Genomic DNA, 57219 nt, shown 5'->3' with positions numbered 1-57219 from the left:
GGTGCCGACCATGTCCTGCCCAGCTGCCGCTGCCGCCACCACTGCCGCTTCCATGGCCACTGTCGCTGCCGCTGCCGCTGCCGCTTCCATGGCCACTGCCGCTGCCACTTCCATGGCCCGGCAACGGAGGCGTTGACCGTGGTGCGCGTCGTCCCCGGCCCGGGGGCGCGTCGTGCGGGCAGCGCACGGTTTCCGGCAGTGCGGGCGTCGGCCTTCAGAGCGGCGGTCCGTGCCGCCGTCGAGCTTCGCGTCCTTGCTCGGCGTCACGAGCCGCAGCGGAACGTCGCCGTCCGGGCGAAGGAGGTACCAAGGCGGCATCAAGCGCGCGTAAAGATTGCCGAGGGCAGGCAATGTATTGCCACCCGATCGCATGGCAATATGCAGGCCGGGGGGCTCGTCGAGTGAAAGCGGGGCCCGAATGAACTGGTTTGTGGGTCTCGGTATCGCGGGACTGGTCCTGCTGGTGCTCTCGCTGATCTTCGACGGGATCCTGGAAGGCCTGTTCGGCGGGGTGCTGGACGGGTTGTTCGACGGGCTGCTGTCGCTGCCGGTCATCGCCGGATTCGTGTCCATGCTCGGCTTCGGCGGAGTGATCGCGCTCGGCACCACCGGTCTGGGGGTCACGGGGGCAACGGCGATCGGCGTGGTGGCGGGCGTCGCCGCGGGCTGGTTGACGTGGAAACTCAGCCGTGTCCTGATGCGTGAGCAGGGCGCGGCCGCTCCACAGGGCGGCGATCTCGTCGGCAGCTCCGGTTCCGTGGTGACCGCTATTCCCGCCGAGGGCTACGGCGAGGTGCTGGTGCATCTCGCCGGGCAGCCGCTGAAGCTGGCCGCGAAGTGTTCGGTGCCCGTGGCGCGGGGTGCCGAGGTCTGGGTGGAATCGCTCCTGTCCGCGACCTCGGTCGCGGTCCGGCCGGTCGAGGACTGACCGCCGGAGCGACGCTCCACACCACGAGGCCCACACGCCCGCCCCTTCCTCTTCCTTCCGCGTCCGTTCCTGATCCGTTCCAATTCGCCGTCCCCCGGGGAGGGCTGAGGGGATTGCACACATGAGCCCTGTTCTGATTGCCGTGATAGGAGTCGTCGTACTCCTGGTCCTGCTGGCCCTCACGGTCGTCACCCGCTACAAGGTCGCGGGTCCCAGCGAGGCGTTCATCGTCACCGGACGGCGCGGCAAGAAGTCCACCGACCCCGAGACCGGCCGTGTCTCCATCGACAACAGCGGCCAGAAGGTCGTGGTCGGTGGCGGTGTCTTCGTCGTGCCCTTCGTCCAGCAGAAGTTCACCCTCGACCTGTCCAGCCGGCACATTCCGGTGGCCGTCCGGGGCGCGGTCACGCTGCGCGGGGTGAAGGCCAACCTGGAGGGCGTCGCCATCGTCAAGGTCGGCGGCACCGAGGACTCGATCCGCGCCGCGGCCCAGCGCTTCCTCCAGCAGCAGGACGGCATCGTCGGGTTCACCCAGGAGGTGCTGTCCGGCGCGCTGCGCTCCATCGTCGGGCGGATGTCCGTCGAGGACATCATCCGGGACCGGGCCGCCTTCGCCGGACAGGTCGCGGAGGAGGCCGAGGCCAGCCTGTCCGGGCAGGGGCTGGTGCTGGACGCCTTCCAGATCCAGGACATCACCACCGAGGGCTCCTACCTGGAGGACCTCGGCCGGCCTGAGGCGGCCCGCGCCAAGCAGGAGGCCGACATCGCCGAGGCCGTCGCCCGGCGCGCTTCCGAACAGGCCCGCCTCAAGGCCGAGGAAGAGATCGCGATCGCCCAGCGCACCTACGCCCTGAAGCAGGCCGAGATCAAGGCCGAGACGGACGAGGCCGCCGCCCGCGCCAACGCCGCCGGCCCGCTCGCCGAGGCCGCCCGCCGGCAGGAGGTCCTGCAGGAGCAGGAGAAGGTCGCCGCCCGGCAGGCCGCGCTGACCGACCGCGAACTGGACACCCAGGTCCGCAAGCCCGCCGACGCCGACCGTTACCGGGCCGAGCAGGAGGCGGAGGCCCACCGCATCGCCCTGGTCAAGGAGGCCGAAGCGGCCGCCGAGCGGGCCCGGCTCACCGGTGAGGGCGAGAAGGCCCACCGTGCGGCCCTCGCCGACGCCGTTCGTATCGAGGGTGACGCCGAAGCGGCCGCGATCGCCGCCAAGGGCGCGGCGGAGGCCGACGCCATGCACAAGAAGGCCGACGCCTTCGAACGGTACGGCGACGCGGCGGTGCTCCAGATGCTGGTCGAGGTGCTGCCGCAGGTCGTCGGCAAGGCGGCAGAGCCGCTGTCGGCCGTGGACAAGCTGACCGTCATCTCCACGGACGGCGCGGGCCAACTCCCGCGCGCGGTCGCCGACAACGTCGCGCAGGGCATGGAACTCCTCAGCTCCACCACTGGCGTCGACCTCGCCCAACTCCTCCAGGGCCTCGCCGGACGCGGCACGACGAAGACCCCGGCGCAGGTCGAGTCATCGGCTCCGGCATCGGCCGAACCGTCCCAGGGCAAGATCGACATCACCGAGTAGAACACCGAGCGGGGGGACACCGCCGACCACGGAGCCCGGACGCCCGAGTGGCGCCCGGGCTCCGCTGTCCTCCGCGGGAGGTCCGACGGGACGTCCACGCCGCACTCCGGCACGCCTCACTCCGGTCGGTGACGGCCGCGCGGGTCTCGGGGTCCTCCGAGAAGCCCTGCTGGATCCCGGCGGCGACGCCCGCGCGGCCGGCCGGCGCCGGATTCGTCCGGACGGCGTGCTCGTCGACCGGCGTGCCCGTGGGGTCGGGCCGCTGCTCGGTGCCGGGCTGCAACTGCACGCCGGCGAAGGGGTCGACGATGGTCAGGCTCGGGCTGCTGCCGTCGCGCTCCAGCATCCGGATGAGTCCGGCGGAGAACATGCCGTGCAGCGTGCCGATCTCCAGGACCTCGTCGTTCGGCGGGTCGAGCAGCGGTATCGCGCCGAGCTTGCCGCAGATGTTCATGGTGTCGCCCGCGATCCGGCCGACGCCCGGCGACTCCAGCGCGACCAGCAGCCGGTAGGCCGCCGCGACGCTGCGCTCGGCCGCCGGTGCCGGTACGGCCCCGTGGGTCGGGGACCGTACCGGTTCGGCCTGGGAGTGGGTCAGTTGGTGAAGGTGAAGTACTTCCAGGCGCCGTGGGTCGTGGAGTTGACGGTGTCGCCGGAGGAGCCGTTGATGTAGGACGAGCGCATGCGGGCCCGGATGCCGGACGTGCCCGGTGCCCCCAGGCTCACGGACGACTTGCCCTTGGCGGACAGGGCGAAGTACTCGTAGCCCGAGTCGTACCAGGTGCCCTGGTAGTACACCTGGAGCTGGAAGCGCTGTTTGCGGCCGGGGTAGTAGTTCATGGTCGTGGTGAACACCGGGTCGGTCTTCTTGCGGAAGTAGTAGTACGTCGTGGAGCCGATCTTGCCCGTCTTGTAGTGCCGGGAGACGGCGGTGGAGACCTTCACCCGGGCGTACGCGGTCGACTTCACGGTCTTGGCGGCGTAGCGGGCGTCGCCGCCGAAGACGGCGGTGACGGTGGTGTCACGGGTCATGCCGACGGTCGCCGACAGGTTGCCCTTGGAGTTGACCTTGGCCGTCTTCAGCAGCTTCTTCGGCTTGTCGGGGCCGAAGGGGTCCGCGTAGATCGAGACGGTGCGGTTCTTGTACGTCGTACCGAGGTGCGCGGTGAAGGTGACCTTCTTGCCGTACGAGTACAGCTTGCCGTTGTTGTTCAGGGTCAGCGCGGTCGCCTTGCGCGAGACGTCCACCGTGCCGGAGCCGGAGGCGGGGGTGTGCGTGGCGTCGCCCGTGTAGGAGACCTTGTAGGTGACCTTGCCGCCGGCGGGCGGGGTGTCCGTGAAGGAGTAGCTGCCGTCCGCCGTGGTCTTGACGGCGGCCAGTGCCTTGCCGTTCGGCGACTCGACGTCGGTGCGGGTCACCTTCAGGGCGGTGCCCGCGGTGGGCAGCGTCTTCGAGGTCAGTTTGCCCTTGACGGTGAGCTTCTTGGCGCGTTCCGACTTGGCGGGGGCCGACACCTTGAGGGTGGGCAGTTCCTTGGTGGGGTCGGTCAGGGCACGGAGGGTGTGGGTGCCGTAGGAGTTCACGGAGACGGCGAAGACGCGGCTCGAGTCGGGTGCCCAGGCGAGCGCTCCGTTCACGAGCGTGTCGGCGCCGCTGGTGTTGCCGGTGTTGGGGAAGTCGTACTCCCGCACCGGCACCCGGTCACCGGGCCGGTGGATGTGGACGTCGGGGTCGTACCAGGAGAAGCTGCCGCCCGCGATGGTGCCGTCGGGCGCGACGCGCACGGCGTTCGGGTACGCGTTGATGGGGTAGCCGGTCAGCTCGGTGAGGTCGGTGGTCGAGTAGGCGCCGAGGCTGTAGCCGTACGGCGAGGCGCCCCACGAGGTGAGCACCTGGCTGCCGTCGGGTGTCAGGTCCAGTTGCTCCACGCCGGTGCTCATGACGCCCTTGGCGCGCAGGGTGGCGCCGTCGGCCGAGAGGTCGTACACGGCGAGCATGCCGCTGTTGCCCGCCACCAGGACGCCCGGGACGGCCGGGTCGGCGGCCAGGGAGGTCGCGGCGCCTGTGTAGAAGTCGGCGTCGCCCCGCTGGGCGAGGTGGACGACGGGTTCGTCACCGGAGACGTCGAGCGAGCCGAAGTCGCTGCCGTGGGAGAACCAGATCCGGCCGTCCACGACCTCCAGATCGCCGGGAGCCGCGCCGACCGGGTAACTCGCGGTCCGGGTGTACGTCCCCGTCTCCACCGAGACGATCCGGTTGCCGTTCCTCACGGCGGCGTACACCTGGCCGGAGTCGGCGGACAGCGCGAGGCCGGTCACGCCGGAGAGCCCGGTGAGCGTCGCCTTCACGGTGCCCGTGTAGTCGGTGACGACGATCTTGCCGGCGGTCGGGTCGGAGACGTAGACCCGCTGGTGGGTGCCGTCCACGACCATGTCGCCGACCGACGTCACCGGAAGGACCTTCGCCGAGTCGGCCGCCGCCGGACCCGCCACGCCCGTGGTCAGGGCCACGGAACTGAGGACGACCGCGAGTGCCGTCGCGGTCGAGATGCTACGCCTGCGCACAGTGATGGAACCCCCACGGAAGAAGCCCGGTGCTCACCGGGCGGAAACGGACGGGCCGCGTGTCCCCCCTCGCACCGACGACGGGTGCGTGGACGCTGCCGAAGGTGCAGCGTATGGCATGCCAGCGACAATTGAAGACTGGAATTTCACGACTCGATGCGACCGGCCGGGTGGGCGCAGGTCGGCGGTCCGACGGCGTCGCCTTCCTCCTCCCGATGTGGGCGGGAGGCGGTGGGCCGGCTGTTGTCAGACTGCGCTCGTCCATGCGTCCGGGCAGGGTGCCAGCACCGCGGAGACGACCGCGCCGGACGAGGTCACGACGTCGGCCACGAAGCGCAGGCGCCCGATGCCGAGGTGTCGCAGCGCCGGGCCGTGGTCGGCGGCGACGACGAGGGAGGCGGCGAGCAGAAGAAGTTGCCACAGGGCCATCACCGGGCGGCGCGTTGCGCGGGGCAGCTCCGCCAGGGAGGCGTGCAGTCGCTCGCAGTGGAAGGGGACGTGGCGTTGCTCGTCGGACAGGATCCGCCCTGCCACATCCGAAGTGAGCGCGTCGTCGGTGCCGTCGCGCAGGGCCCGGTAATAGCGGAGTGCCACGACTTCCGCGATCATCAGCACCAACAGTTCCATGCGCAGGCCCATGAGACGTCGCAGCCGTACGAAGACCGTGTCGCTCCAGTGGCCGGACAGGGTTGGTACGCCGCCCGCAGCGAGCAGACGGGCGAGCAGACGGGCGTGGTTCTGCTCCTCGGCGACGAAGAGCCGGACTGCCTGTGCGTAGTCGGGGTCGCCGGCCTCATCGGCTTTGCCGACGAGGTTGGCGCCGTCGCCGTCCTCGCCGACCTGGAAGCGCTGAATGCCGGCCCACACCGCCGGGTGCAGCGTCGCGCTCTGTCCCCAGTCCGGGTCGCCCTGGGCGCGCCTGCGCTCGCGCTCGTCCTCGAACCGCCTTGTCCATGTGGCGAAGCCGCCCGTATGCACTCGGTCTCCCCTCCCCGGGGCACGGCCACCGTGCCCTGGAGAGGGACGACGCCGGCGGACGCCGAACCGTTCCACCGCTGCCGGGAGCCGCGGACCACGGAGGCCTGGCGCATGCCCTGCTGATACCAGGCGATGCGGGTGGGCGAGACGGCGGCCTGAGGGTCCACGGTTCGTCGGGGCCGACGGCGTGGGTGGTCACGGGCGTGAGGGCGCCGGTGGCCAGGTCGAGGACACCGAGCGCGTAGGTGTGGAGGAACCTCACGACGGCCGGCCGCCCGTCCGCCGGGCCTCGTCAGTCCAGTGGTTCACTCAGTTCGATGGAGCGCAGGGCTGCCGCCAGGGCCCGTTCGTCTCCGACGTCGAGAGCCGTGTCGGTCAGTTTGATGACGTGTTCGTCGCCGTGCTCCAGCGCCAGTTCGACAACCTCTTCGGGAGTCGGGGTGCCCGGTGGGGTGTATGCGGCCGGGGCGTCCGGCGCGTACATCGCGGTCACCGCCGCGGAGGCCGTCCAGGCGGCCCGCAGGCTCGGTGCCCACAGGGACCGCGGGAGCGCGGGCAGGACACGCAGGACGGCGTTGGGTGCCGTGGCCGCGTGGACCAGCATCGTCGCATCGCCATGGCCGTGGGTGGCGTACCGGTGGGTGGCCGCCCGCACCAGTTCCGTGAGGTGGCGATGCGCCGCGTTGGGGTCCGTGACCGTGGCCGAAGTCGCCCAGGCCGGCAGGCCCCTGACACGCGCGAGCCGGGTGGGGAAGCCGCCGTCGCGTTCGGCGACGGGCGTCACCGCGTCGAGGGCGGCGGCCGCGCTGTCGGCGCCGGGCAGCGGGACGAGGTCCGTGACGGGGTGGTGGCGGGCCGCCCAGTAGCCGAGGCCGTGGGCGAGTTCGCTCAGACGCGGCTCGGTGGCCTCGCCGGCGAGGAGCGTGCGGACCGCGTGGCCCACCCGGATCACCGGATGCGTCGCGCCGCCGTACATGCCGGGGAGGAGCCGGGGCCACCACTCGCCGAGCACGTCGCGCCAGGGACGCTCGGCGATCTCGCGCCCGAAGTAGCCGATCCAGTCGGCGGCGCGGCGTGGATCGCCGAGCGCACGCTGCCAGTCGGCGGCCGTGACCGGTTCGACGCCGGACGGGAACTCCTCCAGCCTGGGTGCGTACAGATCGAGCCAGCGGTGCACCGAACGTGCCTGCCCGTGGGCGGCCAGCGCCTCGACGGCCATCGGCGCGTGATTGGAGAGCCACCCCAGCCGCTCCGGCCCCGAGTTGTGCAGTCGTTCAAGCGCCTCGTCGAGAATGCCCGTCGTATCCATGGCAGGGAAGGTAGACGGGACTCCGCGGCGGCGTAACGGGCTGAAGGCTTAGGCCCGGACCTAGGGCCTCTCGTTTGGATCATGCCGGGCTCGCGGGCCCTGGCACCGTTCCTCGCCGCGTTGTCGTCGGTCGGCAGGGCTCCGCCCTGCCGCCCTCCTCCGCCTTGCGATGCACGGCACCGGACCCCGCTCCCTGATCCGGCCTGATCCAAACGAAAGACCCTGGGACCGCCAAGTGACCTTCGCCGGCGTCCGCCCAGCTCACTCGGTCGGTCGCTGATCGGGGAGACTGCGCACACTGGTGCGGAAGTTGCGTACGGCTGTCGCGTACGGGTGAGCGGAGCAACGGGTCGGGAACTGGGCTGAGCGGCACCGCGGGTGGCTGTGGGGCGCGGCCTGTGCGCTGGTGGTCGCGGCGCGCGTTGCTGGGTGAGTACGTGGCCGCGTTCGCGAAGGACCAGGTACGGGGCAAGAACTGCACGGGGCTGCGGCTGCCGAAGAGCCCGTGAGGCGCACGCCCCACGAGCACCGACACGCGGGCCGAAGAGGCCGGCCACCCGGCCGCCCAGCCCCTCGTCACCCAGCCGCTGCCCGGCCGCTCAGTCACCCATCCCCCGGCCACCCGGCCGCCCAGTCACCCGACCGCAGGACCGGTCACCCCAGGCGGCGTACCGGCTCGCCCGCCAGGTATGCCCGGATGTCCTCCACGGCGTCGCCGTAGTACGTCGCGTAGTTGGCCTGCGAGACGTAGCCGAGGTGGGGCGTGGCGAGCAGGCGCGGGGCGGTACGCATCGGGTGGCCGGCGGGGAGGGGTTCGACGTCGAACACATCCACTCCGGCACCGGCGATACGGCCCTCGTGCAGGGCGGCGAGCAGCGCGTCCTGGTCGACGATGGCGGCGCGCGAGGTGTTGATCAGGTACGTGGTGGGCTTGAGGAGGGCGAGTTCGGCGGCGCCGAGCAGGCCGCGGGTGCGGTCGCTCAGCGCGAGGTGGACGGAGACGAAGTCGCTGCTCGACAGCAACTCCTCCTTGGAGGCGGCAAGTTCCACGCCCATCTCGTCAGCGCGTTCCTTGGTCAGATTCTGGCTCCAGGCGCTGACCCGCATCCCGAAGGCGAGGCCCACCTGCGCGACCCGGCTGCCGATCTTGCCGAGGCCGAGCAGGCCCAGGCGGCGGTCCTGGAGGTCGGCACCGACGGTGGACTGCCAGGGGCCGCCCTCGCGCAGCGCGTTGTTCTCGGTCACCAGGTCACGGGCGAGGCCGAGCAGCAGCGCCCAGGTCAGTTCCACCGGCGGGGTGGAGGAGCTGCCGGTCCCGCACACGGTGACGCCGCACCGCTCGGCGGCGGCGTAGTCGATGACCGAGTTGCGCATGCCGGAGGCGACGAGCAGCTTCAGGCGGGGCAGGCGGTCGAACAGCGCGGCCGGGAAGGCGACGCGTTCGCGCAGGGTGACGACGATGTCGAAGTCGGCCAGCGCGCTCGCGAGTTCGTCCTCGTCCGAGATGTGCTCGCGGAACGTGACGATCTCCACTCGGTCCTCGACCGAACTCCAGTCGGCGGAGGCGAGGGCGGCGTCCTGGAAGTCGTCGAGCACGGCACAGCGCAGCAGCATGTCGGTTGTCTCCGTCCTTGGTTCAGGCTGATCAGTCGGTTCGATCACACCACTGTCCAGCAAACCTGGTGGACCACGGGCGGCGAGGGCTCGTACTGTCGAACGCGGGCAGCCACACGGACGACCACACCGAGACGATCAGAGGTGCCATGACGGACGCCATGACGGACGCCACCGAAGCCACCGCTCCCGCCACCGGATTCGCGGACATCCCGACGACCACGCTGGCCGACCTCCTCGGCCGGGCGCAGGTCATGGACATCGGCATCCGCCCGCTGTGGTCGCCGGTGCCCCGCGTGGCAGGGCCGGCGTTCACCGTGCGGTGCCCTCCCGGTGACAACCTCATGCTGCACGCGGCCATTCACCGTGCCGCCCCGGGCTCCGTCATCGTCGTCGAGTCGGGCGACCTGGACTACGCCCTGGCAGGCGGCAACGTCTGCGCCGTGGCTCAGCGCCGCGGCGTCACGGCCTTCGTCCTGGACGGCCTGATCCGCGACCTGGGTGAAGTCCGCGAGGCGGGCTTCCCCGTCTTCGCCCGGGGCGTCATCCCGATCCCGGGCGGCAAGAAGGCCGTGGAGCCGCTGAACGCGGAGGTGACCTGCGGCGGCGCGAAGGTGAACGCCGACGACGTCGTGGTCGCCGACGAGGACGGCGTCGTGGTGGTCCCGGCCGCCCGCCGCGAGGAGATCCTCGTCGCCGCACGGGCCAGGCTGGCCAAGGAGGCGGACGAGACCCTCGACGCATGGGAGGAGGCCCACCGCACCCGCGTCAACGGAATCCTGGGCGCCCAGGATTTCGAGGGCTGACACCGCCCGGACGGGCCACAGCCGTTCGAGGCAGGGGGGACCTCGTTCACCGGGGCCCTGCCCGCCGGATCACCGTTACCTCCACTGGGCGTAGATCCCGCCCTCGGTGTTGTGGACGGTGATCTGGTTCTCGAGGTGGAAGGGGTCCTTGCCCGGTTTCAGGTCGGTGACGGCGTACCAGACGCCCCATCCGGGGTCGCCGGGCAGCTCGATGAGCTTGCCCCACACTGTCCCGGCCACCGTTTCGACCTCCACGCTGGACGCGGTGCCCTTGCCGCCGTAGTACACGCCGGAGAGGTAGCGGCGGCCGTTCTCGGACTCCTCCTGAAGGGTGATGCCGGAGTCGCTCCGGACGATGTTGCCGTCGACCACGCTCCGGAACTGCGGGTCGGGCGAGGAGGGCGTCGTCCAGTGCTTGCCCTCGGCCGTGAGCCAGAGCTCGAAGCCGGGGACGGCCGTCACATGCTCACCGGAGGCGACGATGCGGGGCGTCGGGGCCGGGGCGGCCGGCGAGGCGGGGGGCGTGGGCGAGACGGACACGGGCGCCGCCGGGGACGTGCCGCCGGGGGCGCCGGATTCCGTGCCGGGCAGCACGACGACGGCCAGCGGCACCAGCAGCAGGCCGCACCCCGCGCCGAGTACGGCCGTCCGCCGCCTGAGCCGGATCCGCCGGCCCTGGCGCTCCACGGCCGCCAGCGGCAGCGAGGAGGGCGTGATGTCGTACGCGACCTCGGTCAGTGCCCGACGCAGCCGTTCGGCCTCGGCGGCGTGTCCCGGGGCTGGATCTGCTTCGGTTCTGGGGTGATTCATCAGTGGGCTCCGGAGACGGGATGGGAGCGGTCGGAGGCGCCGGAGGCGTCGAAGGCAGGATGGGAGCGCAGGGCCGCGAGGCCGCGCCGCGCATGGGTCTTGACCGTTCCGATCGAGCAGTCGAGCACCTCGGCGATGTCGGTCTCGGCGAGGTCCTCCCAGTAGCGCAGCACCAGCACCGTCCGCTGCCGGGCGGAGAGCGTGGCGAGCGCCTCCATGACCGCGGCGCGGCGCTCGACGGACTCGGCGTGGCCGTTGTCCGGCTGGTGCACCCGCTCGGGCAGGAACGGCATCAGCAGATGCGTGACACGTCTCCTGCGGATCCGGTTGAGGTTGTTGTTGACGAGTGAGCGCCGTACGTAGAAGTCGACGTCCTCGTGCGGGACGCGCCCCCAGCGCGCGTACACCTTGGCCAGGGTGGTCTGCACGAGATCCTCGGCTTCGTGGTAGTCACCGGTGAGCAGGAGGGCGGTCCGTAGCAGACGGGCCCAGGCCGCACCGGCGTAGGCGGCGAAGTCGGTGCTCCCGGAGGAGGCTGCGAATCTCTCGTACTGGGGCACGGATGCGGTTCCTGTGGGTCGGGTACGGGGAGCAGAAAAGCCGAGGCGGGGACCGCGCGGGTCCGGACCGCGCGGTCCCCGCCGGGGGATCAGCGCAGCGTCAACCGGGCGTAGATCTTGCCCTTGGTGTCGTGGACGGTGACCCGGGACACGTAGTCCCAGGAGCCGCTGCCGGGCTTGACGTCGGCGGTGGCGTACCAGACGCCCCATCCGGGCTTGCCGGGCAGCTCGATGAGCTTGCCGTGCACCGTCCCGTCCGCCGTTTCGATCTCGACGCCGGACGCGGTGCCCTTGCCGCCGTAGTACAGGCCGGAGAAGTAGGCGCTGTCGTCCGTGATCTCGGACTGGATCGAGACTCCGGGGGTGTTCCTGTCGATGTTGCCGTCGACCACGCTCCGGAACTGCGGGTCGGGCGAGGAGGGCGTCGTCCAGTGCTTGCCCTCGGCCGTGAGCCAGAGCTCGAAGCCGGGGACGGCCGTCACATGCTCACCGGGGGCCACGATACGGGGCGTCGGGGCGGTCTTCTTCGCCGTCGGCTGCGCGGCCATGACGGCCCGGGCCTTCGAGGCCGAAGCGGCCTGGGTCTGCGCCGCTCCCGCCTCGGTGACCGTTCCGTGCGATGCCTTCGCGGGTATGGCGTACGACACCGTGGCCATCCCGGCCAGGGCGGCGGTGGTGACGGCCGCGCAGGTCAGGTACTTCAACGTCCGATTCATGAACGAGCAACTCCTAGCAAAACAAGGACCCTTGGGGGATCCAGGCCGGCGGGTGGAAGGAGGGCGCCTCTCCACCCGTTCAAACCCCTCCCGGTCCCCTTCCGGATGACACCCCCACGGAATTTCTTCGCGGGTGGTGTCCTGGGCCGACGCGCGCCCGGGCGCTGTTCCCGCCCCGCTCGGCGCCCGGTGGCGATAATCGGGGCCATGATCTGCTCACGGTGCGCCGTCGCGGCCGAGTACTCGTGTTCCCGCTCCGGGCAGGGATCGTTCACGGGCGGCGGGGGCGCCGGATGAACGTCGGTGAGGTGCGGCGGCGGCTGCTGGGCGACCTGCTGGCGGTGGGGGCGCCGTACGGGCTGGCGCTCGCCGGTGGGGACGCGGTGCGGGCGCACGGACTGGTGGACCGGCCCGGCCGGGACGTCGACGTGGCCACCGAGAGCCCGGTCGGAACGGGGGACATCGTCGCGGCGGTACGAGCCGGCCTGGAGGAACGCGGCTGGCGGGTACGGACGTCGGGCACGGAGCCGCTGGCGGCCCGACTGGTCATCGATGGCCCGGAGGCCGGGGCCGGGGAGGAGTACTCCGTGCAGGTGCTCAAGGAAGTGCTGTGGCGGCCGCTGGAGGCGGGCGAGTTCGGCCCGGTCCTGTCCGTCGAGGACCTCGTCGGCACCAGGGTGCGCGCACTGGCCGGTCAGGGGCTCGCCCCCGACCTCGTCGACGTCCACGCCGCCGCCGACCGGTGGAGCCACCCGGAGCTGGAGGAATTCGGTCGCCGCCATGCCGGTGACGTCCTCGATCTCACCGATCTGCAGACCCGGCTCGTCGGCGCCGCATGGATCGACGACCGCGAGTTCGCGGCCTGCGGGCTCGACGACCGGGCCGTCGCCGAGCTCCGCCGCTGGGCCCAGGAATGGGCGGACGACATCGGCGAACGGCTCGCGGAGTCCTCGGCGCCACCCGACGACGAGTGACGCCACCTCCTACGACCGACCGCGCGCCGCCGCCCGTCCTCTCCCCTCCCCCGCACCTGCCCCGGCCCACAGCCGGGCCCCTCGTCAAAGGGTCAGCCGCTGATCACCGTCAGCCCCTCCGGAGCCGACACCTGCGCCGATCCGTCGGCCCTCACCGTGATGTCCAGGCGGCCTCCGCCGACTTGGAGGCCGGTCACCGTCAACGGGCCGTACGCGCCGGCGAATCCCGGGGTCACCGTGAGGGTGCCGGCGGGGACGTCCGCGCTCAGGCCGAGGGCCGACTGGAGGACGAGGACCGAGGACGCGGCCGCCCACGCCTGGGGCCGGCAGGACGCCGGATAGGGCGCGGGGCGCGGACCGGCCTCGATGCCGTGGCCCGCGAAGAGCTCCGGCAGCCGGGCGTCGAAGCCCGCGGACGCCGTCAGCAGACCGTCCGCCAGCGACGCCGCGGCGTCCGGGAAGCCGGACCGGACCAGGCCGTGCACGGCGATCGCCGTGTCGTGCGGCCAGATCGAACCGATGTGGTAGCCGTACGGGTTGAAGCCCACCGCCTCGCTGCTCATCGTGCGCAGTCCGTGGCCCGCGTCCAGGTCGCCGCCGGAAAGCCGGGCGGCCAGGAGCGCGCTCTCCTCGTGGTTCAGCAGGCCCGTGCCCAGGAGGTGGCCGAAGCCCGAGGTGACCGAGTCGGCCGGCCTGCCGTCGCCGTCCAGCGCGACCGCCGGGTACGGGCCCCGTTCGTCCTCCACCCAGAAGCGCTCGCGGAAGCGCGCGGCGAGCCGGTCCGCCCACTCCTCCCACTCGTCGGCCCCCGGGCGGCCGAAGGACCGCAGCAGCGCCGCTCCGCCGCGCGCGGCCTCGTAGGCGTACGCCTGCACCTCGCACAGCGCGATCGGCGGGCGGGCGAGGCGGCCGTCGCGGTGGCGGATGGAGTCGCCGGAGTCCTTCCAGCCCTGGTTGGCCAGGCCGCGGCCCGACAGGTCGACGTACTTGAGGAAGCCGTCGCCGCCGGCGTCACCCTGGTCGCGCATCCACGCCAGCGCCGACTCGGCGTGCGGCAGCATCCGCTCGACCTCCTCCGGCGCCAGGCCCCAGCGCCAGGCGTCGTGGAGCAGGGTGATCCACAGGGGGGTGGCGTCCACCGTGCCGTAGTACACCGGCGGGAGCGAGAACGTGTCGCTGTACGCCGAGGTGCCGCGCCGGACTTCGTGCAGGATCTTGCCCGGCTGTTCCTCGGAGACCGGGTCGGTGACGCCGCCCTGGCGACGGGCGAGGGTGCGCAGGGTGCCGGCCGCGAGATCGGTGCCGAGCGGGAGCAGCATGCGGGCGGCCCAGAGCGAGTCGCGGCCGAAGAGGGTCAGGAACCAGGGGGCGCCGGCGGCCAGGAACTGGTCCGGCCGGTCCCCGGGTGACCGCGGGTCCGTCAGGCGCAGGCGGTCCAGGTCGGCGAGGGACTGCTCCAGCCACCGGTCGAGGCTTCGGTCCGCGCTGCGCAGGACGGGGGTGCGCCACGGTACGGCGTCGGCGGGGGGCGCCGGGAACTGGTCGCCGTCCGCGTAGGCCGCGGTGCAGTCCAGGGTCACCGTCCACGAGGCACCGGGGTCCAGGGCGATGTCGTACGACAGCCGGCCCGTCGGCACGTCCAGCGCGTCGGGCGCGGGCTCGCTGGTCAGGCGCACGGCGAACCCGTCGTCGGCCCAGGACAGTTCGCTCCCGCCGGAGTTCGTGGCCCGCGGGGGCGCCGTCTCCACCAGGCGCCCCGACTTGACCTGTTCCATGGTGGCGAGGTCGGTGGTGGCCGTGACCGTCAGCCGGAAACGGACCGACTGGGTGCCCGCGTTGGTGACTTCGAGGACTTCCCCGAGCCGGCCGGCCGCCGTGGTCCGGCGGCGGTGCAGGGCGACCGCGGGGTCCGCCGTCACCTCTCCGAGCCCCCGCAGGATCGACCGGAAGTCCGCCCGGTCCGCCCCGCGCAACCCGTGCCCGACCGGCGCCAGCGGGATGCCGTCGGCCGCGACGGTCAGCCGGGAGAGCGCCCGGCGGTCGCCGTGGAAGAAGCCGTCCGCGCCGCCGTCGAGAGCCCCGTCGGCGCGCGAGATCACGAAGCTCGGGGCGTACAGCGTGACGACCGCGTCGTGCAGGAACGGCTGAAGGCCCTCGGTCACCGCGGGGGGCGGCGTGACCGAGCCGTTGGTGTCGGGGGTCTTGACAGTCGAGTCCAAGGAAGTAGAACCTCTCAGCGTTTGATCGTTCCAAAGACATTAAGTGACTCGTCAGAGCGCTGACAATGCTTTTGGAACGCTAAAACCCGCTCCTCGTTCCCTCTGCACGCCGGAGACCCGCAATGCCCCGCTCCAGCAACGACCCGCCCGCCAGGGGCGGCCCGGTGACGCTCGCCATGGTCGCCCGCCGGGCCGGGGTCTCCCCGCAGACCGTGTCGAACGCGATCAACTCGCCGGACCTGCTGCGCTCCGAGACCCTGGAGCGGGTCCGCCGGGTGATCGACGAGATGGGCTACCGCCCCAGCCGGGCCGCGCAGACGCTGCGCACCCGCTCCAGCAAGCTGATCGGCTACGGGATCCTGCCCTCCCCGGCCAGCAGCCCCGTCCTCGACCGGTTCCTGCACGCCCTGTCGCAGGCCGCCGACGAGGCCGGCTACCGGATCCTGCTGTTCGCCTGCCAGCCCGGCTCGCCGACCCTGGACGGCTACGAGGAACTGCTCGACCAGCACGAGGTCGACGGCTTCGTGCTCAGCGGCACCGAGCACAACGACCCGCGTCAGGCGTGGCTCGCCAAGCGGGACGTGCCGTTCGTCGCCTTCGGCCGGATGTGGTCGCGGCGGCAGATCGGCGACTGGATCGACGTCGACGGCGCCTCGGGCACGGACGCCGCCGTGGAGCACCTGATCGGCCTGGGGCATCGCAAGATCGCCTTCCTCGGCTGGGGCCGCGGGTCCTCCGGCGCCGGTGACGACCGTGCCGAGGGCTGGCAGCGGGCCATGAAACGGCACGGGCTGCCGACCCGCGGGCGGCGCGCGCAGAGCGTGAACGACATCGACGCGGCCCGCGCCGCCGTGAAGCCGCTGCTGGACGCGGGCGCGACCGCGGTGGTCGCGGCCAGCGACATGCTGGCGCTCGGCTGCTACCAGACTCTGCGCGAGCGCGGCGCCGTCCCCGGCCGCGACGTCGCCGTGGTCGGCTTCGACGACTCGCCGACCGCCGAACTCCTGTCGCCCGCGCTGACCTCCATCGCCCAGCCGCTGGAGGAGGTCGGCCGGGAGTGCGTACGGCTGCTGCTGGCGCGGCTGGCCGCTCCCGACGCGCCGCCCGAACGCATCCTGCTGCCGCCGTCCCTGGTCGTCCGGGACAGCGCCCGCGCACCCGGTGCGGACGCGATCGCGCCCCACGTCTGACCGTCTGCCGACGTCCCGGCAGCCGCCGGGCACCACGGGCCGGCGCCGTCCCGACCGGCGCCGTCCCACCCCGAGTTCTCTCCTCCTCCACCCCCCGGCCGTGTTTCGCGCCGCCGGGCGGAGCCGCCACTCACATCCCCGATCCCCGGAGGAATCCATGTCCCACCGTACGGCCGCCGCGGCCCTCGCCACCTGCGCGGCACTACTGGCCACCGCGGGCTGCTCGTCGAGCTTCGGCGGCGACAAGAAGACGGAGCAGGACACCGGCTCCGGCCAGCACCTGACGGTGCTGATAGCCAGCTCCGGCGACGCCGAGACCAAGGCCGTCAAGGAGGCTGCGGCCGCGTACGCCAAGCAGTCCGGCAACAAGGTGACCGTCGACGTCGCCAAGGACATGAACCAGCAGCTCGCCCAGGCGTTCGCCGGGCACAAGCCGCCGGACGCCTTCTACGTCAACTCCGACCAGTTCGCGAACTACACCAGAGGCGGCTCCCTGTACGCCTACGGCGACAAGGTCAAGGACGCCGACGACTTCTCCGAGCAGCTGCGTGCCTCCTTCACTCACGACGGCAAGCTGATGTGCCTGCCCAAGGACACCTCCACGCTCGCGCTGGCGGTCAACAGCGACCTGTGGAAGAACGCGGGGCTGACCGAGAAGGACTACCCGACGACCTGGGACCAGCTGAAGAAGGTCGCGGGCAAGCTGACCGGGCACGGTGTGACCGGGCTGGTCGTGGGTGCCGAACACGCGCGGCTCGGTGTCTTCATGAAGCAGGCCGGTGGCTGGATCACCAACGCCGACCAGACGAAGATGACCGCCGACAGCGCGCAGAACGCGCAGGCGCTGAGCTACGTGCAGTCCCTGCTGAAGTCCGGCTCCATGAAGTACGCCAACCAGGTGGACACCAACTGGGGAGGCGAGGCCTTCGGCAAGGGCAAGGCCGCCATGACCATCGAGGGCAACTGGCTCGACGGCGCCATGAAGGCCGACTACCCCGACGTCGCGTACAAGGTGGTCCCGCTGCCCGCCGGTCCGGCCGGCCAGGGCACGCTCGCCTTCAGCCAGTGCTGGGGCGTGGCCGCCGAGAGCGCCCACCGGGCGGCGGCCGTGGACCTGGTGACGTACCTGAACTCCAGCGCGCAGCAGCTGAAGAACGCCGACGCGTTCGGCGTGATGCCCTCGCGCACCAGCGCCCTGGCCGAGTACGCGAAGCAGAACCCCGCCGCGAAGGCGTGGGTCGACGCCAGCGCCTACGCACAGGGCCCCGTGACCCTCGCCGGATTCGACAAGGTGCTCGGCCAGTTCAACACCGATCTCGCCGCGCTGCCCACCGCCGACCCGAAGAAGATCCTCGCCGACCTCCAGCGCAACGGCGAACACGCGCTCACGAAGGGCAACTGACCCACCGTGTCCGCGCGTACGTCACACCACCCCCGGCCGGAGCCGCGTTCCCGCGCCGGCCAGGGGTCCCGTACGGCCGGCCCGCCGGGCGAACCTGACACGCCCGGCGGGCCCGGCCCGAAGTCGACGGCGCCCGCCCGGCGGGCGGGGCGCCGTGCGGAGGGCGCCTGGGGCTGGCTGTTCGTCAGCCCCGCGGTGCTCGTCCTCGGCCTCTTCCTGGTCCTGCCGACCCTGATGGCGCTGTGGGTGAGCCTGCTGCACTGGGACGGGCAGTCCAACCCGTTCAGCGCGCAGGCGGACTTCGTCGGCCTGGACAACTACCGGGCGCTGCTCACCGAGGACGGCCTCGACCGCACCCTGTTCGCGACCTCGCTGCGCAACAACGTGTACTACGTGCTGCTGACCGTGCCGCTCCAGACCCTCCTCGCGCTGGGTCTGGCGCTCATCGTCAATCAGCGGCTGCTGCGCGCCCGGGGCGCCCTGCGCACCGCGTTCTTCTTCCCCTCCGTGACCAGCTCGATCGCGGTCTCCACGATCTTCCTCTTCCTGTTCCAGGGCAGCGGCGCCGTCAACACCGCGCTGTCCTGGATCGGGGTGAAGGGCCCGAACTGGTTCAACGACCCGCGTGGAGTGCTGTCCCTGCTGCTCGGCGGCCTGGGCGTCGTCGACACCGGCCACCCCTCGGGTGCGCTGGCCGACCACTCCTTCATGGGGCTGTCCTGGTTCGAGTGGCTGTCCGGGCCGTCGGTCGCGATGTGCACGATCATCCTGCTCGCCGTGTGGACGACTTCCGGCACCTTCATGCTGATCTTCCTCGCGGCGCTCCAGGACGTGCCGCGCGAGCTGGAGGAGGCGGCCGCGATCGAAGGCGTCAACCGCTTCCAGATGCTGCGGTACGTGACGCTGCCGGCGCTGCGGCCCGTCCTGTTCCTCGTCCTCACGCTCGGTCTGATCGCCACCTGGCAGGTCTTCGACCAGGTGTACGTCATGAGCCAGGGCGCGCCCGGCAACACCACGCTCACCCCGGCGTTCCTGTCCTACTCGACCGCCTTCGACGACGCCGACTTCGGTCAGGGCGCGGCCATCGCCTTCGTCCTGCTCGTACTGATCCTGACCATGACGGCCCTGCAACGCTTCCTGCTGCGCGAGCGTGCCGCCCGTCCCCGGAGGAACCGATGAGCGCCCCTTCCACGGCCGCCCGGGCGCAGGGCCGTCCGGTGCTCGGACGCTTCCCCCGGCCCCTGCGGATCCTCGGGTACGCGCTGCTGGTGGCGCTCGGGCTGCTGTATCTCGTGCCGTTCGTCATCCAGTTGGTCACCGGGTTCAAGACGGACCCGGACGCGGCGACCCATCCGCTCGGGCTGTTCCCGGTCACCCCGACGACCGCCGCCTACCAGCGGCTGTTCGGGATCAGCCGGACCGGGGACGGTGTGCCGTTCCTGCGCTGGCTGGGCAACTCGGTGTTCGTCGCGGTCGTCATCACCGCGGGGCGGGTGCTGTTCGCCTCGATGGCCGGGTACGCGCTGGCCCGGCTGCGCTTTCCCGGCCGTACCGTGCTGTTCGGGTTCCTCCTCACCGTGATCGCGGTGCCCCCCATAGTGCTGCTGATCCCGAGGTTCCTGGTGCTCAACACCTTCGGGCTGTTCGACACCTACGCCGCCATGATCCTGCCGCTGCTGGTGGACGCGGCGCAGGTCTTCATCATGAAGCAGTTCTTCGAGTCGATCCCCCGGGAAGTGGAGGAAGCCGCGCGGGTCGACGGCGCCGGTGTCTTCCGCACCTTCTGGTCGGTCGTCCTGCCGATGGCCCGGCCCGCCCTGATCACCGTGACGATCCTGGCCTTCCAGGGCTCCTGGAACGAGTTCACCCACTACCTCGTGGCCACCCAGTCCAGCCAGTACGAAACCCTGACCACCGGCCTCGCCCGCATGGTCTCCGGCAGCCTGGGCGGCGGCACCCAGTACCCCCTGAAACTGGCCGCGGCCCTCCTGTCGACCCTCCCCGTCGCAATCCTCTTCTTCTGCTTCCAACGCCACTTCGTCCAGGGCGCGAACGCGGGGGCGGTCAAGGACTAGGCAGCGCCTTTCCGGTCTCATCCGATCGCTGGTTCAGTCGTGAGGGACGGGGAGATTTCTGATGCTGCGTGGGCAGTGATCGCGCCGTTGCTGCCGCCTGCAGGTCGTGCCTGGGACGGTGGCGGGATCACCGCCACCGGGATTCGCCGGTCGCGCGTCTCATCACCGCCATCGGTGCCGCCGGCGCGCTGGTCTTCACCTCGGCGACGGGCGCCAGTGCCTCGGCAGTCGGCTCGACGCCCCTGCGGACCTTCGAGTACAGCGTGGGCGGTGTGACCATGACGGTCCCCACGGGCTGCATGTTCACGCACATCATCCGCGGCAGCGCTCTCCGGATCACCTGCCACAACGCCGGTGTCGACTTCACCTACGCGGACACCGGCAACCGCACCTACCGCATCTGGCGCTGCAGGACGCACGCCGGGCGCACGAAATCAACCCCATGCGGACCAACTCTCCTCAGACGTTCCCTCGTTATGGCAAGGCATGCGCCCGCCTCCACGTCAACCGCGTGTGGTGGGTGGGCCGGTGTCGTCGCGTTGCGGGGTGAGTCGTTCATGGGTGAGCAGTGGGAGTGGCGGCGGTGGGCCGGGGTTTGGGGGTTTGGGTTCGGGTTTGGTGTCGTCGTTGCCTTCTTCGCGTTCTTTCCCGGGTTGCCGCATGTCATCGACTGGGGTGCTCTTCTTGTGGCTCTGGGAATGGGGCTGCTGGGGCGGTGGGGTGGGCGGGCCTGGGTGAAGAGGCTTCGCGTGTCCCGGTGTTAGGGCGGCGGGACGCGATGGCCAGGCTCAGGGTCACCGCTGTCGAGGCCACCGCCGTCGCCGTCATCGCCGTTGCGGGCGACGTGAGTTGGGCGACCGTGCCCGCCAGGGTGGCGCTGACGCCCTGGAGGGTGAGCATGCCCGCGGAGTGCAGGCCGAGGGCGTGCCCGGCCAGTTCGTCGGGGGTCGAGTTCATCAGGTGCTCCTGCTGGACCAGGCTCGCGCCGAAGCCCACGGAGGCGAGGGTGACCAGGCAGGCGGCCACCGGTACGGGCGGGTGGAGGGCGAAGAGCAGGTACGGGCCGGCCAGGAGCAGAAGCAGCGGCGTGGCCGCCCGGCGCCGTACCGCCGGAGGCAGCAGACGGCCCACCGTCACGTCGCCGGCCAGCATGCCGAGCGCCGCACAGGCGAACAGCGTGCCCGCCGCGGCGGGGGCGTAGGAGACGTAGAGGGACTCGCAGCCGACCACCAGGCCGTTGGGCAGCCACAGGCCCAGGTAGGTCAGGCGGCGCCGGCGGGACGACCACAGCAGGGCGTTGGTGCGCCAGGTCGCCGAGACCGAGGGGCGGCCGGAGGCACGGGGCCGCCGGTGGGTCAGGCCGAGGCGGAGTACCGCGGCCGCCACCGCGTACAGCACGGCGGACAGCAGCAGCGAGAACCGCGCTGACAGGGCCGCCACCAGCACCCCGCCCGTCGCGAACCCGGTGATCTGCATGATGCCGCTCATCATGTTGAACACCGAACGCCCCAGCAGATAGCCGTCCTTGGACAGGATCTCGTTCAGCAGGCCCCAGCGGACTCCCCCGCCCAGGGAGGCGACCAGCCCCTGCGCGAGGACCACGGCGAAGACCGCCCACAGCGCCAATCCGGGCACCGCCAGCAGCGCCGTGCCCGCCGCGAAGGACAGGCACACGCCCACCAGCGCACGGCGCGGCGGCAGCCGGTCCGCGCCGGACAGGAAGAGGGTCGCGCCGAGCACCTGGGCCAGCGAGGGGCCGAACATGCTCACCGCGGAGAGCAGCGGCGAGTCCGTCGCCCGGTACACCAGGGTGCCGAGCGCGAGTCCGCTCGCCGTCTGGGCCACCGTCTGCGCGCAGGACGCGAGGAAGAGCGGGGTGAACTCCGGAGTCCGGAAGAGCTGTTGGTAGCTGCGCATGCGCCGGAGTCTCGGGCGGGCACGGAGCCAGTGGTTATTGTTTCGCACAGGTGCGAAAGGTCGCCGGGGGCGGGAGGGTCCATGGGCTGGTGGCAGGTCAACGCCGACACGCTCGCCGGGAGCCGGTTCCTGCTCTCGCCGCTCGCCGAGACCTTCGCGAGCCTGGAGCTGCTGCACGCGGGCACCGGCCATCACCCCGGCGAACAGGCGTGGCTGCGCGCGCACCTGCCCGCCTACCGGCGGCTCCTCGCCGACGACCCCGTCACCGCGCTCCTCGTCCGCGCCGGACTCGGCCGGGACTGGATCGCCGACTTCCTGACCCCCACGCCACGGGACGAGGAGTCCTTCGAGGAGGGGGTCGAGCGGGTACGCGTCACCGACCCGGCGGACGCCCGCGCGCACCTGCGGACCTCGCTCGCCGGGCCGCTGCCGGCCGCGCTGGATCGGGACGACCTGCCCGAGCGCGCGGCCCGGCTCCTGGAGTACGTCTGGGCGGACGCCGTACAGCCCTCCTGGGCCCGGCGGCGGCGCGTCCTCGAAGCCGATGTCGTGGCACGGACCGCGCAGGTCAGCCGGGGCGGCTGGGCGGCGGTACTGGACACCCTGCGGCCGGGCACGCGCTGGCTCGGCGAGAGCCGGTTCCAGGTCAACCTGCACGAGTATCCGCCGCGCGAGATCTCCGGCGCCCAGCTCGTCTTCGTACCGGTCACCCCGAAGGCCGGCTGGGTGTCGTGGGACGAGACGCGGCGCCGGTACGCCGTCGTCTACCCCTGCGCCGGCGCCCTCGCCGACACCGACGCCCGCCGCTCCGCGGTTCCCACGGGCCTCCTCGCACTGCTGGGCCGTACCCGCGCGCAGGTGCTGATCCTGCTCGACTCGCCGCTCAGCACCACCCAGCTGACCGCCGTGACCGGGCAGAAGCTGGGCTCCGTGGGCCGCCATCTGCGCGTACTGCTGGACGCGGGGCTGGTGGAGCGCCGCCGCGCCGGACGATCGGTGCTGTACTCGCGCACCGGGGCGGGCCAGGTCCTCGTCGAGGCGGCAGCCTCAAGGACGGGCGCCGGAGACGAGCCCGGGCAAGGAGACCGCCGCTCGGCAGTGCCACCCCCGCGCGGCTAGTGCTGTGGCCGGGAAGGTTTGCCGGGAAGCTCGCGGCGTCCGGTGCTGGGGGCACCTCCCACGCCGTTCAGGCAGTGGGGGAGCCTCGCAAGGCGGAGCATTGCCCGCGCTGGATGTACTCGGGTGATGCGACAACGCGGCGTGGGGGTACCCCCGGCCGAAGGCTGGGGGAGTGCCGTGCCGGGCGCCGCGAGCCGGTGAACCTTTCCGGTCACAGCGCTAGCATCCGCTCATGACCACTTCAGACAGCAACGGCGCCATCGCCCCGGACTCCCCCCTGGCCGTGGAGATCGGCGCTCTCCAGGACGGGCCGGCCGGCCTCGGGCAGTACGCGGGGCAGGTCGTGCTCATCGTGAACGTGGCGTCCAAGTGCGGGCTCACCCCGCAGTACGCCGGGCTCGAACAACTGCACGAGCGGTACGCCGGGCAGGGCTTCACCGTGCTCGGAGTTCCGTGCAACCAGTTCATGGGGCAGGAGCCGGGCAGCGCCGAGGAGATCGCCGAGTTCTGTTCCGCCACGTACGGCGTCACCTTCCCCATGACCGAGAAGGTCGAGGTGAACGGGGAGGGGCGGCACGCGCTCTACGAGCGTCTGACCGGCTTCGCCGACGCCGGGGGCCACAGCGGGGACATCCGCTGGAACTTCGAGAAGTTCCTGGTCGGCCGGGACGGCAAGGTCGTCGCCCGGTTCTCCCCGCAGACCGGCCCCGAGGCCGCCGAGCTGGTCGCGGCCGTCGAGCAGCAGCTCGCCTGACGGGCCCGCCCCACGCCCGCCCGCACGCGTCCCGCGTGAAGGGCTCGCCACCAGGGGCGTTCACGCCGAGGCCGTTCAGTCCGGAGCGAGGGTCTGGGGGCAGCAGTCCCCAGACCCCCCGCACCCGGCAGCGGTCACTTCAACTCGTCCGGGCACGGCGTGCCCCGCGGCAGCTGGTACGGCGCCGCCAGGCGGTACGTGCCCGCCTTCGGCGCGACCAGCACGGTCCACTTGTCGCCCTCGGCGTCCTGCTCCGTCTCCATGAGGCAGCCGTTGACGTTGTCGTACGTCTTCGGCTCGCCCTCGGCGCGGTGCTTGGAGGCGTCGGTCTCCTGGGGCGGCTTGAGGCTCTTGCCCTGCTCGTCGACGAGGCTCAGCCAGGGCGAGTACGGGATGCGGATGAGGACGCGGCCGGCCTTGCGCACCTGGAGGGTCATCTCGCCCTGTTCGGCGCGTTCGACGACCGCGTCCGGCTCGGCGAGCGACGCGGGGTCGGTGACCTTGAACAGCTGCCAGTTGGCGTCGCCCCAGACCTGCTTGAGGTACGGCATGCCCTCCTGCACCAGCGCGCGTTCGCGCTCGCCGCCGTTGCCGTCGACGTCGCCCTTGGGCAGCACCACGTAGTGCACCGCCCACCGCTGCAACCAGTCGTGGTAGTTCGCCGAGTTGAGCGTGTCGTCGTAGAAGAGCGGGTTGCGCTGCATGTCGGCCTGCCGGTTCCAGCCGCGGGCCAGGTTGACGTAGGGCGCCAGCGCGGAGGCCTCGCGGTGGGAGCGGGCGGGGACCACCTCGACGCGGCCCTTCTCCGCGCCCACCTGCTGCAACTGGTTGACCAGGGGGGCCAGCTCGCGCGCCCAGGAGGCGGCGGGCGTGGTGTTGACGATGTCGTCGACCGACTTGAACCCTATCCAGCCGACGAAGACGGCGACGGCCAGCACGATCGTGTACCAGGTGCGCGAGCGCGGGACCGCGAACGGCAGCGCCGCCACCAGGACCACCCCGCCGAACAGCATGGCCAGCCGGGTGATGTTGGAGCCGATCTGGGAGCTGATCAGCCAGACCATGACGACCGCCAGGCCGTACACCGCGGACGTGATCCGGACCGTCTTCCACTCCCGGGGGACGAGGACGACGGCGAACACGGCGTAGATCAGGGGCAGGATCACCGAGGCGAACGCCATCGGCTGGGTGCCGGAGAACGGGAACAGCCAGGCCGACGCGGCCACCACCGCGGCCGGGGCCAGGCCCAGCGCCCACGCGCCGGGCCGGCGCTTCTGGAGGAACAGCGCGACCGCGACCAGGCCCACGAACAGGCCCGCCACCGGCGAGGACATGGTGGCGAGAGCGGCCAGCGGGGCCGCGACCAGCGCCTTCGCCCAGCGTTTGAAGCGCCAGCGGTGCGGCCAGCAGAACACGGCCGCGACCGCGCCCAGCGCGAACATCGTGCCCAGCCCGAAGGTCACCCGGCCCGACAGCGCGTTGCACAGCAGCCCGAAGACGCCCATCAGCGCGGCCCACAACGGGTTCCTGACCGAGCGGCTGCGGATGAGCACCAGCGTCAGCAGACCCGCCGAGGCCGTGCCGGCGATCATCATCGTCGTACGGACGCCGAGGAGGGACATCAGATACGGCGACACCACGCTGTACGACACCGGGTGCATGCCGCCGTACCAGGCGAGGTTGTACGCCGAGTCGGGGTGCCGGCCGACGAACTCGGCCCAGGCGTCCTGCGCCGCGAGGTCGCCGCCGCTGTTGGCGAACGTGAAGAACCAGACGATGTGCAGCAGACCGGCCAGGACGGTGACGGACAGGACCGGGTGCCGCAGCATCCGCTCCCGTACCGCCATGACCGCTGACCGGGCGCGGGACCGTTCACCGTCCCGATGCTCCCCAGGGTCGCCCACCGGGCCACCCGGCCGCCCGCGGTCACCGTCCGTGTCAGACGTGGACGCTTCTATTCGCGAACGGTTCCCCGGGCCCGGATCGGCGTCGTCGGCGCGTGTCGGATCCGCTGTGGCCACCTGAAGGCACTCCCCGTGTCCTGTTTTCTCTGTTCGCCGCCGCGTCCCACGACCGGCGACGTGCCCGATTCGTGACGCTAGCACGCACCCCGCCGGGTCAGCTCCCGGGTGGGGCTGCCCGACGGGGTGCGCGGGGGCGGCGACGGCCGCCGGGTGGTGCGGGGGTCAGCCGATGCGCGTCAGCCTGGCCGGGAAGCCCGGCTCGGCGAGATCGTCCCGGAGGGCCACGGGCACCTGTACGGCGCCGTCCCCACCGTCACCGACGGTGAGCTTGCCCACCTCCGTGCCGGCCTTCGCGGTGTGCGGCAGTACGTCCGTGGAGAGGGACAGCTCGAGTCGCAGGCCGGCCCAGCCGACCGCGGTGACGTCCTTGGTGACGACGACCGGGGTGTGGCCGCCGAGCTGGTCGTCGACGTACCCGACGACGTCGCCCTTCTTCAGGATCTTCGCCGAGGTCGGCACGTCCTTGGCGGCGAGCAGCGCGGTCTTGCTGACCGCGTTGACCGTCGCGAGGATCTCCCGCTTGTGCTGGCCGAGGATCGCGCCGACGATGGTCACCGTCCGGCCACCGACCTGCTTCTGGGCGGCGAAGAGCAGGTTGCCGCCGGCCGCGGTGGTGGAGCCGGTCTTGATGCCGATCGCGCCGATGGTGTACGGCAACTCGTTGTAGTTGTTCCAGTACTTCCCGGTCGGGTCCGTCCAGCTGGCCGCGCTGGTGATGGCCACCATGGCCGGCATCGTCATGGCCGCGTTGCCGAGCTTCACCTGGTCCTCGGCGGTGGAGACGGTGGTCTCCTTCAGACCCGAGGGGTCGGTGTACGTGGTGTTCGCCATCCCGAGTTCCTTGGCGGTGGCGTTCATCTTCTTGACGAACTCCGCCTCGGAGCCCACGTCCCAACGGGCCAGCAGGCGCGCGATGTTGTTCGCGGAGGGGATCATGACCGCGGACAGGGCCTGCTTCTCGGTGAGGAAGTCGCCGGCCTTCATGGTGTTGAGCGTGGACTCGCCGGCCTTGTCGTAGCCGCCCTCCTTCTCCGCCGTCGGGTCGATCTCGATCTTCGGGCCTTCCTCGCCGGCCTTCAGCGGGTGGTCGCGCAGAATGATGTACGCGGTCATGGTCTTGGCGACCGAGCCGATGGCGACCGGCTTCTGCTCGCCGAAGTGGTCCATCGTGCCGACGCCGTCCACGCCCATCCAGCCCTGGCCCTCGTCGGGCCACGGCAGCTTCACCTGCTCGCCTGGGAAGGTGTAGGTGTCCTCGGCGGTCAGCGCGAAGGTGGGGTCGGGCAGCGGGCGCACGGCCTGCACGATCGCAAAGACGATCAGCAGGAGGACGACCAGCGGGGTCCAGATCTTGAGGCGGCGCACCGTGGTGCGCAGCGGGGTCTCCGGGGGCGGCGGAGTGTTCGTCAGCTCGGCCAGCAGGTCCAGCGGCGGCTTGGGGGGCAGCGGCTGCTGGGTGGTGCGCTCGGGACCGACCTGCGGGACGGCGGCCGTGGCGGCCGCGGGTACGGGCTTGGACGTGGGCGTGTCCGGCTGCGCGGGCCGCGGCTTGCGGGGCTGCGGGGAGTCGAGCGGCTTGAGCGCGACGAACTTGCTGGTCCGCTCGGCCTCGGACTCGGGCGCCCGCTTCTTGTCGCCGCCCAGCTTGAGCATGGTCGTGGGCTGGTCGACCTGGGGCTTGGCGGCGCCGCCGATCTTCAGCATGGTGGTGGGCTGGTCCACGGGCGGCTTCTCGTCCGGGGCCACCCCCTCCGAGCCGCCGTCACCGGCTCCGGGCTCGTCGTCCTCCGCGGCCTCATCGGCTTCGGCGCGCTTGCCGTCGCCGGAGCCCTTGCCCCGGCCGTCGCGCTTGGCGCCGTCGGCGTCGTCGGGCCCCTCGGCGTCAGCCTCGGGCTCAACGCCGTCCTTCGCACGCCCGGCAGCCCCGGGCGCGGCCTCGGCCTCGGCACGCTTGGCGTCGCCGGCTTCGTCGGCCTCGTCGGCGGCCTCCGCGTCGGAAGCGCCCACCGCAGCGTCGTCGGCGGCCTCGGGCTCGGTCCCGGCCTTCCCGCGCGCGGCGTCCTCGGGCCCCTCGGCGTCGGTCTCCGGCGCGACCCCGGCCTTCGTGGGCTCGGCATCGTCGGCGTCCTCGGCCTCGGCGTCCTGCGCGTCAGAGGCGGCCTCGGCCTCGCCGGCGGTCCCGGACTCGGCCCCGGCCTTCCCGCGCGCGGCAGCCTCCCCGCCGGAGGCGTCCTCCGAGGCCTCAGCCTCGGTGTCGGCCTCGGCCCCGGACGCGGCCCCCCCGTCCTTCTCGTCCTTCGCGTCCGTCCCGTCGCCGGAGGCGTCCTCGGTGTCCGCGCGCTTGTCGTCGTCCCCGGAGTCCACCCACGCGGCCACCGCCGCACGCAGGCGCGCGTCACCGGCCACGCCGGACCCGTCACCGTCGGCGGCGGCCTCCGCGGCAGCACCCGCAGTGTCAGCCGCATCGTCGGCGGCGTCTGCGGCGTCCGTCTTCGCCGTCGTCTTCACGTCCCGCGTCGAAAGCACCCGAGTGGCCGTATCGACCCCGCCGCGCCCCTCGGAGCCACCGGCCGAGCCCGGCTCACGGGACTCCGCCGACGCCCCGGACTCCCCCGTCAGCGCGAGCCGCGGGTCGCGGGCCTCGTTGCTGGGCTCGGGAACCGGACCCGCGCTCCCCGACGTCTTTTGTGCCGACGACTCGCGCTGCTTCGACCTGTCGGGGGACTCGCCCGCCACCGATGCCTCCTCATGTGCCGCACGCCCAACGTGCCGCTACCGAACCGTGAATCAGGATCTGAACCGCCACCCGGACGACGCTGTCGAACCCTTGGCCGTACCGCTGTCCGAACCATGTACCAGTGTCCTGTGTGCGGACCAAACCCATGCGGTAGACGAGAACGACATACCTACCGGTTCCCTTACGAACCGGTCACGCACCCTCGACAGACCAATGTGAGAGGGGTCACCCTGTCATTCATCCACGCGGGGAGGCATGGATGGGCAGGAGCCGCAGAACACTTCCGGAGGAGCTTCTGCTGCTGGCATTGGACCCGGCCACGGGTACCACTGCGCAGCCGCAGTCGCTCGACCTCGGTCTGGCCGGAGCACAGCTAGTGGAGCTGGCGCTGGCCGGACGGATAGCCCCAGACGGGGATCGTATCGCCGTGGTGGTGCCACGGCCGACAGGAGATCCAACTCTGGACTGCGCGTTGGAGTTGCTGCGAAGGCGCGGCGCTCCGGTACGGGCCGTCCACTGGATCGGCGGGCCGCGTCTCGGGCTGCGCCAGACCTATCTCTCGCATCTGGAGCGGTGCGGCATGGTGCACGCCGTGGCCGGCCAGATGTGCGGGGTGCTGCCGACGACTCGCTACCAGGCGACGGACACCGCCATCAGCCGGGAGATCAGGGCCCGGCTGGACTCGGCGATCCGCACCGGCGTACCGCCGGACCCGCGGACCGCGGCGCTCGCCGCGCTGGCGCACGCGGTCGGCCTCGGCAAGCACCTGTACCCCGGCAACGAGGGGCGGTCGTCACGGTCCCGGCTCAGGGACCTGATCCGGCACGACCCCATGGGCGGACTCGTGGCGCACGCCGTGATGGACGTCCAGAACGGCGTGGGGGCGCAACCGCGCCGTGGCGCGGCCTCGGCGGTCGGCCGCCAGGGCGGGGCGGGCACCAGGCCCGCGGCGGAACCCGCCCGCGGCGTTCCGATGCAGCCACGCCGCGGTTCCATGGTCCGTGCCGTGGCCCACTGAGCCGCACCGTGCAGAACAACGCCGCACCGCAGTCCCCAGCCCCGGAGTGACGGTCCGGGAGCCGCAGGATCGACAGGGGCGGCGGGAACGTACACCTCGTACGCGTCCCGCCGCCGCTTCGGCCTTGCTCCGGAACGGAGTACGTGCCCGAACTGACGTGTACCCGCTGCATATCCGGCGTTTCCCAGCGGTAGTAAGCACCTTGGTGGCAGTCTGCTCAGCAGCAGATACGCAAAGTAGAGGCATGCGGCCGGAGGTGCACGTCCCGTGGCGTCCAATGTGAATCCCACTGTCAGGCGGCGCCGGCTGGGCCAGGAGTTGCGCAGGCTGCGCGAACTCAAGGGCATGACGGCCGAGGAGGTGGCCGAGCGGCTGCTGGTGTCGCAGTCGAAGATCAGCCGCCTGGAGAACGGCCGGCGCAGCATCAGCCAGCGTGACGTGCGCGATCTGTGCGGCGTCTACGAGGTGGAGGACCACCGGATCGTCGACTCGCTGATGCAGATGGCCAAGGACTCGCGCCAGCAGGGCTGGTGGCACTCCTTCGGCGACATCCCCTACAGCGTCTACATCGGCCTGGAGACTGACGCGGCGAGCCTGCGGATCTACGACCCCCAGGTCGTTCCGGGGCTGCTTCAGACCCGCCAGTACGCGGAGGCACTGATCTCCGGTGCCCTGCCGGAGACGGCGCCCGCCGACATCGAGAAGCGGGTGCAGGTCAGAATGCGTCGGCAGGAACGAATCTCCGCCGCCGAGAACCCGTTGCGACTGTGGACGGTCCTGGACGAGGCCGCCCTGCGCCGGATCGTCGGCAGCCCCGCCATGATGCGGGAGCAGTTGGAGCACCTGGTCGAGCAGTCCCAACTGCCGCACGTGACCGTGCAGGTCATCCCGTTCGACATGGGCGCGCACCCGGGCCTCAACGGCCAGTACGCGATCCTCGAGTTCCCGGACACGGCGGACTCCAGCGTGGTCTACATCGAGGGCGTCACCAGCGACCTGTATCTGGAGAAAGCGAACGACGTCCAGAAGTACAGCGTGATGTACGAGCATCTGCGGGCGCAGGCCCTGAACGTGGAGCAGTCACGTCAGTTCATCGCGAATATCGCCAAGGAGCACGCGCGCTGAGCACCACGGCTTGAAGGTGCCGCACCGTACACCTTCACTACGCCAAGGCGGAAGACTCCGTTGGAATATGCCATCCGTAAGGATGAAGCGTCGCTTCGGACTTGGAGCGCGGCGGGTAGCGTCGATCACGCCATCGAGCACAACGTTGGCGCAAACCACTCCACTCGCAATCCGGAGCAGAAATGGCAATTCGTCAGGGCGCCACGGAGACGTGGACCAAGTCCTCGTACTCCACGGGCAACGGCGCGTGCGTCGAAGTCAAGTCACCGGTGGCCTCGGCCATGGCGGTCCGGGACTCCAAGGTCCCCACGGGCCCGGTGCTCGGCTTCCGCGCCGACGCGTGGAACACCTTCGTGACGTCGATCAAGGCTTGAGAAGACGACACCACTGCACGACAACCGCAACAAGCGCCAATTGATGAGCCCTCTCGACGAGTTCGCCGTCCTTGCCGAGGGGGCTCCGCTTGTGCCCGGACCCGCCCGATCCACTTTCACGTACATGAACCAAAGCCAGTAAGCAGAACATCTTTGCCTGCTCTTGACCTGATGCTTCCTTGTCGTGCCCACGCCACCGACCCACGATGAGCCTGGAAAGGAGCCCATGAACCCATGAACAGTCTCGACTGGGCCGTACTCATCGGCTACTTCGGTGTCATGGTGGCCATCGGCGTCTGGTCCCACCGGCACGTCGACGACGTCAGCGACTTCTTCACCGCGGGCGGCAAGATGCCCTGGTGGCTGTCGGGCATCTCGCACCACATGTCGGGCTACAGCGCGGTGATGTTCACCGGTTACGCGGGCATCGCCTACACCTACGGTGTCACGTCCTTCGTCACCTGGTCCTTCCCCATCGCGCTCGGCATCGCCATCGGGTCGCGGCTGTTCGCCCCGCGGATCAACCGGCTGCGGTCCCGGCTGCACGTCGCCTCACCGCTCGAATACCTGAAGAACCGCTACAACCTGCCCACCCAGCAGGCCCTCGCCTGGTCCGGGATGCTGCTGAAGGTCGTGGACGTGGCCTCCAAGTGGGCCGCCATCGCCACCCTGCTGTCCGTGTTCACAGGTATGTCCCTCAACCACGGCATCCTGATCACCGGCGTGATCACCGCCGTGTACTGCACCATCGGCGGTCTGTGGGCCGACGCCCTCACCGAACTGGGCCAGTTCGTCATCCAGCTCCTGGCCGGCATCACCATGTTCGTGGCCGTGGTCGCCGAACTCGGCCCGCACGGCGGCTTCTTCGGCGTCTGGGACGAACCGGCGCTGCACGGCCACGCCAAGCCGCTGGTCGGCCCGTACGGGACGGTGTTCCTGCTCGCGTTCCTCTTCATCAAGCTGTTCGAGTACAACGGCGGGATGCTCAACCAGGCGCAGCGGTACATGGCCACCGCGTCCGCCCGTGAGGCCACCCGCTCCGCGCGGCTGTCCGCCGTCCTGTGGCTGGTCTGGCCGCTCGTCCTGTTCTTCCCGATGTGGATGTCACCGCTGCTGGTCCACGCGCAGAAGCCGGACGGCTCCGACTCCTACGCCCTGATGACCGAGCAGTTGCTGCCGCACGGCCTGCTGGGCCTGGTGATCGTCGGCTTCTTCTCGCACACGATGGCCATGTGTTCCTCCGACGCCAACGCCATCGCGGCCGTCTTCACCCGGGACATCGCGCCCGTCGTCTCCGCGCGGGCACGCGCCTGGAACCAACGCAGCGGACTGGTCGCCGCCCGGCTGACCACGGTGGTCTTCCTCGCGCTGTCCATGGCGGTGGCCACCCAGGTCAACTCGCCGACGTTCAAGGACATCATCACCGTCGTCATCAAGTGGGTCGCCGGTCTCATGGGACCGATCGCCATTCCGATGATGCTGGGTCTGCTCCGCCCGTTCCGCCGCTCCGGTCCGACGGCGGCGCTCACCAGCTGGGCGGCCGGGCTGCTGGCCTTCTGGCTGGTGAACTACCCGATCGACTGGAACGTCGACGGCGGCGTGCCGTTGCAGTACCAGGTGTCGGTGCCGCTCGCGGTCTCGCTGGTCCTCTACATCGGCATCGGATTCGTGAAGCCGGAGGACACACCGGAACGGCTCGCGGTCATCGAGAAGGTCAACACCGACGGGGACGGCGACCGGGCGGCGGCCGCGGTACCGGCTCCGGCGGGCGCGGGCGACGACGTGGTGGGGAAGCAGCCGTAGCGGCGCGCGGCCCGGGCGGCTACCGGGCCCCCCGCGGATAGCGTGCCAGCCACCCCGGGGAGGACCCGGTGGGCCCGTGCAGCGCGGGCCCCTGGGTCATCTCCATCGCGAAGTCGTCCGCCAGGGCCAGCAGAGTGGGACGGCCCTCCAGCTCGGCCAGCCAGCCCGGCGGGAGGGCCGTCTCTCCGTGCAGGGCGCCGAGCAGCCCGCCGGTGAGGGCACCGGCCGCGCCGGAGGACCCGCTGTGGTTCACCGCCAGGCACAGCCCGTGGCGTACGTCCTCGCTCACCAGCGCGCAGTACACGGACACGGCGAGCAGCCCCGCCGCCGTCCCCTCCCCCGCCAGCTCCTCCACCCGGTCCGGGGTCGGCATGCCCTGCCGTACCGCGCCCAGCGCACGCTGGAGTGCGTCCGACACCGGCTGGTGGCCGGGGCGCACGGCGAGCAGCGCCAGCGACTTCTGCACGGCGCCGTCGAGACTGTCGCCGCGGGCGAGGGCGTGCACGATCACGGCGTAGGCGCCGGCGGCGAGGCAGGCGGTGGGGTGCCCGTGGGTCTGCGCCGCGCACTCGACGGCGAGCTGCACGACGAGCTGCGGCTCCCAGCCGACGAGAAGCCCGAAGGGCGCCGACCGGGCGACCGCCTCCGGACCGGCCTCGGCGGGGTTCTTGGGCGCCTCCAGGGTGCCCATGGTGTCGTCCCCGAACCCGGTCAGCAGCGGCCGGCTGGGGCTGCGCCGGGCGTACAGCCACTCCTCGCGGGCCAGCCAGCCGTCGTCCTTGCGCCGCTCGTCGGGCCCCCAGTCCCGCTGGGTGGCGGCCCACCGCAGGTACGCGCGGTGCACATCGGTGGGCGGATGCCAGGCCCCGGTGTCGCGGCGGACGTGCGCGCGGATGAGCCCATCGAGGGAGAACAGGGTGAGCTGCGTGAGGTGCGTGACGGCTCCGCGGCGGCCGTGGGCGGGCGCGAGTTCGCGGATCCCCTCGGGTCCGTGCGCCTCCCTGATCGCCCCGAGGTCCAGGAAGTCCACCGGCGCACCAAGGGCGTCCCCCACGGCCACCCCGAGCAACGTTCCCCGCACCCGGCTCCGGAAGTCCTGCTGCTCGCCACGCCCCCAGACGACCCCGGACGTCGCACCCACGCTGAGACCTCCCCGGCAGTTACCCGTCCGTACGCACAACAGTTCAGCACTGTAATCGAACAGGGATGGTCGGTTGAGGGGACGGAAAGGTAGGGAAATTGTGATGGGCAGGATCCCGAAAGATCGTTTTCATCCGTACCAGGTCACGTACTCGGCATTGTGGTGGTAATCCCACACCCAGTCCGCCACCACCCCGCCTCCGCCTCGGCCGCCTCCCGAATGGCGCGAATGTCGGCCATGGCGTGAGCCGGGTCCTGCTCTCCCGCGTCCACAACCCGTTCCCACTCTCACCGTCGGGCGGCGCGCTCCGGGTGCCGTTCGATCGCCACGAATACCGCCCAGGAATGTACGAAGTCCCTCAGCGGCGCGAGGCTCTGTGTGCGCTGAGCGTTCGTCGCTGCCTCGAACAGGTGATGGGTGAGAGCAGGAATACGGCTCGGGGCGATGCGTGAGATCGCTGCCCGCAGGCATCCGGAGCGGGTTCGGGCATGGGCCTCAGGTGCACGACAGAGTGATCAGTGATCCGCGGGAAGCCCAGATCCTGGAAATGCGCCATGGATTGATCCGGGCGCAGGCCCTCGCCCCCCGGGAGTCACGGGCGTTCATCGAAAAAATGTGGGGAGAACTGGCATGCCCCCCGCGCTGGAGTGGTTCAAGAGCAGCTACAGCGGCAACGACGGCCTCGATGGTGTCGAGGTCGCCATAGCCGCCTCCTCCCCCTCCCCCACCACCGTCCACGTCCGTGACTCCAAGGACCGGGACGGTGCGCGGCTCGCGTTCGGGGGTGTGTCCTGGAGCGCGTTCCTCGGCGGCGTCGCTAGTGCTGTGGCCGGAGAGGTTTGCCGGGAAGCTCGCGGCGTCCGGTGCTGGGGGCACCTCCCACGCCCTTCAGGCAGTGGGGGAACATCGCAAGGCGGAGCATCGCCCGCGTACTGGATGTACTCGGGTGATGCGACAACGCGGCGTGGGGGTACCCCCGGCCGAAGGCTGGGGGAGTGCCGTGCCGGGCGCCGCGAGCCAGCACACCTTTCCGGTCACGGCACTAGTTGACGACCTCGACCCTCGTGCCCTTGGCCGCGAAGGTCCACAGGGCCGAGCCGTCGGGCTTGCCCATGCGGATGCCGCCCGTCTTGGCGTCGGCGGCGGCCGGCGGGGGTGAGGCGCCGTCGACGGCGTTGCTGAAGGCGATGAAGACGCCGGACTTGCCCGCGAAGTACATGATGTGCTCGATCTGGACACCGTCCGAGCCGGTCGTCGCGGGCACGCGCTGGGAGATCACGTAGGCGCCCGGGTCGGGGCTCACCGTTCCCGGCCACACCGGGAAGGTGAGGGTGGGTTTGTCGCTCTCGTCGACCAGCCACACCCGCTTCTGGGCGAGGGCGTAGACGACCCGGCGGCCCACGCCCGAGTCCGCGGGGACGGCCGGCGGGGCCGGGGGCTTGGGCGTGGCGGAGGGGCTGGCGCTTGCCGAGGGGGCGGGTCGCTGGTGGGCCGTCACGGCCGTGGGATGGGGACCCTGGTCGGCCTTCACCGCCAGTACGGCCACCGCCGCGACCGCGCCCACGGTCAGGCCGCTGACCCAGGCCCACGAAGGTATTCGGGCCGCCATGGGCACGCATCTCCTCGGTGCTACTCGACCCCTCCGACGGGGGTCGGATCATCGTACTGTGAGCTGCGTCTGCCTCGGTTCAGTCCAGGACCGGCAGCAGGTCCGGCAGGTGGCCGTCCGACGCGGCAGCCGCCCGCCGCCGTTCCTCCGGGACCTCGCCGTAGAGCGTGGTCCTCGGCTTCGCCGGGCGTCCGGCCGCCTCCGCCACCGCGACCAGGTCCTTGACGGACTTGTAGGAGCCGTAGGAGGAGCCGGCCATGCGGGAGATCGTCTCCTCCATCAGCGTGCCGCCGAGGTCGTTCGCGCCGGAGCGGAGCATTTCGGCGGCGCCCGCCTCGCCCAGCTTCACCCAGCTGGTCTGGATGTTGGGGATCCAGGGGTGCAGCAGGAGCCGCGCCATCGCCGTCACCGCCCGGTTGTCCCGTACGGAGGGGCCGGGCCTCGCGATGCCCGCCAGGTACACCGGGGCGTTGGTGTGGATGAAGGGGAGCGTGACGAACTCCGTGAAGCCGCCGGTCCGCTGCTGGATGCGGGCCAGGGTACGCAAGTGGCCCAGCCAGTGGCGGGGTTGGTCCACGTGGCCGTACATCATCGTCGACGAGGAGCGGATGCCCAGTTCGTGGGCCGTCGTCACGACCTCGATCCAGGTGGCCGTGGGCAGCTTGCCCTTGGTCAGGATCCAGCGGACCTCGTCGTCGAGGATCTCCGCGGCCGTCCCGGGGATGCTGTCCAGACCCGCCGCCCTGGCCTCGGTCAGCCACTCGCGGATGGACAGACCGGTGCGGGTGGCGCCGTTGACGACCTCCATCGGGGAGAAGGCGTGCACGTGCATGCCGGGGACGCGTTCCTTCACCGCCCGCGCGATGTCGAAGTAGGCCGTGCCCGGCAGGTCGGGGTGGATGCCGCCCTGCATGCAGACCTCCACCGCGCCCACGTCCCAGGCCTGCTGGGCCCGGTCGGCGACCTGGTCCAGGGACAGGGTGTAGGCGTCCGCGTCCGTGCGGCGCTGGGCGAACGCGCAGAAACGGCAGCCGGTGTAGCAGACGTTCGTGAAGTTGATGTTCCGCGTCACGATGTACGTGACGTCCTCGCCCACCACCGACTTGCGGACGTCGTCCGCGATCCGGCACAGCGCGTCCAGGGCCGGGCCGTCCGCGTGCAGCAGCGCCAGGGCCTCGTCGTCGGTCAGCTTCGTCGGGTCGTCGGCGGCCGTGCGCAGGGCCTGCCGGACGTCCGTGTCGACGCGCTCCGGTGCCATGCCGGGGGCGGCCGCCTCGCGCAGGGCGCCCCAGTCGCCGTACACCTCGTCGAAGTCGCCCCGGCGGTCGGCGGTGCGGCCGTCGGTGTCGATGGTGCGGTGCAGGTCGGTGCGGCCGGTGGCGGTGAAGGCCTCGTCGGGCTCCTGCCAGGGGCGGCCCTCGGCCACCGCGTCCGGGCGGGCCAGGCCCGTCTCGGGGTCGGCCAGGGCGCGGACGTGCGGCAGCAGTCGCGGGTCGAGCCAGGGCTCGCCGCGGGTGACGAACTCCGGGTAGACGCAGAGCCGTTCGCGCAGTTCGAAGCCCGCCGCGGCCGACTTCTCGGCGAGTTGCTCGATCCGGGGCCAGGGGCGCTCGGGGTTGACGTGGTCGATGGTGAGCGGGGAGACACCGCCCCAGTCGTCGATACCGGCGCCGATGAGCCGTTCGTACTCCGCGTCCACCAGGTTGGGCGGGGCCTGGAGGCAGGCGGACGGGCCCATGATGTGCCGGGCGACGGCCACCGTGGCGACCAGCTCGTCGAGTTCGGCGTCGGGCATGCCGCGCATGGCCGTGTCCGGCTTGGCGCGGAAGTTCTGGATGATCAGTTCCTGGATGCCGTGGTGGGCGCGGGCGATCCTGCGCAGCGCGAACAGGGACTCCGCGCGCTCCTCGTAGGTCTCGCCGATGCCGATCAGGATGCCGGAGGTGAAGGGGACGGAGGAGCGGCCGGCGTCCTCCAGCACCCGCAGCCGTACGGCCGGTTCCTTGTCCGGGGAGCCGTGGTGCGGGCCGCCCGGCTCGGACCACAACCGTCGCGCGGTCGTCTCCAGCATCATGCCCATCGACGGGGCGACGGGCTTGAGACGCTGGAAGTCCGTCCAGGTCATGACGCCCGGGTTGAGGTGCGGCAGCAGGCCGGTCTCCTCCAGGATGCGGATGGAGACGGCCCGTACGTAGGCGATGGTGTCGTCGTAGCCGTGCGCGTCGAGCCACTCGCGCGCTTCCGGCCAGCGGTCCTCCGGCTTGTCGCCGAGGGTGATCAGGGCTTCCTTGCACCCGAGTTCGGCGCCCCGGCGGGCGATGTCGAGGACCTCGTCGGGGGACATGAACATCCCGTGTCCGGCGCGGCGCAGCTTGCCGGGCACGGTGACGAACGTGCAGTAGTGGCACTTGTCACGACACAGCCGGGTCAGCGGGATGAAGACGCTCTTGGAGTAGGTGATGACGCCGGGGCGGCCGGCGGCCTCGAGTCCGGCGTCCCGCACCCGGCCCGCGGACGCGGCGAGGTCCTGGAGGTGCTCGCCCCGGGCCTGGAGCAGCACCGCCGCCTCGGCGACGTCGAGCGCGACCCCGTCCATGGCACGTTTGAGGGCGCGACGCAGGGAGTTCTCGGTGGGGCCGGTTCCGGAGGTCGCGGAAGTCGTCATCCTTCGAGCATACGGTCGCGGTCACCAGGGCCGATCAAGGAAGGACCGGCCGGCGGCGCCGGTGGCCGGGCCGCGGACCCGGACGGCGCACTCCGGTCGTGACGGTGGCCTGCGCGGCGCCTACGTTGGGAGGCGTGACCTTCGCGAGCGGCGCCGGGGACGGGGACGGCGGGCAGGAGACCCGGACGATCCGGGGCACGCTGCCGCCGGGCGCCCCCGACTACGTGTACGTTCCCGTCGACGTCCCGGCCGGGGTGCGGGAGATCAAGGTCTCGTACGCCTACGACAGGCCGGCCGTTCCCGCCGGCACCCCCGGCAACGCGCTGGACATCGGCATCTTCGACCAGCACGGCACCGAACCGGGCGGCCGGGGCTTCCGCGGCTGGTCGGGCGGGGCGCGCACGGAGTTCTTCATCCGCGCGGACGACGCGACACCGGGCTACCTCGCGGGGCCGGTCGACGCCGGTGTCTGGCACATCGCGCTCGGGCCCTACACGGTCGCGCCGCAGGGCCTGTCGTACACGCTCGACGTCACCCTGACGCACGGCGCCCCGGGCACGGCCGTACGGCCGGTGTACCCGCCGCAGTGGGCGAAGGGGCGGGGGCGGGCCTGGTACCGGGGGGACTGCCACCTGCACTCCTGGTACTCCGACGGCCGCCGCACCCCCGCCGAGATCGCGGCGCGGGCCAGGGCGGCCGGGCTGGACTTCATCAACAGCTCGGACCACAACACCCACGCCTCCCACCCGCACTGGGCGGACCTCGCGGGCGACGACCTGCTGATCATGCTGGGTGAGGAGGTGACGACGAGGAACGGCCACGTCCTGGCCCTCGGCACCGACCCCGGCACCTTCGTCGACTGGCGGTACCGGGCGCGGGACAACCTCTTCGGCCGCTTCGCCCGCGAGATCCGCCGCGCGGGCGGGCTGGTCGTGCCCGCCCATCCGCACGCCACCTGTGTCGGCTGCGCCTGGAAGTTCGGCTTCGGCGAGGCGGACGCGGTCGAGGTGTGGAACGGCCCCTTCACGCCGGACGACGAGATGGCGGTGGCCGCGTGGGACGCCACGCTCGTGGCGGCGGCGCGGGAGGACCGGCGCTGGCTGCCCGCGATGGGCAGCAGCGACGCCCACCGGCCGCCGGACACCGTGGGCCTGCCCCAGACGGTCGTCCTGGCCGACGACCTCACCCGGGAGGCGATCCAGGACGGCATCCGCGCGGGCCGCTCGTACGTCGCCGAGTCCGGGAAGGTGTCGCTCGCCTTCACCGCGACGGAAGCCGGGGGTGAGCGGGCGGGCATCGGCGAGCGGCTGCGGGTGGCCGCGGACACCCCGGTGACGGTCCGCCTGGAGGCCTCCGGTGTGCCGCGCTGCTCGGTCCGCCTCGTGACCGACCAGGGGGTGCTCCTCGCCGGCGACCCGTTCCCCGTGTCGGGCTCGGGGGTCGTCGAGTGGCGTACGACCCCGGCGTACGCGGCCTATGTGCGCGCGGAGGTGCGTCACGAGACGGCGGTGGGCCCGCTGCCCGGCGTGATGGCGGCGCTCACGAACCCGATCTTCCTGGGGACGGGCGCTCACGGCTGACCGGCGGGCGCACGCGCGCGTGCCCGTCCGTATACCGTCGGGTGCCGGACCGCACCCGGCGTCGGGGCAGAGAGTGTGCGGAGAGGTTGTGTGGGCCTTGTGTCGCGGGAAGTGCGGGGCTGTGATCGCGGTCTCGGGAGCTGACGCATCTGCCGTGAACAAGGCAAACTGGCTCTGATTGTTGACGGTTCGACAGGGGCCAGGGGGCAGCGATGGAAGGTGTACCGCGGGTGCCTGAGCAGCGGGGTCCCGCGCAATCGGGGACACTGCGCTTCAGCGTGCTCGGTCCGGTGCGCGCCTGGCGCGGTGAGCAGCCCCTCCCCACCGGATCCCCGCAGCAACGCGCCCTGCTGGCCGCTCTGTTGCTGCGCGAGGGCCGCACCGCGACGGCGGCCGAGCTGATCGACGCGCTGTGGGGCGAGGAGCCGCCGTCGCAGGCGCTGGCGGCGGTGCGGACGTACGCCTCGCGGCTGCGCAAGGCGCTGGACCCCGGGGTGCTGGTCAGCGAGTCCGGCGGATACGCGGTGCGCGGGGCGGGCGAGGGCGCGCTGGACCTGGCCGACGCGCAGGAGCACGCGGCCCGCGCCGACAAGGCCCGGTCGGCCGGGGACCTGTGCCGGGCGCGCGAGCTGCTGCGGCGGGCTCTCGCCCTGTGGGACGGGGAGCCGCTGGCGGGCGTGCCCGGTCCGTACGCGGAGGCGCAGCGGGTGCGCCTGGAGGAATGGCGCCTGCAACTCCTGGAGTCCTGCCTGGACATGGACCTCGAACAGGGCTGCCACGCGGAGGCCGTCTCGGAGCTGACCGTGCTGACGGCGGCGCACCCGCTGCGGGAACGCCTGCGCGAGCTGCTGATGCTGGCCCTGTACCGCAGCGGCCGGCAGGCGGAGGCGCTGGCGGTGTACGCCGACACCAGACGCCTGCTGGCGGACGAGCTGGGCGTGGACCCCCGCCCCGGACTGCGCGAACTGCAACAGCGCATCCTCCAGGCCGACCCGGCCCTCGCCGAGCCGTCCTCCCCGGTGGCCGAACCGGCGGTGGTCGCGGTGCGCCCCGCGCAACTTCCGGCGACCGTGCCGGACTTCACGGGCCGCAGTTCCTTCGTGGCCGAGCTGAGCGAGGTGCTGGCGTCGGCCGAGGGGCGCGTGATGGCCGTGTCGGCGCTGGCCGGGATCGGCGGCGTGGGCAAGACGACGCTGGCCGTCCATGTGGCCCACCAGGCGCGGGCCGCCTTCCCGGACGGCCAGTTGTACGTGGATCTCCAGGGCGCCGGCGCGAGAGCGGCGGAACCGGAGACGGTCCTCGGCTCCTTCCTGCGCGCCCTCGGCACGGCGGACTCGGCGATCCCGGACTCCCTGGAGGAACGCGCGGCCCTGTACCGGTCGGTGCTGGACGGGCGCCGGGTCCTGGTCCTGCTGGACAACGCGCGGGACGCGGCCCAGGTGCGGCCGCTGCTGCCGGGGACGGAGGGGTGCGCGGCCCTGGTCACGTCCCGGGTGCGGATGGTGGACCTGGCGGGCGCGCACCTGGTGGACCTGGACGTGATGAGCCCCGACGAGGCGCTGTCCCTGTTCACGAGGATCGTGGGCGAGGACCGGGTGGCGGGTGAGCGCGAGGCTGCCCTCGACGTGGTCGCCGCCTGCGGATTCCTGCCCCTGGCCATCCGTATCGCGGCGTCCCGGCTGGCGGCGAGGAGGACCTGGACGGTCTCGGTCCTGGCGGCGAAACTCGCGGACGAGCGGCGGCGGTTGGACGAGCTCCAGGCGGGCGACCTGGCGGTGAAGGCCACCTTCGAACTGGGCTACGGCCAGTTGGAGCCGGCCCAGGCCCGCGCCTTCCGCCTGCTGGGCCTGGCCGACGGCCCGGACATGTCCCTGGAGGCGGCGGCGGCCGTGCTGGACCTGTCGGTGGACGACACCGAGGACGTGCTGGAGTCCCTGGTCGACACGTCGCTCCTGGAGTCGGCGGCCCCCGGCCGCTACCGCTTCCACGACCTGGTCCGTCTCTACGCCCGCGCCTGCGCGGAACGCGACGAACACCCGCCGGGCGAACGCGAGGCGGCGATGTCACGCCTGCTGGACTTCTACCTGGCCACGGCGGCCGGCGTCTACGCGATCGAACGGCCGGGGGACCGGCTGGTGGACCACCTGGAGCCCACGCACTACCCGGGGCTCACGTTCCAGGAGCGGCACCGGGCCCAGGACTGGCTGTACTCGGAGGCACACGCCGTGCTGGCGTTCGTCCAGCAATGCGCGAGAGGCCCCATGCTCCGCCGTGCGGTGGACCTGCTCTGGGCGGCCAAGGACCTCGCGGAATCGGGCGCCAACTCCAAACAGTACGAAGTGGCCGCCCTCACCCTCCAGGAGGCGGCCGACCGAGGGGACGACACGAAGGTCCGGAGCCGCGCGCTCACGACGCTCACCAACGTCCATCTGGTGGCGGGGCGCTTCAGTCAGGCGGACGAGGAAGCGCGCTTGGCCATGGAACTCGCGCACATCGCGGACGACTTGGCACCCAGTTGCTGGGCCGCCAACGACCGGGGCATCATCGCGCTCTACCAGAGCCGTCACGCGGACGGTGAGGCGTATCTGCGGCAGGCCATCGAGAGCTTCCGCCTGGACAGGAACCTCGCGGGCGAGGCCAGCGCGCTCTGCAACCTCTCCCGCATCCACCTGGCCATGGGCCAGGTCGGCAGCGCGGTGGAACTGGCCCAGCAGGGCATCGTCATCTATGACCGGCTGGGCCACACGCTGCGCGGGGCGAACGGCCGCTACGCGCTGGGGCTGGCACTCACCGGGCAGGGAGCACTGGACACCGCCGTCGATCGGCTGACCGAAGCCCTGGAGGTGTTCCGCGACAGCAGGCAGCGGCTCTGGGAGGGGATGACGCTCTTCCGGCTCGCGGAGGCTCACCTCGCCGGACAACGGCCCGCTCAGGCCGCTGCCCTGGCCGAGCAGGCGCTCTCGGTCCTGCGCGGAATCGGAGGCGAGTGGCGGCGCGGAAACGTCCTGACCGTCCTTGGCCGCGCGCTCAGCAGGCTGGGACAGACCGGTCGAGCGCAGGCATGCTGGCAGGAAGCCCTCGGGATATACGAGCAACTCGGCTCCGTCGAGGCCGCCGAGGTGCGGCTCCTCCTCACGCCCGCGGCTGCCGCGTAGCTCCCGGCGGGGCGTTCATCGTTCGTTTATCGCGGCAAGGCACTCTCAAGTGGTCGATCCGTTGCGTCGGGGGGCAAGCGGGTCAGCGGTGATCAACACCGCTAGGGTGAACGGCCCTGATAGGCCCGTCCGGCGGCCCTCGGGGGAGCCGCCGGACGGGCATCGCCCATCACTGAACGGGAGTTGCAAGTCAATGAGCGATGCCAAGAAGGACTCCGTGGTGAAGCCGCTCGACAACCACGCCACGGACCTGGAGGACGTCACCACGCTGGACAACCACGCCACGGGCGGCACGGTGACCCCGAAGGACAACCACGCCACGGGCGGCACTGCCACCCCGCAGGACAACCACGCCACGGGCGAGAAGGCCTGACCGGAGACGTCTGAACACGGGGATCGGCCGCGGTGGCACCGAGGGGGAGCCGCCGCGGCCGAAGTGTGTCCCGGGCCGGTCAGTTCCGGGGCGAGGCCGTGGGGTCCGTCTCGCAGTGGTCGGCCGAGGAACGGAAGGTTTCGCCGAGGGGCACCTCGGTGGTCGCCTTGCCCTTCGCGGGTACCGCGACCACCGGGGACGAGTTCTTCAGGAGCTGGGTTCCCCCGGTGTCGTAGAAGGTGACCCGGGCCTGGAAGTCGGCCTTGCTGTCGTTGGGGTTGGTGACCTCGACGGTCGCGTACGGCTTCTTCCGCGTCGCGCAGCTGATCAGCCTCACCGTGGCGTCCCGCAGGCCGCGGCTCCTGCCGGTCCCGCTGGGGGAAGTCGGCGTGGAGCGGTAGCCGGGACGGCGGTTGTAGGTGCCGCCGGTGCCGCTGTTCCCGCCGTCGTCGTCCGAGTCGCCGTAAGAGCCGCTGGACGAGCCGCCGTACGAGCCGCTGGACGTCGAACTGTCATGGTCCTGGTGCGAGTTGCTGCATCCGCCACCACCACCGCCGCTGTGCCGGCTGCGCCCGTGCCCGTGGCCCTGGGAAAAGCCCGTCAGCGCGAGCACCACCACCGCCGACACCACCGCGAACCTGATCCTGCGCCCCCGTGTCTGCATGCGATCACCCTATCGGCGTAGCGGCGGCTCGCCCGGGCTCGCGTGGCGACGGCCCCGCACGCGGAGTAGCGTCATCTGCGTGAGCGGTGACGACAGCATCGCTGACCAGGACCGACGGCCGTCGTCCGAGGCCCTTTCCGTGTAGCCCGTACGACGGCCGTCACCACACCGCCCTGGCGCGGATCAGGTGGTGCGGGCGGTGCCCGTCCCCTTCTCCGCGTCCAGGGCGTACACGCAGCGGTCCTTGCTGCACGCGTACACGACCCCGTCCCTGACCACCGGGGAGCCGGTGATCTCGCCGCCGGTGGCGAGCTTCCAGCGCAGCCGGCCGTCGTCGGCCTTGAGCGTGTACAGCAGGTGGTCGGTGGAGCCGAAGTGGATACGGCCCTCGGCGACCGCCGGTGAGCCGACGATCTCGCCGCCCGCCTGGAAGCGCCACTTGGGCGTGCCGGTGACCGCGTCCAGGGTGTACAGGCCCCTGCCGCTGCCGACGTGGACGTGTCCGGCGGCGACCAGGACCGGGGCGACGGAGGCGCGGGACTCGGTGGCGATGCGCCAGCGGTCGCGGCCTTCGGTGGCGTCGAGGGCGTAGACGGTGCCGAGGTAGTCGGCGAGGTAGATGCCGCCGCCGCTCACCGCCGGGCCCGGCGCGAAGGCCGGCGGGCACAGGAAGACCGCGGGGGCCTCGAAGTGCCAGCGCACGTGGCCGCTCGCCACGTCCACGGCGAGGACGCGGGTACCGGCGCAGATGTAGACGTAGCCGTCGGGGGCCGGGGTGACGCGCACCGGTACGCCGCCGCAGGAGGCCGCGTCGCCGATCGGGTAGGACCAGCGCTCCTCGCCCGTGCGGGCCTCCAGGGCGCGCAGACGGGCGTCCTGCCAGACGTACACCGTGCCGTCGTGGACGACGGGGCCGGCCTCGGGGGACTCGAAGTCGGTCTGGCAGCCGGCGATCTCCCACAGCTTCTGGCCGCCGGCGGCCTCCCAGGCCTGAACGCCTCCGCCGCGGGTGCCGGTGACGACGGTGCCGCGGTCGGCCGCGAGGGAGTACACCCAGGAGTCCGTCTGCAAGCGCCACAGGTCGGCGCCCTCGCGGGCGTCCAGGGCGAACAGGGTGGGCCCGTCGGAGGCGTGCACCCGGCCGTCGGCGACCGCCATGGACCAGGCCACGTCGCGGGTCTTGAAGCGGCGGCGGCCCGTGGCCACGTCCAGGGCGTGCACCTCGAAGGAGGTGACGTAGACGAGGTCGTCGGCGACGGACGGGGTGCCCCAGACGTCGTTGGACATGCGGAAGCGCCACGGCCGCCAGCCGGCCGGGATCTCCGGCGGCCCCGGCGGCACGGCCGGTACGGCGGGGTCGGCGCCGTTGGCACCGGGGTGCGGTCTGGACCAGGTGGCGGCCAGGCCCGCCTCGGGCGGGGGCGCCTTGACGGCGGCGGCGCGGGCGTCGGCGACGCGCGGCCCGGGACCGATCGGCACCTGGGCGCCGGCCAGCCGCACGGGACCGGAGTCGGGGACGCCCACCGGCGCGGGGCCGGGCGGCGCCGGTACGGCCGGGCTGTGCGAGGGCGGGGGCGGTACGGGGACCCGGCCGCCGCCGCGGGGACCGGGCGCGGCGGGCTGCACGGCCAGGCGGCCGCCGCGGCGGGACTCGATGAGGCCGACGGCCGGCTCGGGCAGCCAGGCGGAGGCCGTACCGCTGTCGTCGGAGCCGGAGCCGAACAGATGAGGCGCGAGCTGAGCCTGGAGGTCGGCCGGCTTGGGCCGGGCGGTCGCCTCCATCTGCATGCAGGACTCGATCAGCGGACGCAGCTCGTCCGGGAGCCCTTCCAGGTCGGGGCCCTCGCGCAGCAGCATGAAGACCGTCTCGACGGGGTTGGCGCCGTGGAAGGGCGGATGCCCGGTGGCGGCGAAGACCAGCATCGAGCCGAGCGAGAAGACATCGCTGGCGCCGGTGACGCTGCGCGAGTCCTTGGCCTGCTCGGGGGACATGTACGCGGGGGTGCCGACGGCGACGTTCGTCATGGTCAGCCGGGTGTTCGAGACACCGGAGGCGATCCCGAAGTCGATCACCCGCGGCCCGTCCTCGACGACGAGGACGTTGGACGGCTTCAGGTCGCGGTGGACCAGCCCGGCGCCGTGGATGGACTGAAGCGCCTCGGCGACGCCCGCCGCCAGCCAGCGCACCGCCTGGGCCGGGAGCGGACCGCACTCGGTCACTATCTCCTCGAGGGAGGGCGCCGGGACGTAGGCGGTGGCCAGCCATGGCACGGCGGCGCGCGGGTCGGCGTCGACGACCGCGGCCGTGTAGAAGCCGGAGACCGCCCGCGCGGCCTCCACCTCACGTGTGAAGCGGACCCGGAACAGCTGGTCCTCGGCCAGCTCGGTCCGGACCGTCTTGATCGCCACGCGCCGGCCGGACGCCGAGCGCGCGAGATAGACCAGCCCCATGCCGCCGGCACCCAGCCGTCCCAGCACCTCGAACGGCCCGATCCGCCGTGGGTCGTGCTGCGTCAGCTGATCCACCACTTGCCTGCCACCTCCCCGTACGAGCCGCGCCACCCACATATGTACGCGACCGAAGTGCAGCGTCTCACCACCGCACCGCCGTGGCGGCACGCACCCTGATTCTTCCTGTCCGGCGCACAGGTTGCGAACCCGGCGACACATCGGGATGTCACGCCGCAAAACCCCCTCTTCCCGGCCGGGGGGCGGAATTCACCTCTCCAGCAGGGCGAAGGACGCCCCCTGATTGTCGGCGACGACGGCGACGTTTCCGTACGACGTCCTGAAGGGCGGCACCTGCACCCGCCCGCCGAGCCGGACCACCGCGCCGAGGGCGGCCTCCGTCCCGGCGACCCGGAAGTGGACGAGGAAGTGCGGCGGCATCTCGGGCGGGAAGACGTCGGAGACGGCGGACCGGCCGAAGTCGGGTTCGGCACCCGCCCCGAACAGGGCGTCGTGGAACAGTCCGCCGTAGAAGACGTTGGCGGCCTCGGTGTCGCGGGCGTACAGCTGGGCCCAGGCGAAGGTGCCCGGCTCGTGGCGCCTGCCGAAGCCCTGGTGGCTGTCCGGCTGCCACAGCCCGAAGACGGCGCCCTCGGGATCGGCGGCGAGGGCGGCCGTGCCCAGGCCGTCGACCCGGGCGGGCGGCGTCACGACCTGCCCGCCGGCGGCCCGGATCCGCTCGGCCAGCGTCCGGACGTCCGGGGTGGCGAAGTACACGGTCCAGACGGTGGGCATACGGCCGTCCGTCTTCGGCGAGAGCGCGGCGACGGGCTCCCCCTCCAGCCGGGCCGGTACGGATCCGCCGTACGTCTCCTCCGCGAAGCTCCACCCGAAGAGCTCACCGTAGAACCGCTTTCCCGCCTCGACGTCGGGAAGCTGCGCGTCCACCCAGCAGGGGACGCCCTCTGTGCTCGCGGATGCCCTGTTTTCGGCCATGTCGCCAAACTAGCCGGGTCCCGTGCGACCCGCAGACCAGGCACACCAGCCTCTCTGAGCCCATGCACCCCATTTGCAGTCGGCCGAATCGCGCTCCGATCACTGCTCGGTAAGCTGACGACATGACAGGACAAGTGCGTACCGTCGACGGCCGCGTGGCCGGTCGACGTGGGCAGGCGACCCGGCAGAAGCTGCTCGACTGCCTCAGCGAGATGCTCAGCTCCTCCCCCTACCGGGACGTCAAGGTCATCGATGTCGCCAGGAAGGCGGGCACTTCGCCCGCGACCTTCTATCAATACTTCCCCGACGTCGAGGGCGCCGTTCTGGAGATCGCCGATCAAATGGCCGCCGAGGGCGGCGGATTGGCCGAACTGCTGGAAGGCCGGTCGTGGACCGGCAAGGCCGGCTGGCAGACGGCGCAGGAACTCGTGGACGGATTTCTCGAGTTCTGGCATCGCAACGACGCCATTCTGCGCGTGATCGATCTCGGTGCCGCCGAGGGCGACAAGCGCTTTTACAAGATCCGTATGAAGATCCTGAACTCCGTGAACAACTCCCTGACGGACTCGGTCACCGAACTCCAGTCCAAGGGCCGGGTCGACAAGGACGTGAATCCGGCCGCGATCGCCGGTTCGCTGGTCGCGATGCTCGCGGCGGTCGCCTCGCACCAGAAGGGCTTCGTCTCGGGGGTGAAACAGGCCGACCTGAAGCCGAACCTGGCGCTTCTGGTCCACCTGGGCATCACCGGGAAGAAGCCGACGAGATAGCCCGCACCCCGGCCTCGGACTCCCTCCAGGCCCCAAGTCCTGTCAGGCAGGCGGCGGTCCACCCAAGTGGACCGCCGCCTGCTGCGTTGGGGGGAGAACCACGCGGGCCGGGACCGGATGCGGCCGGGCCGAAGCCGACCGGGCCTGGAGGCGGCCGGGTCTGGAGACGACCGGGCTCGAAGACGACCGGGCCGGGCCCAAAGACGGCCGGACCCAGCGACGGCCCAGCCCGAAGACAACCCGACCCGAAGACGACCAAGCCCAGCGACGGTCGGGCCCGGAGTCTGCCGAGTCTGGAGGCGGCCGGACCCAGAGACCGCCGAGCCCGAAGACAACCCGCCCCGGCGACTGCCGAGCCCAGCGACGGCCGAGCCCAGCGACGACTGGACCCGGAGGCGACCGGACCCAGAGACCGCCGAGCCCGAAGACAGCCCGCCCCGGCGACGGCCGAGCCCAGCGACGGCCGAGCCCAGCGACGACTGGACCCGGAGGCGGCCGGACCCAGAAACCGCCGAGCCCGAAGACAACCCGCCCCGGCGACTGCCGAGCCCAGCGACGGCCGAGCCCAGCGACGACTGGACCCGGAGGCGGCCGGACCCAGAAACCGCCGAGCCCGAAGACAACCCGCCCCAGAAACCGCCGAGCCCAGCGAACGCCGGACCCGAAGACGACCGGGCCCAGCGACGGTCGGACCCGAAGACGACCGAGCCCAGCGAACGCCGGACCCGAAGACGACCGGGCCCAGCGACGGTCGGACCCGGAGGCCGCCGGACCCAGAGACCGCCGGTGCACAGGCCGCCCCAGAAACCGCCGAGCCCAGCGAACGCCGGACCCGAAGACGACCGGGCCCAGCGACGGTCGGACCCGGAGGCCGCCGGCCCCAGAGACCGCCGGTGCACAGGCCGCCGGGCCCAGAGACCGCCGGATGCAGAGGCCGCCAGACCCTGAGGCCGGCGGGATCAGCGGCCGGCGGGCTCAGCGGCCGGCGGGGCTAGACGTGGTCGAGCCAGATCACGATGCCCGTCAGGTTGTGGAGCACGGCGGCGACGCCCGCGCGGACGGCGGCCGCGCAGCGCCCGGCGGTGAACGACTCCGGGGCGTACGTCGAGGACATGCCGAGCCCCTCGCCCCGGAACGACGCACCCGACCAGTCGACCGCCGTCACGTTGTGGGTGGGTTCGGCCAACTCCGCGCCGACGACGAGGAACTGCTGCGACAGATGGCTCGCGGTGACCACGGCGAGGGGGTCGACGAGATCGTTGCCCGCGCTGATGACGAGGTCCGGGCCCATGTCGACGGCCCTGCCGATGTCGGGAACGAGGTCGTGGGGGCCGTCCGCGGCCACCGTCCTGAGATCGACGTGCTCGCTCGCGGCCCAGTCCTCGACCGCTGACACCAGGGCCCTGGTCGGACGGTCGTCGCCCGCGGTGAGCAGCACCACGCGATAGCCCTTCGGCGGGTGCACCCCCTTCCAGGAACCGGGCCGCGGCGTGACTGTGGCCTCCGGGGTGGGCGGGGCGGAGGGGTCGGTGAACCCCGCGCCGAGCATGCCGACGGCGGTGGGCTTCGCGTGCGGCCGTGACCAGTCGTCGCCGGAGCCGCATCCGGCGACCAGCGCGGCGGCCGCGACCAGCGTGGCAACGGCCCGAAGCGGGGAGCGCAAGGCGATCGTCCTCCGAGGTGATGAGCGGGTGCGCCGCCATCCTGCTATCCCGATCGCCGCAGGTCGCCTCCGCGAGCGCCGTTGCGGGGCTTGTTTCTCAACGGTTCGCCGACGGGCCGGAGTTTGTTCACCGATGCCATGCACCGTGCACGGGAAACCCCAAGGAGCCACCATGTCATCACGGATCCGCCGCGCCCTCCTCGGGATCACCGCGGCGGTGATCGCTTTTCTGGGCCTCGGGCAACCGGCCTCCGCCCACGGCTTCTCGTCGGTCGTGTACGTCCACGTCACGAACGGCGACGACGGCCGCATACGCACGGTGCTGGAGCTGGAGTACGACCTCTACGTCGTGTCCGCCGCCGACGCCGAGCACGACGATCCCCTCTTCCGGGCGGGCACCGCCGCGTTCGAGGCCGGGGACACCGAAGGACAGGCCGCGGCGCTCGACTCCCACGCGGAGTCGGCCGTCAGGTACGTCACCGAACGCTTCTCGGTCGGTACCGGCGGCAAGGCCTGCACACCGTCCCGGGCCGGCGACTTCACGATCGGCCGGCGGGAGGGCGTGCCGTACGCCGCCCTGCCCCTCGAATGGGCCTGCCCCGGACAGGGCGGCGACCCCGAGGTGCGCAGCACGCTCTTCCCCGACTCCGAGGGCTATGTCCGCGGCACCCGCACGATCGCCACCTACGACCTCGCCGGCCTCTCCGGCAGCGCCGCGCTCGACGCCGACCATCCGTCCTTCTCGATCGGACAGTCGTGGTACGAGCGGTTCTGGGAGTTCTTCCGCCTGGGCGCCGAGCATCTGCTGACCGGTGTCGACCACGTCCTGTTCCTGCTGGCGCTCATCGCCGGATCCCGCCGTCTGCGCGAAATCGTGCTCGCGGCCACGAGTTTCACCCTGGCCCACTCGGTGACGTTCCTGCTCGCCGCCCTCGGCCTGGTGCACGTGCCGGAGCGGATCGTCGAGCCCGTCATCGCGCTGTCGATCGCCGTCGTCGCCGGCTGGCACCTGTGGCGGCTGCCGCGGCGCGGCGACCGGGCCGCCGCCCTTCCCGGCCCGGCGGTTGAGGGCTCGTTGGGCCTGGACCGGGCCGGATGGCTGCGGCTCGGGGTCGTGTTCTGCTTCGGTCTCGTGCACGGCCTGGGTTTCGCGGGAGCGCTGGGGATCGACGAGCCGTGGTCGTGGACCCTGCTGTGGTCCCTGCTGGTGTTCAACATCGGTATCGAGGCAGTGCAGTTGGGGATCATCGCGATCGTCTTCCCGCTGCTGGCGCTGCTGTACCGCCGTGCGCCGAGGGCGGGCCTCTGGGCGACCGGCGCACTGTGCGCGGGCGTGGCCGGCATGGGCCTGGTGTGGTTCGTGCAGCGGGTGCTCGAAGGCTGAGAACGGCCGAGATCGGCCACGAGTGGCTGAGAACAGCCCAGGTCTACCGCGAAGTTCAGCTGATCCCAAGATCGCATTTGCGATTGATTTACCAAATCCGGAGACCTTGATGGCCTCCATTCCATGCACCTCCGTGCACTAAAGGAACGAATCTGATGATTTCGAGACCCTCCTCGCCGGCTTCCGGGTCGGCGCGGCGCCGCGTGGCCACAGGTGCCGCCGCGGCATTCCTGGGCCTGACCGTGGCCCTCGGCAGCGGCCTGGCCTCCCCCGTCCAGGCAGCCGAGACCAGCACGTTCACCGGCATCATCCTCGGCGTCGGCGCCAACGAGTCCCAGCGCACCGTGACCTGGTACTCCTCGGCCGACACCACGCAGAAGGTCCAGCTCGCCCCGACGGCGCAGCTCGACAACGGAGAGTTCCCGGCCTCCGCCACCGTCTTCGACGCCCTCGGCGGGGAGAACATCTCCACCAGCGGCGGCTACAACCGCCACGCCACGCTCACCGGCCTCCAGGAGCACACGGCCTACTCCTACCGGGTCGGCTCCGAGGGCAACTGGTCCTCGGCGTACTCCTTCAAGACGCAGGACTTCAAGGGCGACTACGACTTCCTGTTCTTCGGCGACCCGCAGATCGGCTCGTCCGGCAACACCGCCAAGGACCAGGCCGGCTGGCAGGACACCCTGGACGTCGCGCTCGGGGCCAACCCGGACTCCGAGCTGCTGGTGTCGGGCGGCGACCACGTCGAGACGGCCAACACCGAGTCCCAGTGGAACGCCTTCCTCGCCCCCGACCAGCTGCGCCAGTACCCGTGGGCCGCCACCATCGGCAACCACGACGTCGGCGGCAAGGCGTACGAGCAGCACCTCTACACGCCGAACACGGACCGCTCGGCGCCGCTGTACTCCAACGGCAACCCGGCTTCCAACACGTCCGGTGGGAACTACTGGTACATCTACAAGGATGTGCTGTTCATCGACGTCAACAGCAACAGCTACGCCACCAGCCAGGGCGGCGGCGGCGACGCGGCGCACATCAACTACGTCACGGACGTCATCAACAAGCACGGCTCCGAGGCCAAGTGGAAGGTGCTCGTCTTCCACCACGCGATGTACTCGCCGGCCTCCCACGCCAAGGACTCCGACGCCAAGGTCCGCCGCAACGACCTGCCGGCCGCCTTCTCCAAGCTCGGTGTCGACCTGGTGCTGGCCGGTCACGACCACGCCTACTCGCGCAGCTACCTGCTGAAGAACAGCGAGAAGCAGAACAAGGACGAGCAGCCCGGCGCCGCCGACGTGTACCCCGGTCCCGGCGGTGTGCTGTACGTGACGGCCAACTCGGCCTCGGGCTCGAAGTACTACGGCATCACCAAGCCGGACAGCAGCGGCACGAGCGGCGCCGGCAACGGTGCCGACCCGCTGAACCCTGGTAACTACTGGTACAACTCGGTCCAGAACCAGGAGAACGTCCGCAGCTACGTCAAGGTCAAGGTGCGCAACGACAAGCTCGTCGTCGAGAACCTGCGCAGCGGCACCTGCGCGGCACCGAACGCCGCGGTGGAGCTCAGCCAGGTCTCCTGCACCAACACGCCCTCCGGTCAGCCGGTCGGCTCGGTCGTCGACAAGGTCACCGTGCACCCGTTCCACGGTGACGGCCAGGACATCCAGGTGAACGTCCCGAACGCCGCCCCGGGCGAGTTCGGCTGGACGATCGACGGCTACAACGGCCTGGTGGACCTCGGCACCGCCAAGGACCACGACGGCGACTACTTCCAGGCCGGCGGCAAGATCAACCCGATCCTCGTGTCGGACAGCCGCCGCTCGCTCGCCCCGTGGTCGATCTCGGCCAGCGTGGGTGACTTCAAGGACGCCGACAAGGTGTTCTCCGGTGCCTACCTCGGCTGGACGCCGAACGTGATCCAGGAAGGCGCCGGCGCCAAGGCCAGCGGGGAGGTGGCCTCCGGCTACGACGGCGGCGCGGGCCTGTCCGTCTCGCGCGGGCTCGGCTGGGCCGACCAGGGCCACCCCAAGGGCAAGGCCAAGCTGGGCGCGGACCTGGATCTGAAGATCCCGGGCAGCGTCGACAAGGGCGCCTACCGCGCCACCCTCACGATCACTGCGCTGAGCAGCTGACCGTAACCGCTTGACCTGGGGGGTGGGCACCTTCCGGTGCCCACCCCCTCCGCTCACCCCAGACCCGCACCAGACCGCCCGAGGACCCCGAGATGCCCCTGCCCGCAACGCGCCGGAAGACCACGGTCACCGCCCTCGTCCGCACCGCCGCCCTGGCCCTGCTCATGGCCTTCGCCCTCACCGGGCTGCGGGCCACTCCGGCCGCGGCGGAGGGCGGCGACGTCACCTGGACGGTCAGGACGGCGCCGAACAGCTACGGTGCCGACCGGTCCAGCTTCAGCTACGCAGTGAACCCCGGTGGACGCGTCGAGGACGCCCTGGTCGTCTCCAACCGCGGCAAGTCCCCGCTGACCCTGGCCGTCTACGCCGCCGACGGCTTCACGACCGACACCGGCCAGCTCGACCTGCTCACCAGGGACAAGAAGTCCGTCGGCGTCGGCGCCTGGGTCCACGCCGAGCGCAAGAGCGTGGTGCTCCGGCCCGGCAAGTCCGTCCGGATCCCCTTCACGGTCACCGTTCCCGGCAACGCCACGCCCGGCGACTACGTGGGCGGTGTCCTGACCTCGCTGCGGCAGTCCGACGAGGCCGAGGGCATCAACGTGGACCGGCGCCTCGGCATCCGGGTCAAGCTGCGGGTCGGCGGCGACCTCCGGCCGACCCTGGCGGTCGAGAACCTGCACGTGGACTACTCCGGCTCGGCCAACCCGTTCGCCGCCGGCGACGCCACCGTCACGTACACGATCCACAACACCGGCAACGCCATGCTCTCGGCCCGGCAGACGGTGTCGGTCGCGGGCCCGTTCGGATGGCTGCGGACCGAGGCGGGCGGGATCCCCTCACCGCCGGAGCTGCTCCCGGGCGAGAGCTGGAAGGTGAAGGTGCCCGTGCACGGCGTGACGCCCGGCGTCAGCCTGACCGCGACCGCCACCCTCACTCCCCTGCTCACCGACGCGTCCGGCTCCACCACCTCGCTCGATCCGGTCCGGGCCACCGCGCACGGCTGGGCCGTCCCGTGGACGCTGCTGCTGCTCCTGGTCCTGCTGATCGCGGTCATCGCCGGCGCGGTCGTCCGCGCCCGTCGCGGCCGGGCCCGGCGCAAGCTGCGCGAGGACGCCCGCGTACGGGACGCGGTCGAACAGGCCCTGCGCGAGAAGGGGACGCGGGAGGGGCGGGAACCCCAGGAGACCCCGGGACCCCAGGAGACCTCGGAAGCCCAGGAGACCCCGGAGACTCCGGAAGCCCAGGAGGCCGAGGAGTCCCAGGGGGCCCAGAAGGCCGGGGAGGCCCAGAAGGGCTGAGTTCCGGTGCCGGGCGGGGCGATACTCGGGGCATGGAACCGGATCTTCACGAGCTGCTGACGTCACTTCGCGTCTGGGACCCGGAGTTCACCGAACTGCCCGCCCTCGACCCCGCGACGGCACCCGCCGCCCCGCTGCCCCTCTTCGCACGGTGGCTGGCGGAGGTTGCGGCGGCCGGGCAGCCCGAGCCGCACACGATGTCGCTGGCGACGACGGACGAGGAGGGCCGGCCGGACGTCCGCATCGTGATGCTGCACGGCGCGGACTCCGCGGGCTGGTCCTTCGCCACCCACGCCGGCAGCCGCAAGGGCCGCCAGCTGGCCGCCCGCCCGCACGCCGCCCTCGCCTTCTACTGGCCGGTCCAGGGGCGCCAGGTCCGCGTCCGGGGCCCGGTCACGGTCGCCCCGCCGGACGAGGCCCACTCGGACCTGCACGCCCGCTCGACAGGCGCCCTGGCCGCCGCCCTCACCGGCCGTCAGAGCGAGGTCCTGGACTCCCTGGACGAGCTGGCCCGGGCCTCGGAGTCGGCCTGGGAGCGGGCCCGGAGCGCCCCGGACACCGAGGTCCCCTCCTGGACCCTCTACCGACTCCGGCCCACCGAGGCCGAGTTCTTCCAGGGCGACGCCCAGCGCCGCCACGTACGGCTCCGCTACCGCCGCACGCCGGACGGCTGGGCCCGCGAACTGCTGTGGCCCTGACCCGGCTCAGCCGAAGTCGTACACCGCGAAATCGGACACCGGCCGGTAACCGATCCGCTGGTAGAGGCCGTTGCTGGTCGGATTGGCGAGGTCGGTGAACAGCAGCACCTCCTCGGCCCCCGACTCCCGCGCGGCGCGGCTGACCTCGACCGTGACGGCGCCCGCGTACCCGCGCCCCCGCAGGTGCGCCGGTGTGTAGACACCAGCCACCCGCACCTGCCCGGCGACCTTCGGAGTCGTCCCCGCCATGGCGACGGGTGTCCCGTCCGGGTCCTGCCAGAGCATGACGTCAGCGCGCCGGACGCGCTCGTCGGCCCACTTCCCCGCGTCCTGGACGGCCGTCTCGCCGACGGCGGCGCAGAACTCCTCGTACCACCGGGCCAGCAGCTTCCGGTCCGCCTCGCCCGCCACCGTGGCGCGGCCCGGCGGGACCGGGTGCGGCACGGTCAACTCGCCCAGCCGGTAGAGCCGCATCCGCTGCCGCAGGGAGACCTCGGCGCCGGTGAGGCGACGCCAGGCCCCGGCGAACGCGGCGGCGGTGTCGCGGTCCGCCGACACACCGGACACCTCGCGCCCGGGACCGGCCAGCCGCGCCGCCAGCACGGCGGCCTCCTCCTCGGTCAGGGAGGTGAGGACCACCGGATGAGGCGGCGTGCGGAGGAAGGCGGCCCGCACACCCGCCGCCCCGCCCTCTCCGGCCAGCAGGCCGAACTCGGGGTCGGCGTCCCCGTAGAGCCGCGCGCCGCGCGAGCGCAGGTTCTCCGTCACCGTCAGGTGCACGGTGTGCGGTGCGGGCCGCGAGCGGAGGAACTCCCCTCCACGTGCCCAGAATCGCTCGACGTCGTCGGTCAGGTGCCAGTCATCGGTGGTCGTCCCGGAAGTCATGCCCCATGGTCCCGTCCACGGCCGTCCGGCGCCCGCGAATTTAGCGGGCGTCCGGCTCCGGATCCGTGGCCAGACGCGCGTGCAGGTGCGCGTCCCGGAAGGCGTCGCGGCGCTCCGACTCGAAGATCGCGCCGCGCATCGTGCCCTCGCACCGGAAGCCGCAGCGCTCGGCAACCCGGCAGGACGCCCCGTGCCCGACGGCGTGGTCCAGTTCCAGCCGGTGCAGGCGCAGTTCGCCGAACGCCCAGCTCGCCACCAGCTTCAGCGCCCGGGTGGCGACCCCGCGCCCGCGGGCCTCGGGCAGGACCCAGTAGCCGATCCTCGCGACGCCGAGCCGCGGCCGGATGTCGTTGACGCCGATGTGCCCGAGCGTCGTGGCGCTCCCGGCGTCCTCGATCACGAAGGACGCGTCCGAGCCCTCCCGCGCACGCGCGGCCCGTGCCCGCAGGGAGTCGCGGGCGCCGGTGAGGTCCGTGACGGGCACGAGCGGTGTGTTCCAGCGGCGGAACTCCGGGTCGGTGATGCCGCGCAGCCACGCCCGTACGTCGGCGTCGGACTCCGGGTCCCACGGGCGCAGCAGCAGCCCGTGCCCCGCGGTCCGTACGGTCGCGAGGTCCCCGGGGTCACGAAGGTCGGTGGTCACCGGCCCATTAGACACCGCCGAACACCCGGACCGCACAGTCGTCCAGTTGTGAACATACGGTCGTCCGGTTGTGATCAACCTGCAACCGATTCCCGCGTTGACCGCGACCCATCAACCAGATGGGCGATTACTCTCGCGCTCATGACCGACTCGACCACCGCCTCCGCGGCGCGGCACGCCGACCGTCCCGTCTACGTCATCGGCGGCGGTCCGGGCGGGCTGGCCGCCGCGCAGGCGCTGCGCGCGCGGGGGATACGCGCGGTCGTCCTGGAGAAGTCCGACCGGGTCGGGGCGTCGTGGCGGCGGCACTACGACCGGCTGCGCCTGCACACCACCCGGCGCCTGTCCGCGCTGCCCGGACTGCCGATGCCGCGCCGGTTCGGCAGATGGGTCGCGCGCGAGGACGTGGTGCGGTACCTGGAGAAGTACGCCGAGCACCACCGGCTGGAGATCGTGACCGGCGTCGAGGTCTCCCGCGTCGAGCCCGCGCCGGACGGCACCGGCTGGCTGCTGCGCGCCTCCGGCGGA

At 71.9% G+C, this 57219-nt stretch carries 47 protein-coding genes and 1 pseudogene (2 of these 48 cut by a window edge); 25 read left to right on the top strand and 23 right to left on the bottom strand.

The window, feature by feature from the left end; translation table 11 throughout:
• Positions 1–114, bottom strand: partial view of a hypothetical protein gene (locus tag ACIQMV_RS24365; protein WP_402595483.1) — the 5' end (the start) only. The gene continues 186 nt to the left of window position 1, outside the view; only the first 114 of its 300 coding nucleotides appear in the window; the start codon lies at positions 112–114; its stop codon lies off the left edge, out of view.
• A 304-nt stretch (positions 115–418) separates the two neighbouring features.
• Here ACIQMV_RS24365 and ACIQMV_RS24360 point away from each other — a divergent pair, with 304 nt between their 5' ends.
• Together ACIQMV_RS24360 and ACIQMV_RS24355 are read left to right on the top strand one after the other, a co-directional pair.
• Positions 419–928 (top strand): hypothetical protein, encoded by a 510-nt coding sequence (locus ACIQMV_RS24360; protein ID WP_402595481.1) that lies wholly within the window; start codon positions 419–421, stop codon positions 926–928.
• A gap of 121 nt (positions 929–1049) precedes the next feature.
• Positions 1050–2501 carry a flotillin family protein gene (locus ACIQMV_RS24355; protein WP_141360269.1) on the top strand — a complete coding sequence of 484 codons (1452 nt, stop codon included), beginning with the start codon at positions 1050–1052 and terminating at the stop codon, positions 2499–2501.
• Here the strand turns inward: ACIQMV_RS24355 and ACIQMV_RS24350 are convergent.
• The 5 genes from ACIQMV_RS24350 to ACIQMV_RS24330 form a co-directional block, all read right to left on the bottom strand.
• Positions 2491–2955 carry a hypothetical protein gene (locus ACIQMV_RS24350; protein WP_402595479.1) on the bottom strand — a complete coding sequence of 155 codons (465 nt, stop codon included), beginning with the start codon at positions 2953–2955 and terminating at the stop codon, positions 2491–2493. The two genes, ACIQMV_RS24355 and ACIQMV_RS24350, sit on opposite strands and share 11 nt — an antisense overlap.
• A 140-nt stretch (positions 2956–3095) precedes the next feature.
• Entirely contained in the window at positions 3096–5066 is a 1971-nt protein-coding gene (locus ACIQMV_RS24345; protein ID WP_402595478.1) for a YncE family protein, read from the bottom strand.
• A 246-nt stretch (positions 5067–5312) separates the two neighbouring features.
• The gene (locus ACIQMV_RS24340; RefSeq protein WP_402595476.1) at positions 5313–6044 is read right to left on the bottom strand and encodes a ferritin-like domain-containing protein; all 732 of its coding nucleotides are present in this window, start codon (positions 6042–6044) and stop codon (positions 5313–5315) included.
• A 292-nt stretch (positions 6045–6336) separates the two neighbouring features.
• Positions 6337–7353 (bottom strand): questin oxidase family protein, encoded by a 1017-nt coding sequence (locus ACIQMV_RS24335; RefSeq protein WP_402595474.1) that lies wholly within the window; start codon positions 7351–7353, stop codon positions 6337–6339.
• Between the two features lie 654 nt (positions 7354–8007).
• A complete protein-coding gene (locus ACIQMV_RS24330; protein ID WP_402595472.1) occupies positions 8008–8967 on the bottom strand; it encodes a D-2-hydroxyacid dehydrogenase family protein in 960 nt (319 codons plus the stop codon).
• Positions 8968–9116: 149 nt separating this feature from the next.
• Between ACIQMV_RS24330 and ACIQMV_RS24325 the strand changes: the two genes are divergently transcribed.
• The gene (locus ACIQMV_RS24325) at positions 9117–9773 is read left to right on the top strand and encodes an RraA family protein (RefSeq protein WP_402595470.1); all 657 of its coding nucleotides are present in this window, start codon (positions 9117–9119) and stop codon (positions 9771–9773) included.
• Positions 9774–9848: 75 nt separating this feature from the next.
• On the opposite strand, the gene ACIQMV_RS24320 is transcribed toward ACIQMV_RS24325, so the two are convergent.
• The 3 genes from ACIQMV_RS24320 to ACIQMV_RS24310 all read right to left on the bottom strand — a co-directional run bounded on the left by ACIQMV_RS24320 (position 9849) and on the right by ACIQMV_RS24310 (position 11859).
• A complete protein-coding gene (locus ACIQMV_RS24320; protein ID WP_402595468.1) occupies positions 9849–10583 on the bottom strand; it encodes a hypothetical protein in 735 nt (244 codons plus the stop codon).
• Positions 10583–11143: a SigE family RNA polymerase sigma factor gene (locus tag ACIQMV_RS24315; RefSeq protein ID WP_141360262.1), complete on the bottom strand. Its 561-nt coding sequence runs from the start codon at positions 11141–11143 to the stop codon at positions 10583–10585. The genes ACIQMV_RS24320 and ACIQMV_RS24315 overlap by 1 nt, the downstream gene beginning before the upstream one ends.
• Positions 11144–11232: 89 nt before the next feature.
• Positions 11233–11859, bottom strand: a complete 627-nt coding sequence (locus ACIQMV_RS24310; protein WP_402595465.1) for a hypothetical protein — start codon at positions 11857–11859, stop codon at positions 11233–11235.
• Positions 11860–12152: 293 nt separating this feature from the next.
• On the opposite strand from ACIQMV_RS24310, the gene ACIQMV_RS24305 reads away from it, so the two are divergent.
• Positions 12153–12833 carry a hypothetical protein gene (locus ACIQMV_RS24305; RefSeq protein WP_402595463.1) on the top strand — a complete coding sequence of 227 codons (681 nt, stop codon included), beginning with the start codon at positions 12153–12155 and terminating at the stop codon, positions 12831–12833.
• 92 nt (positions 12834–12925) lie between these two features.
• Here the strand turns inward: ACIQMV_RS24305 and ACIQMV_RS24300 are convergent, their stop codons facing one another.
• Entirely contained in the window at positions 12926–15052 is a 2127-nt protein-coding gene (locus ACIQMV_RS24300) for a glycogen debranching N-terminal domain-containing protein (RefSeq protein WP_402595461.1), read from the bottom strand.
• 122 nt (positions 15053–15174) lie between these two features.
• On the opposite strand from ACIQMV_RS24300, the gene ACIQMV_RS24295 reads away from it, so the two are divergent.
• The 4 genes from ACIQMV_RS24295 to ACIQMV_RS24280 all read left to right on the top strand — a co-directional run bounded on the left by ACIQMV_RS24295 (position 15175) and on the right by ACIQMV_RS24280 (position 19719).
• Positions 15175–16242, top strand: coding sequence for a LacI family DNA-binding transcriptional regulator (locus ACIQMV_RS24295; protein WP_402595459.1), 1068 nt, complete (start codon positions 15175–15177; stop codon positions 16240–16242).
• Positions 16243–16399: 157 nt separating this feature from the next.
• Complete coding sequence (locus ACIQMV_RS24290; protein WP_402595457.1) at positions 16400–17644, top strand: extracellular solute-binding protein; 1245 nt, start codon at positions 16400–16402, stop codon at positions 17642–17644.
• A 6-nt stretch (positions 17645–17650) separates the two neighbouring features.
• On the top strand, positions 17651–18823 hold the full coding sequence (locus tag ACIQMV_RS24285) for a carbohydrate ABC transporter permease (RefSeq protein WP_141360256.1): 1173 nt from the start codon (positions 17651–17653) through the stop codon (positions 18821–18823).
• Entirely contained in the window at positions 18820–19719 is a 900-nt protein-coding gene (locus tag ACIQMV_RS24280) for a carbohydrate ABC transporter permease (RefSeq protein ID WP_402595454.1), read from the top strand. Before ACIQMV_RS24285 ends, ACIQMV_RS24280 begins: the two co-directional genes overlap by 4 nt.
• 127 nt (positions 19720–19846) lie before the next feature.
• On the opposite strand, the gene ACIQMV_RS24275 is transcribed toward ACIQMV_RS24280, so the two are convergent.
• Together ACIQMV_RS24275 and ACIQMV_RS24270 are read right to left on the bottom strand one after the other, a co-directional pair.
• Positions 19847–20026, bottom strand: coding sequence for a hypothetical protein (locus ACIQMV_RS24275; RefSeq protein WP_402595452.1), 180 nt, complete (start codon positions 20024–20026; stop codon positions 19847–19849).
• A 356-nt stretch (positions 20027–20382) separates the two neighbouring features.
• Positions 20383–21636, bottom strand: a complete 1254-nt coding sequence (locus tag ACIQMV_RS24270; RefSeq protein WP_402595451.1) for an MFS transporter — start codon at positions 21634–21636, stop codon at positions 20383–20385.
• An 81-nt stretch (positions 21637–21717) separates the two neighbouring features.
• On the opposite strand from ACIQMV_RS24270, the gene ACIQMV_RS24265 reads away from it, so the two are divergent.
• Positions 21718–22755: a helix-turn-helix domain-containing protein gene (locus ACIQMV_RS24265; RefSeq protein WP_402595449.1), complete on the top strand. Its 1038-nt coding sequence runs from the start codon at positions 21718–21720 to the stop codon at positions 22753–22755.
• 232 nt (positions 22756–22987) lie between these two features.
• Positions 22988–23509, top strand: coding sequence for a glutathione peroxidase (locus ACIQMV_RS24260; protein ID WP_402595447.1), 522 nt, complete (start codon positions 22988–22990; stop codon positions 23507–23509).
• A gap of 134 nt (positions 23510–23643) precedes the next feature.
• On the opposite strand, the gene ACIQMV_RS24255 is transcribed toward ACIQMV_RS24260, so the two are convergent.
• Positions 23644–25530 carry an MFS transporter gene (locus ACIQMV_RS24255; RefSeq protein ID WP_402595445.1) on the bottom strand — a complete coding sequence of 629 codons (1887 nt, stop codon included), beginning with the start codon at positions 25528–25530 and terminating at the stop codon, positions 23644–23646.
• Between the two features lie 165 nt (positions 25531–25695).
• The gene (locus tag ACIQMV_RS24250; protein ID WP_402595443.1) at positions 25696–28269 is read right to left on the bottom strand and encodes a D-alanyl-D-alanine carboxypeptidase; all 2574 of its coding nucleotides are present in this window, start codon (positions 28267–28269) and stop codon (positions 25696–25698) included.
• A gap of 260 nt (positions 28270–28529) precedes the next feature.
• Here ACIQMV_RS24250 and ACIQMV_RS24245 point away from each other — a divergent pair, with 260 nt between their 5' ends.
• From ACIQMV_RS24245 to ACIQMV_RS24230, 4 genes are all read left to right on the top strand, one after another.
• Positions 28530–29288 (top strand): GPP34 family phosphoprotein, encoded by a 759-nt coding sequence (locus ACIQMV_RS24245; RefSeq protein ID WP_402595441.1) that lies wholly within the window; start codon positions 28530–28532, stop codon positions 29286–29288.
• A 267-nt stretch (positions 29289–29555) separates the two neighbouring features.
• Positions 29556–30413, top strand: a complete 858-nt coding sequence (locus ACIQMV_RS24240; protein ID WP_402595439.1) for a helix-turn-helix domain-containing protein — start codon at positions 29556–29558, stop codon at positions 30411–30413.
• A gap of 182 nt (positions 30414–30595) precedes the next feature.
• Entirely contained in the window at positions 30596–30787 is a 192-nt protein-coding gene (locus tag ACIQMV_RS24235; protein WP_402595437.1) for a DUF397 domain-containing protein, read from the top strand.
• Positions 30788–31021: 234 nt separating this feature from the next.
• Entirely contained in the window at positions 31022–32590 is a 1569-nt protein-coding gene (locus ACIQMV_RS24230; RefSeq protein WP_402595435.1) for a sodium:solute symporter family protein, read from the top strand.
• 19 nt (positions 32591–32609) lie between these two features.
• Here ACIQMV_RS24230 and ACIQMV_RS24225 read toward each other — a convergent pair whose 3' ends face one another.
• A complete protein-coding gene (locus ACIQMV_RS24225; RefSeq protein ID WP_402595433.1) occupies positions 32610–33731 on the bottom strand; it encodes an ADP-ribosylglycohydrolase family protein in 1122 nt (373 codons plus the stop codon).
• 496 nt (positions 33732–34227) lie between these two features.
• Between ACIQMV_RS24225 and ACIQMV_RS24220 the strand changes: the two are divergent.
• Together ACIQMV_RS24220 and ACIQMV_RS24215 are read left to right on the top strand one after the other, a co-directional pair.
• Positions 34228–34356 (top strand): annotated as a pseudogene (locus ACIQMV_RS24220) (transcriptional regulator); the annotation flags it as partial.
• 5 nt (positions 34357–34361) lie between these two features.
• The gene (locus ACIQMV_RS24215) at positions 34362–34781 is read left to right on the top strand and encodes a DUF397 domain-containing protein (protein WP_402595432.1); all 420 of its coding nucleotides are present in this window, start codon (positions 34362–34364) and stop codon (positions 34779–34781) included.
• On the opposite strand, the gene ACIQMV_RS24210 is transcribed toward ACIQMV_RS24215, so the two are convergent.
• Together ACIQMV_RS24210 and ACIQMV_RS24205 are read right to left on the bottom strand one after the other, a co-directional pair.
• Positions 34774–35340: a hypothetical protein gene (locus ACIQMV_RS24210; RefSeq protein WP_402595430.1), complete on the bottom strand. Its 567-nt coding sequence runs from the start codon at positions 35338–35340 to the stop codon at positions 34774–34776. The two genes, ACIQMV_RS24215 and ACIQMV_RS24210, sit on opposite strands and share 8 nt — an antisense overlap.
• A 79-nt stretch (positions 35341–35419) precedes the next feature.
• Complete coding sequence (locus ACIQMV_RS24205; RefSeq protein ID WP_402595428.1) at positions 35420–38005, bottom strand: bifunctional FO biosynthesis protein CofGH; 2586 nt, start codon at positions 38003–38005, stop codon at positions 35420–35422.
• Positions 38006–38103: 98 nt separating this feature from the next.
• Between ACIQMV_RS24205 and ACIQMV_RS24200 the strand changes: the two genes are divergently transcribed.
• The 3 genes from ACIQMV_RS24200 (at position 38104) to ACIQMV_RS24190 (ending at position 43113) form a co-directional block, all read left to right on the top strand.
• A complete protein-coding gene (locus ACIQMV_RS24200; RefSeq protein WP_402595427.1) occupies positions 38104–39585 on the top strand; it encodes a CehA/McbA family metallohydrolase in 1482 nt (493 codons plus the stop codon).
• Positions 39586–39797: 212 nt separating this feature from the next.
• On the top strand, positions 39798–42740 hold the full coding sequence (locus ACIQMV_RS24195) for a BTAD domain-containing putative transcriptional regulator (RefSeq protein WP_402595426.1): 2943 nt from the start codon (positions 39798–39800) through the stop codon (positions 42738–42740).
• Positions 42741–42933: 193 nt separating this feature from the next.
• Positions 42934–43113: a hypothetical protein gene (locus ACIQMV_RS24190; protein ID WP_141360236.1), complete on the top strand. Its 180-nt coding sequence runs from the start codon at positions 42934–42936 to the stop codon at positions 43111–43113.
• 79 nt (positions 43114–43192) lie between these two features.
• On the opposite strand, the gene ACIQMV_RS24185 is transcribed toward ACIQMV_RS24190, so the two are convergent.
• The 3 genes from ACIQMV_RS24185 to ACIQMV_RS24175 form a co-directional block, all read right to left on the bottom strand.
• The gene (locus ACIQMV_RS24185) at positions 43193–43777 is read right to left on the bottom strand and encodes a hypothetical protein (RefSeq protein ID WP_402595425.1); all 585 of its coding nucleotides are present in this window, start codon (positions 43775–43777) and stop codon (positions 43193–43195) included.
• A 183-nt stretch (positions 43778–43960) separates the two neighbouring features.
• Complete coding sequence (locus ACIQMV_RS24180; protein WP_402595423.1) at positions 43961–46306, bottom strand: PQQ-binding-like beta-propeller repeat protein; 2346 nt, start codon at positions 46304–46306, stop codon at positions 43961–43963.
• Positions 46307–46495: 189 nt separating this feature from the next.
• Complete coding sequence (locus ACIQMV_RS24175; RefSeq protein WP_401777490.1) at positions 46496–47221, bottom strand: VOC family protein; 726 nt, start codon at positions 47219–47221, stop codon at positions 46496–46498.
• Between the two features lie 134 nt (positions 47222–47355).
• Between ACIQMV_RS24175 and ACIQMV_RS24170 the strand changes: the two genes are divergently transcribed.
• Positions 47356–47988 (top strand): TetR family transcriptional regulator, encoded by a 633-nt coding sequence (locus ACIQMV_RS24170; RefSeq protein ID WP_376503616.1) that lies wholly within the window; start codon positions 47356–47358, stop codon positions 47986–47988.
• Positions 47989–48979: 991 nt separating this feature from the next.
• Here the strand turns inward: ACIQMV_RS24170 and ACIQMV_RS24165 are convergent.
• On the bottom strand, positions 48980–49651 hold the full coding sequence (locus ACIQMV_RS24165) for a hypothetical protein (RefSeq protein ID WP_402595421.1): 672 nt from the start codon (positions 49649–49651) through the stop codon (positions 48980–48982).
• 172 nt (positions 49652–49823) lie between these two features.
• On the opposite strand from ACIQMV_RS24165, the gene ACIQMV_RS24160 reads away from it, so the two are divergent.
• From ACIQMV_RS24160 to ACIQMV_RS24145, 4 genes are all read left to right on the top strand, one after another.
• Positions 49824–51035, top strand: a complete 1212-nt coding sequence (locus ACIQMV_RS24160) for a HupE/UreJ family protein (RefSeq protein WP_402595419.1) — start codon at positions 49824–49826, stop codon at positions 51033–51035.
• Positions 51036–51190: 155 nt separating this feature from the next.
• A complete protein-coding gene (locus ACIQMV_RS24155) occupies positions 51191–53167 on the top strand; it encodes a fibronectin type III domain-containing protein (protein ID WP_402595418.1) in 1977 nt (658 codons plus the stop codon).
• A 92-nt stretch (positions 53168–53259) separates the two neighbouring features.
• Positions 53260–54465 (top strand): WxL protein peptidoglycan domain-containing protein, encoded by a 1206-nt coding sequence (locus ACIQMV_RS24150; protein WP_402595416.1) that lies wholly within the window; start codon positions 53260–53262, stop codon positions 54463–54465.
• A gap of 32 nt (positions 54466–54497) precedes the next feature.
• On the top strand, positions 54498–55163 hold the full coding sequence (locus tag ACIQMV_RS24145) for a pyridoxal 5'-phosphate synthase (protein ID WP_402595414.1): 666 nt from the start codon (positions 54498–54500) through the stop codon (positions 55161–55163).
• Positions 55164–55169: 6 nt separating this feature from the next.
• On the opposite strand, the gene ACIQMV_RS24140 is transcribed toward ACIQMV_RS24145, so the two are convergent.
• Positions 55170–56048: a GNAT family N-acetyltransferase gene (locus tag ACIQMV_RS24140; protein ID WP_402595412.1), complete on the bottom strand. Its 879-nt coding sequence runs from the start codon at positions 56046–56048 to the stop codon at positions 55170–55172.
• 40 nt (positions 56049–56088) lie between these two features.
• The gene (locus ACIQMV_RS24135) at positions 56089–56691 is read right to left on the bottom strand and encodes a GNAT family N-acetyltransferase (protein WP_402595410.1); all 603 of its coding nucleotides are present in this window, start codon (positions 56689–56691) and stop codon (positions 56089–56091) included.
• A 141-nt stretch (positions 56692–56832) separates the two neighbouring features.
• Here ACIQMV_RS24135 and ACIQMV_RS24130 point away from each other — a divergent pair, with 141 nt between their 5' ends.
• Positions 56833–57219, top strand: partial view of a flavin-containing monooxygenase gene (locus tag ACIQMV_RS24130; protein WP_402595408.1) — the beginning only. It continues 828 nt past the right edge of the window; 387 of the gene's 1215 nt are visible here — the first part of the coding sequence; the start codon lies at positions 56833–56835; the stop codon falls past the right edge of the window.

The organism is Streptomyces sp. NPDC091412 (assembly GCF_044756885.1).
GTDB lineage: Bacteria > Actinomycetota > Actinomycetes > Streptomycetales > Streptomycetaceae > Streptomyces.
The sequence above is the reverse complement of the archived record's forward strand: the minus strand, read 5'-3'. Positions and strand labels throughout refer to the sequence as shown.

Coding starts and splice junctions, on each gene's coding strand:
- ACIQMV_RS24360 (WP_402595481.1), top strand. CDS start 419: ATGAACTGGTTTGTGGGTCTCGGTATCGCGGGACTGGTCCTGCTGGTG.
- ACIQMV_RS24355 (WP_141360269.1), top strand. CDS start 1,050: ATGAGCCCTGTTCTGATTGCCGTGATAGGAGTCGTCGTACTCCTGGTC.
- ACIQMV_RS24350 (WP_402595479.1), bottom strand. CDS start 2,955: ATGAACATCTGCGGCAAGCTCGGCGCGATACCGCTGCTCGACCCGCCG.
- ACIQMV_RS24335 (WP_402595474.1), bottom strand. CDS start 7,353: ATGGATACGACGGGCATTCTCGACGAGGCGCTTGAACGACTGCACAAC.
- ACIQMV_RS24330 (WP_402595472.1), bottom strand. CDS start 8,967: ATGCTGCTGCGCTGTGCCGTGCTCGACGACTTCCAGGACGCCGCCCTC.
- ACIQMV_RS24325 (WP_402595470.1), top strand. CDS start 9,117: ATGACGGACGCCATGACGGACGCCACCGAAGCCACCGCTCCCGCCACC.
- ACIQMV_RS24320 (WP_402595468.1), bottom strand. CDS start 10,583: ATGAATCACCCCAGAACCGAAGCAGATCCAGCCCCGGGACACGCCGCC.
- ACIQMV_RS24310 (WP_402595465.1), bottom strand. CDS start 11,859: ATGAATCGGACGTTGAAGTACCTGACCTGCGCGGCCGTCACCACCGCC.
- ACIQMV_RS24305 (WP_402595463.1), top strand. CDS start 12,153: ATGAACGTCGGTGAGGTGCGGCGGCGGCTGCTGGGCGACCTGCTGGCG.
- ACIQMV_RS24295 (WP_402595459.1), top strand. CDS start 15,175: ATGCCCCGCTCCAGCAACGACCCGCCCGCCAGGGGCGGCCCGGTGACG.
- ACIQMV_RS24290 (WP_402595457.1), top strand. CDS start 16,400: ATGTCCCACCGTACGGCCGCCGCGGCCCTCGCCACCTGCGCGGCACTA.
- ACIQMV_RS24280 (WP_402595454.1), top strand. CDS start 18,820: ATGAGCGCCCCTTCCACGGCCGCCCGGGCGCAGGGCCGTCCGGTGCTC.
- ACIQMV_RS24270 (WP_402595451.1), bottom strand. CDS start 21,636: ATGCGCAGCTACCAACAGCTCTTCCGGACTCCGGAGTTCACCCCGCTC.
- ACIQMV_RS24265 (WP_402595449.1), top strand. CDS start 21,718: ATGGGCTGGTGGCAGGTCAACGCCGACACGCTCGCCGGGAGCCGGTTC.
- ACIQMV_RS24260 (WP_402595447.1), top strand. CDS start 22,988: ATGACCACTTCAGACAGCAACGGCGCCATCGCCCCGGACTCCCCCCTG.
- ACIQMV_RS24245 (WP_402595441.1), top strand. CDS start 28,530: ATGGGCAGGAGCCGCAGAACACTTCCGGAGGAGCTTCTGCTGCTGGCA.
- ACIQMV_RS24235 (WP_402595437.1), top strand. CDS start 30,596: ATGGCAATTCGTCAGGGCGCCACGGAGACGTGGACCAAGTCCTCGTAC.
- ACIQMV_RS24230 (WP_402595435.1), top strand. CDS start 31,022: ATGAACAGTCTCGACTGGGCCGTACTCATCGGCTACTTCGGTGTCATG.
- ACIQMV_RS24215 (WP_402595432.1), top strand. CDS start 34,362: ATGCCCCCCGCGCTGGAGTGGTTCAAGAGCAGCTACAGCGGCAACGAC.
- ACIQMV_RS24210 (WP_402595430.1), bottom strand. CDS start 35,340: ATGGCGGCCCGAATACCTTCGTGGGCCTGGGTCAGCGGCCTGACCGTG.
- ACIQMV_RS24205 (WP_402595428.1), bottom strand. CDS start 38,005: ATGACGACTTCCGCGACCTCCGGAACCGGCCCCACCGAGAACTCCCTG.
- ACIQMV_RS24195 (WP_402595426.1), top strand. CDS start 39,798: ATGGAAGGTGTACCGCGGGTGCCTGAGCAGCGGGGTCCCGCGCAATCG.
- ACIQMV_RS24190 (WP_141360236.1), top strand. CDS start 42,934: ATGAGCGATGCCAAGAAGGACTCCGTGGTGAAGCCGCTCGACAACCAC.
- ACIQMV_RS24185 (WP_402595425.1), bottom strand. CDS start 43,777: ATGCAGACACGGGGGCGCAGGATCAGGTTCGCGGTGGTGTCGGCGGTG.
- ACIQMV_RS24175 (WP_401777490.1), bottom strand. CDS start 47,221: ATGGCCGAAAACAGGGCATCCGCGAGCACAGAGGGCGTCCCCTGCTGG.
- ACIQMV_RS24160 (WP_402595419.1), top strand. CDS start 49,824: ATGTCATCACGGATCCGCCGCGCCCTCCTCGGGATCACCGCGGCGGTG.
- ACIQMV_RS24155 (WP_402595418.1), top strand. CDS start 51,191: ATGATTTCGAGACCCTCCTCGCCGGCTTCCGGGTCGGCGCGGCGCCGC.
- ACIQMV_RS24150 (WP_402595416.1), top strand. CDS start 53,260: ATGCCCCTGCCCGCAACGCGCCGGAAGACCACGGTCACCGCCCTCGTC.
- ACIQMV_RS24145 (WP_402595414.1), top strand. CDS start 54,498: ATGGAACCGGATCTTCACGAGCTGCTGACGTCACTTCGCGTCTGGGAC.
- ACIQMV_RS24140 (WP_402595412.1), bottom strand. CDS start 56,048: ATGACTTCCGGGACGACCACCGATGACTGGCACCTGACCGACGACGTC.